The organism is Vibrio jasicida CAIM 1864 = LMG 25398 (assembly GCF_000400365.1).
Classification (GTDB): domain Bacteria; phylum Pseudomonadota; class Gammaproteobacteria; order Enterobacterales; family Vibrionaceae; genus Vibrio; species Vibrio jasicida.
This window is the reverse complement of sequence record NZ_BAOG01000044.1, coordinates 57,672-115,342: the sequence shown is the minus strand read 5'-3', so window position 1 is coordinate 115,342 and position 57,671 is coordinate 57,672. Positions and strand designations below refer to the sequence as shown.

47 protein-coding genes (1 of these 47 only partly in view) are annotated in these 57,671 nt (G+C 43.2%); 40 read left to right on the top strand and 7 right to left on the bottom strand.

From position 1 onward, the window contains the following. On the bottom strand, positions 1-1,799 hold the 5' portion of the coding sequence (tssH, locus tag VJL_RS13275; protein WP_038878595.1) for a type VI secretion system ATPase TssH. 880 nt of this gene lie to the left of the window's left edge; 1,799 of the gene's 2,679 nt are visible here — the first part of the coding sequence; the start codon lies at positions 1,797-1,799; its stop codon lies beyond the left edge, outside the window. A gap of 455 nt (positions 1,800-2,254) precedes the next feature. On the opposite strand from tssH, the gene VJL_RS13270 reads away from it, so the two are divergent. The 13 genes from VJL_RS13270 (at position 2,255) to tssG (ending at position 17,796) form a co-directional block, all read left to right on the top strand. Beyond that, positions 2,255-2,773 carry an Hcp family type VI secretion system effector gene (locus VJL_RS13270; protein ID WP_038867845.1) on the top strand — a complete coding sequence of 173 codons (519 nt, stop codon included), beginning with the start codon at positions 2,255-2,257 and terminating at the stop codon, positions 2,771-2,773. A gap of 72 nt (positions 2,774-2,845) precedes the next feature. Next, positions 2,846-4,924 carry a type VI secretion system Vgr family protein gene (locus VJL_RS13265; protein WP_038878580.1) on the top strand — a complete coding sequence of 693 codons (2,079 nt, stop codon included), beginning with the start codon at positions 2,846-2,848 and terminating at the stop codon, positions 4,922-4,924. Next, a complete protein-coding gene (locus tag VJL_RS13260) occupies positions 4,924-5,409 on the top strand; it encodes a hypothetical protein (protein ID WP_038867841.1) in 486 nt (161 codons plus the stop codon). Before VJL_RS13265 ends, VJL_RS13260 begins: the two co-directional genes overlap by 1 nt. Before the next feature lie 94 nt (positions 5,410-5,503). Next, positions 5,504-6,823, top strand: a complete 1,320-nt coding sequence (locus VJL_RS13255) for a hypothetical protein (RefSeq protein ID WP_038878577.1) — start codon at positions 5,504-5,506, stop codon at positions 6,821-6,823. After that, positions 6,804-7,796 carry a DUF2169 family type VI secretion system accessory protein gene (locus VJL_RS13250; protein WP_038878574.1) on the top strand — a complete coding sequence of 331 codons (993 nt, stop codon included), beginning with the start codon at positions 6,804-6,806 and terminating at the stop codon, positions 7,794-7,796. The genes VJL_RS13255 and VJL_RS13250 overlap by 20 nt, the downstream gene beginning before the upstream one ends. Next, the gene (locus VJL_RS13245) at positions 7,789-8,733 is read left to right on the top strand and encodes a hypothetical protein (protein WP_038878571.1); all 945 of its coding nucleotides are present in this window, start codon (positions 7,789-7,791) and stop codon (positions 8,731-8,733) included. The genes VJL_RS13250 and VJL_RS13245 overlap by 8 nt, the downstream gene beginning before the upstream one ends. 233 nt (positions 8,734-8,966) lie before the next feature. After that, positions 8,967-10,973 (top strand): serine/threonine protein kinase, encoded by a 2,007-nt coding sequence (locus VJL_RS13240; RefSeq protein ID WP_038878569.1) that lies wholly within the window; start codon positions 8,967-8,969, stop codon positions 10,971-10,973. A gap of 2 nt (positions 10,974-10,975) precedes the next feature. Next, positions 10,976-12,553 carry a type VI secretion system protein TssA gene (tssA, locus tag VJL_RS13235; protein WP_038878566.1) on the top strand — a complete coding sequence of 526 codons (1,578 nt, stop codon included), beginning with the start codon at positions 10,976-10,978 and terminating at the stop codon, positions 12,551-12,553. Between the two features lie 26 nt (positions 12,554-12,579). After that, positions 12,580-13,086: a type VI secretion system contractile sheath small subunit gene (tssB, locus tag VJL_RS13230; RefSeq protein ID WP_038867828.1), complete on the top strand. Its 507-nt coding sequence runs from the start codon at positions 12,580-12,582 to the stop codon at positions 13,084-13,086. An 8-nt stretch (positions 13,087-13,094) separates the two neighbouring features. Further along, the gene (tssC, locus tag VJL_RS13225; RefSeq protein WP_038878565.1) at positions 13,095-14,570 is read left to right on the top strand and encodes a type VI secretion system contractile sheath large subunit; all 1,476 of its coding nucleotides are present in this window, start codon (positions 13,095-13,097) and stop codon (positions 14,568-14,570) included. A gap of 61 nt (positions 14,571-14,631) precedes the next feature. Continuing rightward, on the top strand, positions 14,632-15,042 hold the full coding sequence (gene tssE / locus VJL_RS13220) for a type VI secretion system baseplate subunit TssE (RefSeq protein WP_038867824.1): 411 nt from the start codon (positions 14,632-14,634) through the stop codon (positions 15,040-15,042). A 10-nt stretch (positions 15,043-15,052) separates the two neighbouring features. Next, positions 15,053-16,801, top strand: coding sequence for a type VI secretion system baseplate subunit TssF (gene tssF / locus VJL_RS13215; protein WP_038878563.1), 1,749 nt, complete (start codon positions 15,053-15,055; stop codon positions 16,799-16,801). Beyond that, positions 16,798-17,796, top strand: coding sequence for a type VI secretion system baseplate subunit TssG (gene tssG / locus VJL_RS13210; protein ID WP_038867820.1), 999 nt, complete (start codon positions 16,798-16,800; stop codon positions 17,794-17,796). The genes tssF and tssG overlap by 4 nt, the downstream gene beginning before the upstream one ends. 67 nt (positions 17,797-17,863) lie before the next feature. Here tssG and VJL_RS13205 read toward each other — a convergent pair whose 3' ends face one another. Genes VJL_RS13205 through VJL_RS13195 form a run of 3 tightly spaced genes read right to left on the bottom strand, consistent with a single transcriptional unit; the run spans position 17,864 to position 23,071 of the window. Continuing rightward, positions 17,864-18,316 (bottom strand): Lrp/AsnC family transcriptional regulator, encoded by a 453-nt coding sequence (locus VJL_RS13205; protein ID WP_009705245.1) that lies wholly within the window; start codon positions 18,314-18,316, stop codon positions 17,864-17,866. A gap of 32 nt (positions 18,317-18,348) precedes the next feature. Beyond that, positions 18,349-21,738 carry a type VI secretion system membrane subunit TssM gene (tssM, locus tag VJL_RS13200; RefSeq protein ID WP_038878560.1) on the bottom strand — a complete coding sequence of 1,130 codons (3,390 nt, stop codon included), beginning with the start codon at positions 21,736-21,738 and terminating at the stop codon, positions 18,349-18,351. A 28-nt stretch (positions 21,739-21,766) separates the two neighbouring features. Beyond that, the gene (locus VJL_RS13195) at positions 21,767-23,071 is read right to left on the bottom strand and encodes a type VI secretion system ImpA family N-terminal domain-containing protein (RefSeq protein WP_038878558.1); all 1,305 of its coding nucleotides are present in this window, start codon (positions 23,069-23,071) and stop codon (positions 21,767-21,769) included. Between the two features lie 639 nt (positions 23,072-23,710). Here VJL_RS13195 and VJL_RS13190 point away from each other — a divergent pair. From VJL_RS13190 to VJL_RS13105, 18 genes are all read left to right on the top strand, one after another. Continuing rightward, positions 23,711-24,310 (top strand): hypothetical protein, encoded by a 600-nt coding sequence (locus tag VJL_RS13190; RefSeq protein ID WP_038867814.1) that lies wholly within the window; start codon positions 23,711-23,713, stop codon positions 24,308-24,310. A gap of 9 nt (positions 24,311-24,319) precedes the next feature. Beyond that, complete coding sequence (locus VJL_RS13185; RefSeq protein WP_038878555.1) at positions 24,320-25,837, top strand: type VI secretion system-associated FHA domain protein; 1,518 nt, start codon at positions 24,320-24,322, stop codon at positions 25,835-25,837. Continuing rightward, positions 25,830-26,330, top strand: a complete 501-nt coding sequence (gene tssJ, locus VJL_RS13180) for a type VI secretion system lipoprotein TssJ (protein WP_081094945.1) — start codon at positions 25,830-25,832, stop codon at positions 26,328-26,330. The genes VJL_RS13185 and tssJ overlap by 8 nt, the downstream gene beginning before the upstream one ends. An 11-nt stretch (positions 26,331-26,341) precedes the next feature. After that, positions 26,342-27,667, top strand: a complete 1,326-nt coding sequence (gene tssK / locus VJL_RS13175; protein WP_038878552.1) for a type VI secretion system baseplate subunit TssK — start codon at positions 26,342-26,344, stop codon at positions 27,665-27,667. Continuing rightward, complete coding sequence (gene icmH, locus VJL_RS13170) at positions 27,664-28,455, top strand: type IVB secretion system protein IcmH/DotU (RefSeq protein WP_038878550.1); 792 nt, start codon at positions 27,664-27,666, stop codon at positions 28,453-28,455. Before tssK ends, icmH begins: the two co-directional genes overlap by 4 nt. Before the next feature lie 149 nt (positions 28,456-28,604). Further along, positions 28,605-30,959, top strand: coding sequence for a PAAR-like domain-containing protein (locus VJL_RS27545; RefSeq protein ID WP_081634966.1), 2,355 nt, complete (start codon positions 28,605-28,607; stop codon positions 30,957-30,959). Positions 30,960-30,961: 2 nt separating this feature from the next. After that, on the top strand, positions 30,962-31,513 hold the full coding sequence (locus VJL_RS13160) for an imm11 family protein (protein WP_038878548.1): 552 nt from the start codon (positions 30,962-30,964) through the stop codon (positions 31,511-31,513). Next, positions 31,510-31,866, top strand: a complete 357-nt coding sequence (locus VJL_RS13155; protein WP_038878545.1) for a hypothetical protein — start codon at positions 31,510-31,512, stop codon at positions 31,864-31,866. The genes VJL_RS13160 and VJL_RS13155 overlap by 4 nt, the downstream gene beginning before the upstream one ends. 54 nt (positions 31,867-31,920) lie before the next feature. Beyond that, a complete protein-coding gene (locus tag VJL_RS13150; RefSeq protein ID WP_038878542.1) occupies positions 31,921-32,478 on the top strand; it encodes an imm11 family protein in 558 nt (185 codons plus the stop codon). Beyond that, positions 32,475-32,831 carry a hypothetical protein gene (locus tag VJL_RS13145; RefSeq protein WP_038878539.1) on the top strand — a complete coding sequence of 119 codons (357 nt, stop codon included), beginning with the start codon at positions 32,475-32,477 and terminating at the stop codon, positions 32,829-32,831. The genes VJL_RS13150 and VJL_RS13145 overlap by 4 nt, the downstream gene beginning before the upstream one ends. A gap of 394 nt (positions 32,832-33,225) precedes the next feature. Further along, positions 33,226-35,382, top strand: coding sequence for a TonB-dependent receptor plug domain-containing protein (locus VJL_RS13140; protein WP_038878536.1), 2,157 nt, complete (start codon positions 33,226-33,228; stop codon positions 35,380-35,382). Continuing rightward, positions 35,376-35,915 (top strand): YfiR family protein, encoded by a 540-nt coding sequence (locus tag VJL_RS13135; protein WP_038867791.1) that lies wholly within the window; start codon positions 35,376-35,378, stop codon positions 35,913-35,915. The genes VJL_RS13140 and VJL_RS13135 overlap by 7 nt, the downstream gene beginning before the upstream one ends. Then, on the top strand, positions 35,912-37,837 hold the full coding sequence (locus VJL_RS13130; protein ID WP_038867789.1) for a diguanylate cyclase domain-containing protein: 1,926 nt from the start codon (positions 35,912-35,914) through the stop codon (positions 37,835-37,837). The genes VJL_RS13135 and VJL_RS13130 overlap by 4 nt, the downstream gene beginning before the upstream one ends. A gap of 325 nt (positions 37,838-38,162) precedes the next feature. Beyond that, a complete protein-coding gene (locus VJL_RS13125; RefSeq protein ID WP_038878533.1) occupies positions 38,163-41,813 on the top strand; it encodes an ATP-binding protein in 3,651 nt (1,216 codons plus the stop codon). After that, positions 41,806-42,960 carry an EAL domain-containing response regulator gene (locus VJL_RS13120; protein ID WP_038867784.1) on the top strand — a complete coding sequence of 385 codons (1,155 nt, stop codon included), beginning with the start codon at positions 41,806-41,808 and terminating at the stop codon, positions 42,958-42,960. Before VJL_RS13125 ends, VJL_RS13120 begins: the two co-directional genes overlap by 8 nt. Before the next feature lie 4 nt (positions 42,961-42,964). Then, entirely contained in the window at positions 42,965-43,564 is a 600-nt protein-coding gene (locus VJL_RS13115) for a response regulator transcription factor (protein WP_038878529.1), read from the top strand. A gap of 10 nt (positions 43,565-43,574) precedes the next feature. Further along, positions 43,575-44,954 carry a diguanylate cyclase gene (locus tag VJL_RS13110; protein WP_038867781.1) on the top strand — a complete coding sequence of 460 codons (1,380 nt, stop codon included), beginning with the start codon at positions 43,575-43,577 and terminating at the stop codon, positions 44,952-44,954. A gap of 190 nt (positions 44,955-45,144) precedes the next feature. Beyond that, the gene (locus tag VJL_RS13105) at positions 45,145-46,032 is read left to right on the top strand and encodes a LysR substrate-binding domain-containing protein (protein ID WP_038867779.1); all 888 of its coding nucleotides are present in this window, start codon (positions 45,145-45,147) and stop codon (positions 46,030-46,032) included. Here VJL_RS13105 and VJL_RS13100 read toward each other — a convergent pair. Next, on the bottom strand, positions 46,029-46,637 hold the full coding sequence (locus VJL_RS13100; RefSeq protein WP_038867777.1) for a response regulator transcription factor: 609 nt from the start codon (positions 46,635-46,637) through the stop codon (positions 46,029-46,031). The two genes, VJL_RS13105 and VJL_RS13100, sit on opposite strands and share 4 nt — an antisense overlap. 365 nt (positions 46,638-47,002) lie before the next feature. On the opposite strand from VJL_RS13100, the gene VJL_RS13095 reads away from it, so the two are divergent. From VJL_RS13095 to VJL_RS13085, 3 genes are all read left to right on the top strand, one after another. Beyond that, the gene (locus VJL_RS13095; protein ID WP_038878526.1) at positions 47,003-48,913 is read left to right on the top strand and encodes a HAMP domain-containing methyl-accepting chemotaxis protein; all 1,911 of its coding nucleotides are present in this window, start codon (positions 47,003-47,005) and stop codon (positions 48,911-48,913) included. Between the two features lie 104 nt (positions 48,914-49,017). After that, positions 49,018-49,740, top strand: coding sequence for a nitroreductase family protein (locus VJL_RS13090; RefSeq protein ID WP_038878523.1), 723 nt, complete (start codon positions 49,018-49,020; stop codon positions 49,738-49,740). A 262-nt stretch (positions 49,741-50,002) separates the two neighbouring features. Beyond that, positions 50,003-50,983: a chemotaxis protein gene (locus VJL_RS13085; RefSeq protein WP_038867771.1), complete on the top strand. Its 981-nt coding sequence runs from the start codon at positions 50,003-50,005 to the stop codon at positions 50,981-50,983. A 51-nt stretch (positions 50,984-51,034) separates the two neighbouring features. On the opposite strand, the gene VJL_RS13080 is transcribed toward VJL_RS13085, so the two are convergent. After that, complete coding sequence (locus VJL_RS13080; RefSeq protein ID WP_038878522.1) at positions 51,035-51,568, bottom strand: type II secretion system protein; 534 nt, start codon at positions 51,566-51,568, stop codon at positions 51,035-51,037. A gap of 356 nt (positions 51,569-51,924) precedes the next feature. Here VJL_RS13080 and VJL_RS13075 point away from each other — a divergent pair, with 356 nt between their 5' ends. From VJL_RS13075 to VJL_RS13055, 5 genes are all read left to right on the top strand, one after another. Next, positions 51,925-52,647 carry a sulfite exporter TauE/SafE family protein gene (locus VJL_RS13075; RefSeq protein ID WP_038867766.1) on the top strand — a complete coding sequence of 241 codons (723 nt, stop codon included), beginning with the start codon at positions 51,925-51,927 and terminating at the stop codon, positions 52,645-52,647. Between the two features lie 79 nt (positions 52,648-52,726). After that, positions 52,727-53,632 (top strand): EamA family transporter RarD, encoded by a 906-nt coding sequence (gene rarD, locus VJL_RS13070; RefSeq protein ID WP_038878519.1) that lies wholly within the window; start codon positions 52,727-52,729, stop codon positions 53,630-53,632. An 82-nt stretch (positions 53,633-53,714) separates the two neighbouring features. Further along, the gene (locus VJL_RS13065; RefSeq protein WP_038878517.1) at positions 53,715-54,101 is read left to right on the top strand and encodes an MAPEG family protein; all 387 of its coding nucleotides are present in this window, start codon (positions 53,715-53,717) and stop codon (positions 54,099-54,101) included. Further along, positions 54,095-54,628 carry a hypothetical protein gene (locus VJL_RS13060; protein ID WP_038878513.1) on the top strand — a complete coding sequence of 178 codons (534 nt, stop codon included), beginning with the start codon at positions 54,095-54,097 and terminating at the stop codon, positions 54,626-54,628. Before VJL_RS13065 ends, VJL_RS13060 begins: the two co-directional genes overlap by 7 nt. 363 nt (positions 54,629-54,991) lie before the next feature. After that, complete coding sequence (locus VJL_RS13055) at positions 54,992-55,531, top strand: phosphatase PAP2 family protein (RefSeq protein ID WP_038878510.1); 540 nt, start codon at positions 54,992-54,994, stop codon at positions 55,529-55,531. 79 nt (positions 55,532-55,610) lie between these two features. On the opposite strand, the gene VJL_RS13050 is transcribed toward VJL_RS13055, so the two are convergent. Further along, positions 55,611-56,975: an endonuclease/exonuclease/phosphatase family protein gene (locus tag VJL_RS13050; protein ID WP_038878507.1), complete on the bottom strand. Its 1,365-nt coding sequence runs from the start codon at positions 56,973-56,975 to the stop codon at positions 55,611-55,613. Positions 56,976-57,342: 367 nt separating this feature from the next. Between VJL_RS13050 and VJL_RS13045 the strand changes: the two genes are divergently transcribed. Next, positions 57,343-57,657 (top strand): DMT family transporter, encoded by a 315-nt coding sequence (locus VJL_RS13045; RefSeq protein WP_038878504.1) that lies wholly within the window; start codon positions 57,343-57,345, stop codon positions 57,655-57,657. Positions 57,658-57,671: the final 14 nt, after the last annotated feature.

The following is a 57,671-nucleotide window of genomic DNA, read 5'->3' as shown; positions in this document are numbered from 1 at the left end:
TTGATGCTTTGTGTTAGGCTTTCTTTCAGTTTTAGTGTGGTTTCTGCTTCGTCTTGAAGCATCTTACCCATTGGAATACCAGTCCAGTCCGAGATCACGTGGCTGACTTCATCTGGACCCACTTCAAAGTGAACCAGTGGGTTGCCATTGCGGATTGCGTCTAGCTGTTCTTGGCAGGCTGAAATTGCAATGCGAACGGCTTCTTCATCCATTTCTGCATATGGAGAAACGTCTTGCTCTTGTTCTGATTCTTCGTCTGCAACAAGCTCTTCTTCATTTGTTTCGCCAAAGACCAGTTCATGCAAGCGAGAGCGTAGAGCAATCATCTCTTGGATCTGCTCTTTTTCTTTATGCCATTGGGCTTCTTGCTCTGCCAGCTCTTCTTTCGTTGTTTCCATTGCAAGTTTTAGGTCTGGAATGTTAGCAAGGCTGTGCTTGTCGCCAGTTTGCTGCAGAGCATCACGCTCAAGTGCTTCTAGCTCGCGCTGTTGAGCTGCAAGTTCTTGCTGAAGAGTCTCAACAGAAGCAGGAATAGCATTCAGGCTGATGTTCACTCGTGCACACGCCGTATCTAGCACATCGATCGCTTTGTCTGGCAGTTGACGGCCAGAGATATAACGCGCAGAAAGTGCTGCCGCAGCAGTGATGGCGTCATCACGCACGTAAACATTATGTGACTTCTCGTATGCAGGGCGAAGACCACGAATGATCAATGCTGCTTGCTCAGGAGACGGTTCGTCGAGTTTCACCAATTGGAAACGACGTGCAAGGGCAGGATCTTTCTCGAAGTACTTCTTGTATTCCGACCAGGTTGTCGCTGCGATGGTTTTCACTTCACCACGTGCTAGGGCAGGTTTTAACAAGTTTGCTGCGTCGCTGCCGCCCGCTTGGTTACCGCCACCAACAAGAGTGTGTGCTTCATCGATGAAAAGAATTATAGGGGTTGGCGAGTTTTTCACTTCATCCAATACCGCGTTTAGGCGTTTTTCGAATTCACCTTTTACGCTTGCACCTGCCTGCAGAAGACCCATGTCCAAGCCGTAAAGCTCAACACCTTTGAGGTTGTCTGGTACGTCACCTTGTACAATCTTAAGTGCCAAGCCTTCTACTACTGCGGTTTTACCAACGCCCGGTTCACCAACAGCAATAGGGTTGTTTTTACGGCGACGAGCAAGAATGTCCACGATTTGGCGGATTTCTTGGTCACGGCAGAAAACAGGATCGATTTCGCCTTTGCGTGCTTTACCCGTAAAGTCGGTCGTGAACTTGCTCAGTGCTGAACCATCTTCACGAGCTTGTGTTTTCTCTGAAGTCGCGACTTGCGCCTCAATAGAGTGGCTTGTTAGCTCTGCAAAATTACGCTTAAGGCTGTCAGGGTTTACGGCTTCAAGGATAGAGGCGTAACCGTGTTGGCCGTAACGTAGAGGATTGCTAACAAGAGTAAGGAGTAGGGCGCCAGAGCGGATTTGTGTTTCGGATAGATCTAAAGAAGAAACCAGCCAACTTTCTTGTAACCATTCGATTAATAAAGCAGAAAAAACAGGTTTGCTGCCATTTCCCTTGGCGTTGGTGTCGAGGGTGGATCGAATCGATTGTCTTAGCAAGTTCTCAGAACAATCAAAATGACTTAATAAGACGTCAAAATCACTATTTGGCCTTTCTAATAGACTCAGTAAATAATGCTCGATTTGAACTTCGGTTGCTTTTTCAGAAACTGCAAGTGCAGCTGCGTCTTCTAACGCCACTTTTGCAATAGGGTGGAGACGCTGAATTAATGAAGAAAGGTTTATATTTATCATAGCCATTTTATTCTTTAGAGGAAAAGAGGTAGCGGCTATTATACTAAAAGTGATAACACTCTTTTTTTATCAAGATATTTTGCCTAGCGTTTGTTGGTGATTTTAATGACAAAATTAGTGGGAATATTTACGGTTGATTATCTTGGTTTGTCATACTGAATTAATTCTTAGTTAATATGACTAAATAGATAGTTTTATTAACTTTATTCTGTTCTTGATATATGGTTATTTTCACTTTTTATTATTGAAACAATTTATTATTATCGATTTCCAACTTTTTGGTTTTTTATCCAATAAATTGTACTTAATAAATTGATAAATAAAGCCCATTTTTAGCTAAGTGATTGTATTGTAAGGTTTATAAAAGTTGGCATGGAGTTTGATTATACTAAGTAGTCGCGGTGATAAGCGATTTGGTGATTTAAACAAAACAGATTTTAGAAAAGGAAATAACGATGCCAACTCCAGCATATATGTCTATCAAAGGTGAAACTCAAGGTCACATCACTAAAGATACTTACTCTGCAGATTCTGTAGGTAACACATGGCAAGAAGCTCACGTTGATGAGTTCCTAGTACAAGAACTTGATCACGTACTAACAGTGCCACGTGACCCACAAAGCGGTCAGCCAACTGGTCAACGTGTACACCGCCCAGTTGTTGTAACTAAAGTTCAAGACCGTTCTTCTCCGCTACTATTCAACGCACTAGTTTCTGGCGAAAAACTTCCTGAGTGTGTGATTCGTTTCTACCGTACTTCTGTTCAAGGTAAGCAAGAGCACTACTACTCAATCAAACTGATTGATGCGCTACTTGTAGATATCCAAACTCGTATGAACCACTGTCAAGACGCTGCAACAGCAGACCGCGTGACAGAAGAAGTTCTTAAGCTGACTTACCGTGCAATCGAAGTAACTCACGAAAACTGTGGTACAGCTGGTAACGACGACTGGCGTGCTCCACGCGAAGCATAATTGCTTTTTGCGTAAAGATTCAGGGCCAACAATTGTTGGCCCTAATTCGATTATTTGTATCAGGTAAAAGATATGGTGAATGACGTAGAATTTAAATTTGAAGTGCCAGGGTGTGGGCACGACTTTCGAGTAGAAAGCTTTCAAGTGAATGAAGAGCTTTCGAAGCCTTTTCACATCAGTCTCTCATTACTTTCACTTGATCCAGATATTTCTTTTGATGCCTTGATTCGTAAAGCTGGCACGTTAACTCTTTATGGACAGGGTGTAGGTGCTGCACGCGTATTCAACGGGGTAGTAAACGAAGTTCGTTACCTAGGTACGGGTCGTCGCTTCTCTCGTTATCAATTGGTTCTGGTTCCTCAAGCTTGGTTCTTATCTCAGCGTCAAGACTGTCGCATCTTCCAGCAGAAATCTGCGAAAGACATCATCACGGAAGTGCTTGATGATGGCGCAGTTACCGACTATCGATTTGAAGTCTCGGGTACTTATCCTCCGAAAGAATACGTACTGCAATATCGTGAATCTGACCTTCAGTTCGTTCAGCGAATGATGGCAGAACACGGTATGTGGTATTACTTTGATCACACTGATGCGAACCACACCATGGTGATTGTGGATAGCAACGATGCTATTGCGCCTTTGGTGAGCTCTCCTATCAACGCTTCTTATATTGGACCGATTGTTTACCACTCTGATGGCGGCGGTGTTGCTGATCGCGAGCACATCTCTGATCTTGAGCTTGTTAACCGCGTACGAACAGGTCAGGTTACGTACACGGACTACAACTACGAGCAGCCAAAGATTCCACAAGAGATGACGCATGCAGGTGATCTCGACCAAGATCTCAAGCAGTTTGATTATCCGGGTCGTTATGTTGATCCTGCAATGGGGCAGGTGAGAACGACTGAATGGATGTCTGAGCACATTGTTGATAATCAACAAGTTGAAGCAAGCAGTGATGTGATGCGTTTGGCATCCGGCTATAGCTTCAACATCAGTGATCACCCTCGTTCGGCGATCAACCGTGATTACATCATGTTATCAGTGATGCACACAGGACAAGACCCACAAGTGCATGAGGACGAAACAAGTGGTATGCCAACTACGTACTACAACCAGTTCTCTTGCATCCCTCGCGACGTGGTATTCAAAGCTCCTAAACTGGCGGCTCCGCTTGTAGACGGCCCTCAAACGGCGGTAGTGGTTGGTCCAGCAGGCGAGGAGATCTACACCGATAAACTAGGACGAATCAAAGTTCAGTTCCACTGGGATCGTTACGGCGATAACGATGAGCACGCAAGCTGCTGGATTCGCGTAAGTCAATCTATGGCGGCTCCTACTTGGGGGGCGGTTTATTTGCCACGTATTGGCCATGAAGTTGTCGTTACCTTCCTTGAGGGAGACCCAGACCGACCGCTTGTAACAGGCGCGGTGTACAATGGCCTGCATTTCCCTCCGTACTCATTGCCAGAAAACAAAACGCGTACCACGTTCCGTACTCAAACGCACAAAGGCACTGGCTACAACGAACTGAGTTTTGAGGACGAAGCGAACCAAGAAGAAGTCTACATTCACGCTCAAAAAGACATGTCGACGAAGGTACTCAACAACCGTTACCGAGACATCGGTCAGGATGAGTTCTTAAAGGTCGCGCGTCACCAAACTAATGAAGTGCATGGTGATCATAAAGAAACTATTGATGGCCACAAGACAACACAAGTAAACAGCACGTTTACTGAGACGGTAGAACAAGACGTCACTGTGACTTACAACGCCAATGAAACTCAGTATGTGAAAAACAATTCTGATTTGGAAATTGGTGATAACCGTACAACTAAGATCGGCAAGAATGACGACTTGGATGTGGGTGAAAACAGCAACCTGACTGTCGGCGCTTCTAAGAGCTCTGATGTTGGTGCTGACGATAACCAAACGGTAGGTGGTAACTTAACCGTATCGGTGAAAGGTAACACGTCTTACAAAGCCGATGGTGCGACGCAAATCATCAGTGGTGACAAGATTGTATTGAAAACCGGTGGTTCTTCATTAGTGATGAACAGTGACGGTTCAATCAAGCTTTCTGGTTCTTCAATCACCATTGAAGGCAGCGATAAAGTCGTCGTGAAAGGTGGTAACGTAGCGATTAACTAATGATGGAAAAACAACCTCTTATTGCAGAAACCATCACGAAACAGCAAGCCGAATCACCGGCTTGCTTTTCGCGTTTTGGAACCATAGTCGCCATTAACGAGTCAACGGGCAGTGTCCGTGTCGATTTTGATGGTAATCCATTCAATCAACCGCTCACTGCAAGGTTAGGGCGCGGCTTTCGTCGCAGTGAACTACAAATGGCAATAGATAATAAACTGAGTTGCCGTATCGAATTTATGAACGACGACTTAAGCTTGCCTCTCGTGACGGACATTTTTTTCTCTATTCTGAATGACTCTGATGAGTTCGTGTTAAGAGCGAAAAAGATGGTGATAGAAACCGAGCAAGAACTGATCGTCAAGAGTGGTGAGACAGAAACGCGCTACAGTGGGCGTGATGGCCGAATTACGACGAAAGCGAAATACGTCACCTCACAAGCAGAAAAAGCTCAAAAGATTCAAGGCGGAACGATCGCAATTAACTAGTTACCTTGAGTTAGCTAATTACTTCGTATTAGCTACTTACTTTGAGTTTAACTAATTGCAATCGCGTTATCGCAGGCTAATAACGGATAAGTAGATGCGACAAAGAATCGGTGTTGAACACCTAAATGCCCCCATAACTAACCAGCTCGTTGAAAGCGCTTTAGCAAAAGCAGAGAAGGCGACCAACGAGCTTTCCCAATTACCGGCATCTTGGCTGGGTTTCTGTAATGAAAAGTTATCGATAGCATCCGAGAGTCTCGGTTTTTTACTCAAACAACGTGTCCAAATCCACAAACGTGGTTACCCAAGCCGAGAGATTGAGTATCTCAAATTGATAGAACGTCAGATTGAAGAGCTCAAACAGGTTTATCTCTCGTTCTATCGACTTACCCCAGGGCTGTTCCATCAACTAAAAAACCAAGAACCAGAAATTTATGTTTGGCTCGCGCTACAGAATGAACTTGGTTCAGATATTGATAATCTATTAGTTGGCTTATCGGTACTTGAAGAGTTAGATAGCAACACAGCGATGGTGTTTGTGACTCAATCGCCCGTTGAACACCTCGACAGTGTGATGTCAGAACTGATTGAAGGTAACTCGAAAACAAGCGCGTTTTATTTTGAATGCTTACGTGTAAGGCAAGCATTAAGCGTTGCTCTGATTAAGCGCTGGCATAAAGCGGAAATCATTCGTTCCAATGTCGCATTACCCCTGTTGGCATTACAAGATGTAGAAGAGGGCATTGAGTGGATTAATGAGCATGCGAATGGAGAGCAGTATCTGTTCGAACGCTTGATCACCAAACGTGATAGAAGCACTTGGTTCCGCCAGTGTTTTGGTATTGACCCGAGTGGATTGCCTTCGGCACAAGTGCTGACTTTCGCCAAACTTTTGGAGCTCAAAGAGTTTGAATCCTTTGATATATCTTCATCGCTGGCGCCTGTTGATTTTGCACTAACGGGTGATTGGAAATTGGTGCCTGAGATCATCGAGCAGTTAGGACGACTAGAAGAAGATGAAGGCGAGGTTTGGATTCAAGCCCTGTATGTCGTCTACGGAAAGCTCCTTCCTCTTACTCCTCAAGAAATAGGTGTTGAGTATGAGTGGGAAGAGATTGTCGATTTACTCAATGAGTGGCTTGAAGACGACAAGTACGTTCAAAACTTACCAAGTCGTTTGGGGTATTCACTGAGTTTCGAATCTACTTTGGCAGCAATGCAAGATGCCAATATAGACGTGATGTTTCGTGATTGGCTATGGCGACAACTCTGTATTCAATCTAGGGCTTATGTGCCTTGGGATATGGCGATGCCAATTCACCAACAAGATTGGAACTTCAACAACTTAAAAGCAGCACCTTCTGCGAGCGAACGATTCAACTTAAGGAATAGCAATGCAGTTATGGGACATTGAAGCGCACCCCGAGCTATCGCTTAAAGGGCGCTTTCAGCGTGATGAAAACGGCGATGAAGTGTGGGTTGTTGTCGCGAAGCGTACTTGGCAGTTTGATGGTGCAGTATGGCATGAGTTGGGCGAAAGCGAGATTTTTGATGATCCTCAATATTTGGGAGAAGAAGGCTTCTCGGCAATGAAAATGGACCATGAATTCGCCTATACCAAAACTAATACTGACGTGCTGGTCTACGGAAAGGCGCGTAGCTATGCGAAGAAACCGGTGACTTACCAAGAGTGCCGCGTGTTGATTGATGGCCATATCGACAAGACACTTGCTATTCACGGTGAACGTGTATGGGTAGAGCATGGTGGCAGTATTACGCTCAGCAAACCGATTCCTTTCATCGAAAAAGACATTGACTATACCTGTGCCATTGGCGGTGACTTACGGAACCGTATTGGCGGCGGTGTTGCCGATTCCAGTAAAGAATTAGTTGAGCAAAAGGTGCCTTCGGTGTTTTATCCAAAAGAAGATTGGAGTGCGACAGGGAAAAAACTGCGTGTGGCCGGTTTTGGGCCGATACCTCCGTTCTTTGAATCTCGTCAAAAGTTGGCGGGTACGTTTGATGACGATTGGATTGAAAACCGCAAACCAATGTTACCGGTCGACTTCGATAGACGCTTTTTCCAAAGCGCATCTGTTGACCAACAATGTAAAGGTTTCCTTCACGGTGGTGAACGTTTGATGATGAGTGGCTTTTGTCATGACGATACGATTTCATTTCGTATCCCTAAAGAAAAATACCGTGCAATTGCTACGTTCAAACAAGATACTTATCAAGCCGATATGTCGATGTATACCCTATTTGTCGATGCTGAAAAGAAAACGATTTCAATCAGTTATACCTCCGTATTTCCTTGTCAGGGGAAAGAACACCTGTTGGTATCAACGTCCATCACGAAACTGGCAGAGGTAAGTGAGCATGCATAATTCGACAGGCCGCTATGTCTTAGGAATGGAAGTGGTGACGCCGATGGGCATGAACCTCGATATCTCAAGCAGTGTCGCTCATGCTGATTTAGCCAGATTTGAACAAATCGTTGGAGAAGACGGGATTGAGCGCTTTACCTACGCGAAAATCGAATACACCAAAGACTCTGAGTTGTTAGAAAAAACGTGTGAGATAACGAGTTATCTACTCGATTCTTTATTGATGCAGTTACCGCGTTCTTTGAAACCGATTCCATTATTGATCGCCGTGCCAAGCTCTGTCTCTCTAGTAAAGGTGCAGGAATGGCTTGGTGAAAGTGACTATTCTGACTTTCTTTCTGTGGTCCAAGCAGTGCATGCAAGCGGGCCTAGCTTTGTGCTACAAGCCATGAAATCACTCGATAAATACGACGCCATGATGTGTGTGAGTGTCGATTCGTTAGTGAGCTCCCTTGACTCGTTAATAAGTGAAGCAATGGTTATGAGTACCAATAATCCATGGGGCGTTATTCCAAGTGAAGGTGGTGCGGGGTTGATTCTGTGTCGAAGAAATACAGTAGAAACATTAAAACTCAACCCCCAAGCGCAATTAGGCTATATCGATACGGAATTAAATTCGTCAGATAGAAGAGGGATGTTTCGGTTGGTTCAACGTTCAAGTAAAAAACTGGCATCCTTTGGTGAGGTTTTTTCGGATATGTCAAACTTACGTGCTCACACTGAAGATTATGGTTTCGCTTTGGGTGCAAAGGCGGAACGCTTTACTTATCCAGAACAACCTCAACTTATCAATGAGTTATGGGGAACGATGGGAAGCTCATCTTCGCTTGCTTTGGTCGCTTATGCTGTTAAAAACCACCACTTTAACCAACCTACATCATTGCTGATGTTTGACTTTAATGGTGATAAAGGGCTACTCCAATTATTAGCCTGTTAATTGGATCACACACTTATAAATAGTGAAATAGGCAAAGTTTTTATGATCGGTATTTAAGATGCCAAAACAAGGGAACTAATGTAGTGAAAGCGTAAGTCAAAGCGACTTATAAATTAGTAATTATCACTAAAGTAATAGACTTACTGTTCGTTTTAAATACCAGCCTTGAAACAAGGATGTTTCAGCAAATATTATTTCGCTCTAATAATATTTGTTCGATGAAAGAGTGCAGAGTGTCTGATAAGCAGGGAGCAGCCAAAGGATATATTGATCAATTGGTTGTTAAAGCCATTGAAAAAAAGAAACAGAACGAGCAAAGATTGGCGCAAAAAAATAAGCCAAAGCTTGAGTACGTTCTTTTTTCGCAATTTGATGTACTAGACACGCTGCCTTCAAAAAATGGTAGAACTACGGTTTACCATCTCGCCAAGAAAGGCCAGCCAGAAAAACAAATCTGCTGCAAAGTCGTCAACGAAGAGGCGCCAGAAGTTGCCAGCAAAATGTTGGTTAATGAAGCCAGTCGACTAGAGATTTCCCAGCATCCAAGTGTTGCTGAGTTTATTAAAGTCGGCAACGAGTTCGAACGTCCGTATTTGATGTATGAGTGGATTCAAGGCGAATCTCTCGCAGAAAAAATGGAACGTCACTCGACTAAGGGCTTTCGTCACGATCACATTGCTTGGCTCGTGTATCAACTGGCTGGTGCGCTTGAGTTTATGCACACCAGAGGCATCTGCCATCTCGATATCAAACCATCCAATGTGCTGGTCAGTGAGGGCGATTACGTCAAGCTGATTGATTTTGGTGCGGCTCGTTATATTGGGGAGACTGAGACGCATGCCGAAGCCAGTCTGAGTTACGCCTCGCCGCTTTATCTAGAGACAGGCACAACCGAGCCGCAAGACGATGTGTATTCTCTAGCTTTACTAACCGGACATCTATTTATCGGTGCTATTTTTGGTGATGCTTGGCATAAACAGTTAAAAGATCGCAAGCGACCTGCACTCATTCCCAACCACATTTGGAAGCTGCTGAAGCAAGTCATCAATAATCCGAGAGGGCATGGCTATACAGCCATCTCATTTGCCCAACAGCTCGCACGTATTGATACGCAGTCGATTGATTCACAATCAAACGCGCCAATTTTTAGTAGCTTACGCAATGCAGATTTATTACTGACGCATTGCAAACCGCAAGATAAGTCTGGCTATGGACGTTTCAAAATTTTAGAGGCGAGTTTGGTGCTCAGCGTGATTGCGATTACTGGCAGCTACTTGTACCAACAAAACCAGCCAGAATGGAAAACCATTGTTAAGTCTGAGCCATCGATTTCACAGGCTGAAACACCTTTGGTTAGTACGATTAAGCCAGCACAGACGGCCTCTTTCTTAGCGCAGCCACCCTGGGATATTGAATTCGCTCTTAATGATATGGAAAAGAACGTGGTGACTACTGCGCCATATCGTGAAGCTTTCCAAGTACAACAGATGAAACTGTCTAAGTTGTACAAGAAGAACCAAAGCCAGTTGACCGCTTATCAAGACTTAGCGGATGACTTACCAAAAACCTTAGTCGATATTCGCAAAGAGTTGGTTACGTTGCGTGAGAAGCTTGTCGATGATGGAGCGCTGTTTCCTTATGCTGATAAAACCCTGACCAAAGTGATGGCAGGTTTGAACGTTGCTGCGGTTGATTCAATGAAATTGTCTGCCGTTGCGGGCAGCAAAGATGAGCAAATCGCTAATTTGATTTTATCGGGTGAAGCGAAGCAAGCAGATGATGAAATGAAAGCGGCTTGGTTACTCAATCAGTCAGAAGCTTATTTCTACAGCCAGATACTGCCGAAACGAGTCTTAGAAAGCATTAATGAATCCATTGAGCAACATGCGAAGGACCATTACTACACTAAAGCGATTGACGAAGCAAAAGCCGCAAAAGCTTACTTTGGTAATACGCCAGAACTCAGTAAAAAAGTGAAAGATCTGATTGTCGCAAGAAGTGAATTCATCTTGTTTAGCACAGTGACAGAACAGTCCATTTTTGATCAGCAAAAACTGCATGACTCACTGGCGGATCTAGAGCGTAACGCACCCAAAAAATTCAGCGAGATTACCGAGCTCCTTAACGGTATGGCATCAGATTCCATCGACAAAAGTCATCAACTGTCTAAACCAGCACGTGGTGCGATCGCTGTGGAAAGAGCCATTAAAGATTATCTTTTATCTGAAGGGCGAGGTTAGTGATGTCAGTGATTGATATTGAACGCTTGCTTACTCCAATTTCAGACGCAAATCCAGTCGGTGAAGACGCGCGTTATGAGTTTTGCTACGAAATGATGGAAGCCGAAGTGAAGAAGTTTGGCTCTTTGTTTGGGGAAACTGTGGAATGGGGTGTCGTCAAAACGCACGCTACCGAGGTTCTTGAACATCACAGCAAAGATCTTAAGGCGATTTGTTATCTCATTCGTGCACTTACAGAAGAGTCAGACTTGCAAGGTTTTGAACAGGGCTTGCAGCTGCTTAATGGGGCGTTAACGAAGTTTGGTGCGAATCTTTACCCAACCAGAAAGCGAGGTAGAGATGGCGCCGTTGAGTGGTTAAACCATCAGTTTAAGCTGGTAAGTGGTAAGTTAGCGGAAAGTACACAACCTTGGGAGCTTGTCTCTCGTTGTATCAGTACGATTGAAGACGTACAGCGCCAGTTTGATGATATTTTCCAAGATTCAGAGGCGGATTTCTTTGAGATTCGTACCCAGCTGAATATCTTATCGCAACAAGCTGGAGCGGACTCTCACGAGGCGGGTACGACATCTTCAGCGGAACAAAGTGCGTCCGCTCAATCTGTGCAAGCGGAAAACGCAGAAGAAGCCCCTAGGCCAGTAGCGGAGCAACCATCAAGCAGTCAAAGCGTATCGGCTGTAGCTAAACCGAAAGTGGCCAAAAAAGCCGCGGCGCCGGAGGTTGATGTTGATACGGATTTCTCCTCACCAACTGCTTCTAAACGCACCTTGAAGAAGGTTGCGGAGGTCATGCTTTATTCCAACGCGAGCGACCCACTTGCCTATCGAATTTATCGTCATCTGACTTGGGATGACATTGATGACTTACCCGATCATCAAAACAACGAAACACCGCTCAGTTTAGCGGTCTCTTCCGATCAACAAGCGGAGTATCGTGACAAGGCCAACCAAGAAAGTGATATCGATACGATTAAGCGTTTAGAGCGCACACTAACCGATGCGCCTTTTTGGCTGACGGGCCACTTCTATGTCTATTCAATGCTCACCAATCTGGGCTTTGACGATGCCGCAATGGCGGTGAAGCAAGAGGTGAGACGTTTCGTTGAATCACTGGAAGGCATTGAACACCTTTCATTTAAGAATTCTATACCATTTGCGGACGAAGCAACTTTGGCTTGGTTATCGACTCAAGTTGCAGGTTCATCGGGCTCGCCAGCAGTCATTCAGACCGTGGTGATTACCGAGGACGATTCGTCGCTAATGGAGGATATCACCCTAGAAAACCTAGGGGAGCGTGCTGCAGAACTTGCTCGCAAACTCGAACTGGATAGCTCGGGACGTGGGCAATTTTTGCTGTATTTACAATTGATAACAGCTTACCAGTCTGTTGGATTATACCCGTTGTGCTTGCCGTATCTTGAGAAGGGTTGGGACGTACATCAGGAATTTAATCTTGAGAGCTGGGAACCACACTTATCTTTGCAACTAAAAGACCTAATTCGAAAAACACTCCATCCGTTATTCCGAACCAAGGATCTTTTACCTGCCAAGTATGAACAGTGGAAAGCAATTTATGACTGATTACAGAGTTAGATAAGGAACTAATTATGTCACGTGACGGCTCGGTGGCTCCTAAAGAGCGAATTAATATCCGTTATGTTCCAGCAACTGGTGATACGCAAGACGACGTTGAACTGCCGCTGAGCATGATGGTGGTTGGTGACTTTACTGCACGTGCAGATGAGACGCCAATCGAAGAACGTACGCCAATCAATATCGACAAAGACAACTTTAACGAAGTGCTAGAAGGCATGTCTCCAAACGTTAGAGTAAACGTTGAAAACCGCCTTTCTGATGAAGAAGGTGCGCAAATCGGTGTTGATCTAACGTTTGAAAACATGAAGGACTTCTCTCCTGAAGCGATCGCGAAAAGCGTACCAGAGCTAAATAGTCTGCTCGAGCTTCGTGAAGCCTTGGTTGCACTGAAAGGTCCTCTAGGTAACGTTCCTGCGTTCCGTAAGAAGATCGCATCGGTTCTTCAAGATGAAGAAGCGAGAAAGAAACTGTTGGATGAACTAAGCATTGGCAACGACCAAGAAGCGAAAGAAGAGTAAGGGATATCATGTCTGCAGAAGCACAAGCGCCAGAACAAGAAGCAGCCTTAGTTGAATCAGGGTCACTTCTGGATAGCATTCTTAACGAAACTCGTTTAAAGCCAAGTGATGAAGGTTTTGATGTTGCAAAACGCGGCGTAGAAGCATTCATCAGTGAGCTACTAAGCAGTTCGACCACAGAGAAAGTCGATCAATCTTTGGTTGACCTGATGATCTCTGAAATCGACCAAAAATTGTCAAAGCAAGTTGATGCCATTCTTCACAACGAAGAAGTGCAAGCCATCGAATCGACGTGGCGTGGTCTTAAGTACCTAGTTGACCATACTGACTTCCGTGAGAACATTCAGATTGAACTGATCTCTGCGAAGAAAGATGAAGTACTAGACGATTTCGAAGACGCACCGGAAGTGGTGAAGTCTGGTCTATACAAACAGATCTACACTCGTGAATACGGTCAATTTGGTGGTAAACCTGTTGGCGCGGTAATCTGTGACTACGACCTGTCTGCATCATCTCCAGACATCAAACTGATGGAATACATGGCGAACGTGGGTGCGATGTCTCACGCACCGTTTATCACGTCTGCATCTTCTAAGTTCTTTGGCCTAGACAGCTACGAAGAGCTACCAAACCTAAAAGACCTTAAGTCTGTATTTGAAGGCCCACAATACACGAAATGGCGTGGCCTGCGCGAGCACGAAGACGCACGTTACCTAGGTCTGTGTACGTCTCGCTTCATGCTTCGTACGCCTTACTCGGTTGAAGATAACCCAATCAAAGCATTTGATTACGACGAGCAAGTAACAGACAGCCACGACAACTACCTATGGGGTAACTCAGCGTACGCTATGGCGTCTAAGATCAGCGAATCTTTCGCTAAATACCGCTGGTGTCCAAACATCATTGGTCCTCAAAGTGGTGGTGCGGTTCAAGATCTACCAGTTTACAACTTTGAAGCGATGGGCCAAATCGAAACTAAGATCCCAACTGAGATTCTTGTTTCTGACCGTCGTGAATATGAACTGGCAGAAGAGGGCTTTATTGCGCTAACGATGCGTAAAGGTTCTGACAACGCGGCATTCTTCTCGGCGAACTCTATTCAAAAACCAAAAGTGTTTGCGAATACGCCAGAAGGTAAGCAAGCAGAGATGAACTACAAGTTGGGCACACAGTTGCCTTACATGTTCATCATCAACCGTCTAGCACACTACATCAAAGTGCTACAGCGTGAGCAAATCGGTTCTTGGAAAGAGCGTTCTGACCTAGAAATCGAATTGAACAAGTGGATTCGTCAGTACGTATCTGATCAGGAAAACCCGCCAGCAGAAGTACGTGGTCGTCGTCCACTACGTGCTGCGAAGGTTGAGGTATCAGACGTAGAAGGCGATCCAGGTTGGTACAAAGTATCAATGTCTGTACGTCCTCACTTTAAGTACATGGGCGCAAGCTTTGACTTGTCACTCGTTGGCAAGCTAGACCAATAACCCATTGCTGATAATATCAAGCAGCCAGTGAAGACTGGCTGCTTTTTTCGTAGGACCGGATATGGAAAAAGGTTATCGTCTTTTAGAGCGCATCGAGCTTGGTGAGCCCAAAAACTGCTACGAGAAAGTCGTTTCTCATCGTCATTTAATCGAATCCATTCACTCGCATTTGGCGGATTTGCTCAACACGCATTCGGGCAATGCGATGATAGATAGTGAATACGGCTTACCTGACTTTAACGACGTACTCTCCAACAATACGAACCTCGTTCGCCACATTCAAAACAACATCACTTCAACCATAGAACGCTTTGAACCGCGATTGCTGAATGTCGAGGTTCATTACCGAGAAGACCACCACAATCCTTTACAGCTTGGGTTTGGTATTCGAGGTGAGGTTTCCCATAACGGCGGTAAAGTCCCAATGTCTATTGACGTCTACATGGGAACTGACGGCCAATTTAACGTTTAGTAGGTGCCACTTGAGTAACAGTAAATACTTCCAAGATGAACTCACGTATTTGCGCGAATCGGGTAGTGAGTTTGCCAAATATCACCCCAAGTTAACGCACTTCCTCTCAGAAGGCACTTTCGATCCAGACGTTGAGCGGCTACTGGAAGGTTTTGCTTTTTTAACGGGGCGAATTCGCGAAAAGATTGATGATGAGTTGCCAGAGTTGACGCAATCTCTTATGACGTTGCTGTGGCCGCACTATATGCGTTCTATTCCTTCTCTGTGCATCAGTGAACTCAAACCTCACACTGGTAGTGTCACTGAGAAAACCGTGGTAAAACGTGGTGCAGAAATGGCGAGCGAGCAGGTAGAGGGAACGCAGTGTTTATTCCGTACATGTTATGACGTCAACCTTTACCCGATTACGCTGACCAATATTGAACAAACCAACAGCCGCACAAGCTCTTCGATTGATGTAACGTTATCAACAGAGCATGGTTTGGAACTTTCGCGCATTGGTTTAGATACGTTACGTCTTCACCTTCATGGTGAAATTCATATTACGCGCACCGTTTTTCTTTGGTTATTCCGCTATTTAGATTACGTTGAGCTGGATGTTGGTGGTGGCTACAAACATCGCCTTGGCCCTGAATATGTCGTGCCAGTTGGGCATGAAGAAGATGAAGCGCTGTTGCCTTACAGCAAAAACTCGTTTGCCGGTTATCGCTTACTGCAAGAATTCTTCTCTCTTCCAGACAAGTTCATGTTTTTTGACATCAAAGGTCTAGAATGGCTAAAAGGAATTCCACAGCGCAGTACAGTCAAGGTGAAGTTCCATTTTAAGCGTGCTTTACCTTCTGAAGTGGTTTTGAAAGATAAGCACTTAAGATTGCATTGTACGCCAGCCGTTAACTTGTTCGAGAAAGATGGTGATCCGATTCGTTTAGAGCATCGCCGAAATGAATACAAAGTTCGTCCTCAAAGCAACAGCCAAGAACACTACGAGGTGTATGCTATTGAACAGGTAGAAAGCTGGAGCAAGGATGAACGTCGTCGTAAATCATTAATTGAATTCGAATCGTTTGAGCACCAAATCAACCAACGAGACAAGCGTGAGTTCTACAAATCCAAAGTAGGCGAACGAGTGAGCGGTCGTGGCCTTGAGCGTTATATCTCATTCCATACGCACAATGGCGACATTGCCGATTTGGGAACCGAAACGGTCCTGATGAAGCTGCAATGCAGCAATGCAGATTTAGCTGAGCGCCTGTCTGTTGGGGACATTACCTATGCCACCCATAAATCGCCGACGTATGCGACGTTTAAAAACATCACTAAACCAACACAGTCAGTCAGCCCGCAAGTGAACGGCGAGCTTCAATGGCAACTTATCGCTAATATGTCACTGAACTATTTGTCGTTGGCAAATATCGATGTACTTAAAGTGCTGTTGTCTACGTATGATTTCCACTCTCGTGTTGACCGACAAGCACACCGAGCGTCGATTCACCGACTCGACGGCATTATCTCCTCTGAAATGAAACCGATTGATCGTGTGTTCCGCGGCGTATCAGTAAGAGGCAATCAGTTTAAGCTCGTAACGAATTCGAAGTTCTTTGTGAACGAAGGGGATATGTTCTTAATGGCGAACGTATTGAACGAATTCATCCGACTGTATTCCAGTGTGAACTCGTTTACAGAGCTGGAAGTTTTTGATGAAGCCAGCGGTGAAGTCTATAACTGGACGAGCCTAATTGGACAGCAGACGATTCTATGATTAATACACTCTCTGATAAGTCGAATGAGTTTAGCTTCTACCAAGCGGTTTTGTTGTTGGAGAAGCATTACCAACTGCAACCAGAAACTGACTTTGTCGCCGTGGGTGAAAACAAGTATTTTCATCAAGAGCGCATTGAGTTTAGTGTTTCACCAAATTTGTCATTTCCCAAGAGCGATATGGACTTTATCGCTCACATGGAAAGAAATGGACAGCAATACTCGCGCGTAGAGACGAATTTTCTCGGTTTACATGGTTCAAGTTCGCCACTGCCTGCGTCTTATACTGAAAAACTTGCAGGCCGCGACCCAGAAGACAACCCAGTTAAAGACTTTTTCGACTTCTTCCACAACCGCTACACTAGCTTGCTGTACCGCGTCTGGAAGAAATACCGGTATCACGTCCAGTACCAGAGCGGTGCAAGTGATGCGTTCTCAGGGCGTATTCTACATTTAGCTGGTTTGTCTGGTGTCATGCAAGATTGCGATGTTGCGGAGTTGGATAGAGCGAAAATTCTCTCTTACGTCAACCAACTCTCAACACGTACGCGCTCGCCTAAGCTTATCTCCGGTATTGTTGCCCACTACTTTTCTTTACCTAATGTCCGTATTGAGGAGTGGGTTCATCGTCGAGTAGAGATTGCAGAATGCCAACGTAATAAACTAAACCGAGCAAACTGTGTGTTAGGTCATAGTTTGCACTTAGGGCAAAGCATTTCGGATTTGAACGGTAAGTTTAACCTTTGTATCGATAACATTGATTTTGAGACGTTTAGAAAGTTCTCTTATGATGGCGAGTTGCACAATACACTGGTGGGACTGATGCGGTTTATTTTGCGAGATCCAATGTCTTGGGACCTCAAGCTAACGGTTAACTTAGACTCAATACCGGAAAACAATCTCGGTCAAGGTGAAGGGAACAGCCTGGGACAAACCTTTTGGCTTGGTAACCCTAGTGATAAAGACGCCAAGATTCGCGTGATTGGAAGCATATAAGAAAGCCGCTCAATTGAGCGGCTTTTTCGTTTGAGAGCTATTTTACTTATTAAGCAAATAACTCAGCCTAGCGACTGATTGGCTGGTGCAGAACCACCGTTGTATCAAGTTTTTGAATCCCACTGAATGATTCAATCTCGTTACACAAGTGGTGGATTGATTGAAGGTCTGGCGCTTCAATAAGAGCAATAATGTCGAAGCTACCACCAACAACACTGGTTAAACGAACTTCAGGAATCTCTTTTAAGGCACTTGTTACTTCATTTTTTTTGCCTTTTTCGCAAGAGATGAGCAGGTAACTTGCCGCCTTTCGACCTTCGTTCTCTACTCGGATCTGAGCGGTATAGCCCTTGATGATCCCCGTCTTTTCTAACCTGTTAATTCTTTCTGCAACAGCAGTACGTGACAAACCGATGTTTCTAGATAGGTTCGCAATTGATTCGCGTCCGTTTGATAACAGACTGGAAAGGATTTTGCGATCCAACTTATCTAAGCCTTGTAAAGTCATGTTAGAAATCATGTGTTCTGCCTATTCTGGTTTTTATATTGTTATTAAATCGACTCTGGAAGTGTAAAGTTATACAGCTCAGCCAGAGTGAATGGGTTTTTCTGTGTCAATGGGGTGATACGTAGGCTCAAATCCCTTCCTGACACTTTTATGTCACTGACGAAGCTACCGTTATGAGTGTTTGTCAGGGTCGAATCACCTAGCAATCTGTATATCGCCCACTGACCACTCTTATTTAGAACGTGCTGCTTACCCTCGTCGGTTACATCTTGTATCGTGATACTAATATTGAAGTCACCATTCTGCGGTGGCCACTCCATCTCACGAATTCGGCTCGGACCGTGATAGTAGTTAATGTCAGTGTCAGCGATTTTCAAGCTGGCTCTGATCGCACTAGAATCAAGGTCTAATACTTTGGCGCTAAACGGAATATAAACTCGGTTTGTGCTCTTATTAATCAATGTATCTCGGATCACATTGTAATTACGCAATTGCACCAGCAGGGCAGGTGACAGTGGCATGGTTTCGCCATCTACTTGCTTTGGTGTCCATAAGTTTGTGTCGTAAAACGGCGCAAAGTTTTTCTGAATAAAGGTGTCTAACAAACCACCTGATGCAAACAGCAATTCGAAATCTTCGATTGAAATTTCTTCTGTTGCGGTAAGATCAAATGGATATTTACCAAGCCCTAGCTCCTTAAACTTGGTGTAAATCTCGCTATACCATTGGGTTTGAATGCCTTTTGAAGATTCTGCAATCATCACTGACCAACTTTGTTGGACAACATCCAACAACCAACTGCGTACAGGCTCTGGTGATTTTTGAGCAATCTGCTTAAGTTTGATAAGCGGATCGGCTTCTGTGCTGTTCATGCGGTGTTGAGCCGCTGCTAGTGCGGCCATTTGTGGGTCTGGCGCGTCAGCAATGTCTTTCATGTAAGTACGAACGCGGCTCAATGCGGCAATGGTCTCATCCCATGGAGTAGGGGAGTTCGGTGTTTCACTGACTTGCAATTGGTTGAGTAAGTGGAACGCTTGTTCTACACGCTTCATAAGCAAGTAATCTGGTTTCACTGCTTCTTCAACCGCTTCCGAAGCAGAATCAGCAACTTCTAACAACTTAGGGTTAACTTGTGAAATCAGTGCGTTTTTCTCTCCAACTGGTGAGAACTGTGTATTGGCATACACTTGTTTCAACACGGTTGTCATCGGTGATGAAGGGCCTGAAATAAGGTCAATCGCGTTTGTTAGATCCCCAACGTTGTTGTAATGCTGAACCTTGAGCTCACTCAGTGCATTTCGCCAGTAGTTGATGTAATCGTCTGTGTATTTCTTACGTACTTGCGTCTTGAAATCATCTTGCTCTGTCTTCGTTGGGATAACATGGTTTGAAAGGCCAAGTACCCAGTTGTCAGTGATGACTTGCTGCGACATTAGATCCACACGCGGACGGTAGAAGGTGCTAAAACCAGTAGACGTGTAGATTTTGTCGATGATAAGACGGTTGTCGGCTAATGGCTCGTTGAACACATTGTTAAACTCAAAGCCTACCGCTCGTTGAAGATCAAGCGTACCGAGGTCGATAGCATCCGCTTGATTCAAAATGCCAGCGTAAACCAAGTCTACGTTTGAGTTTGCAAGTAAAGAGCGTCGAGTTGCGCGAACGATGTCCATGCTGATGTCGACAGGAGCAAACTGAGTACGGAAGTAGGCATCTAGATAGCGCATCGCCTGGTTTACTACATCAGGTTGACTGCTTAGCTCATTCATCATGGCCAATGTTTGATGACGCAAGAATTGAATGTCGCGTTTAGACGGGTCATTTAGCATCAAGTAGCCTTTTAGCAAAGGCAGTGAGCGGCTAAAGTCATTTTGGTTATGAGTTAGTTGTAGGCGGTAACCTTTTTCTACAACGGGCATCAGTTGTTGAGCCACTTCTTTTAGTAGTGCCTCGTAAGCAATCTTGGTGCTTTTATCTAAACGGCTGATGTTCAGTGGTAGAACTTCGTTATCTAGCTCTTTTGAGCCTTCTAACCAAGCACTGTAAGACGGCTGAATCGCACGAGTCGCATTGACTAACAGTTGATTAAAACTTGCTTCTTGCTCTGCTTGCGCGGTGTCATCGATACCAAGCAACTGGTTAATCACTCGTAAGTTACTGTCGAGTGTTTTAACGAAGAAATAGCCACCGCCAGCAAGAATGACAACAGACACAAACATCGCAAGATGACTTTGTCGTTGAATCAAACGTAGGTAGGTTTTGTTCTCACCCGCAAAATCGCTCTCAGGAAGGATCTGAGAATCAATCAGGAACCTTGAGAAGTAAGGAGTTTCTGTTAGCTGAGTATGCTCAGAGGCAATGATCGGTAAGTTGAAGTAGTTGCTGCAACTCTTCGCCAGCAGATTGTATTTACGACCGCCTTGTAAGCTTGAGCAGAAAAAGATTTCACGGATGTCTAACGAGTAAACACCACTGTTCGATTCACAGAGGCGCTCTAAGATGTAGCTAACCTCAGACTGAGCCAGTTCAAACTGTTTAGGAAAAGAAAGGATTGCCTGTTTTTCGTCGATCTCAGTTGAGTTTGCCGAAGAATCAAGAGCGTTACTTTCCAGCACTTTAACAAGGTTACGGTAACCGTCTTTGTAGTACTCAGTGATCACACCTTTTGCTTCTTTCAACGGTATAGAAAGGAACTCAACACGCGTTTTCAGTGAACTGAAATGAACGTACTCTTTAAAGCCATCCAGTTTATCCAGTTTAGACATCATCAAATACACAGGCAGTGCAGAGGATGTTTTCTCACTGATTGATGTCATACGTTGGAGTAATGCTGTCATGGTGTAATCTTTTTGCTCTGGCTCTGAAACAATCAGGAACTCAAAGTCGATAAAGAACAGACAACCAGCAAAAGGCTTTCTAGGACGATGACGAATCACTTCGTTAGTGAACGTATTCCACAGTGAAGCGTCGCTACTCGACACTTCTTGGAAAACTAAACGTTGATCAGGTTTGATGTACACCGCACCGTCAGACTCATACCATTCGAAGAAGTCATTTTTGGCCGTGCGTGTTCTGTCCATTGGTTTAATTGCACTGGAATTAAACAAAAATTGACGTCGTCCAGACCCTTTATTACCAATCATTAGATAGATTGGTTTTTTACCCGCGTGAGAAAGGAGAGGGCGAATCACCATGGAAAGCGCTTCTTCCTCTGTTTCTAGGCGCTGAGCCTTAGCGTTATTCTTTTTCTTAAACCACAAAGTGAATTGAAAAATAAGGTAGAAAGTGGCAATAACACCAAGACCAACCCAGAGATAAAGTTTGTCTGCGTCTTCAAGCCAGAATAAATACACCCCAGCCAGTATTGCGGCAAATAACAGTGCCACAAAGGTCGAAACCACGATCGGGTTTCTGAGTATTTTTTGTTTGAACATAAGCCTATAACTTCTTTTACTTGTATTGTTATTTGTTGTCGGTTTCCGCAGTTTGTAACTGGTTTATCTTATATAGGTAGGTGTTCAGTAAAAGGAGTGAGCGATCAATTTCCTTTTGCTGGGTGTTCTTTTCTGCGTATTCAATTCGACCAAGAAGCGGAAAAAGTGAATTACTGTACTCATACGCTTTCTTTGAATCTTTATCTGAGTTCTGCTTTGCGACATTGGCAAATACGGTCCTAGCATAGGCAAACCGTTTGTATATGACATCGAATTCAGCCTCGAAACGAGAACGTTGCTCTAAAAAATTCTCTCGAAGTTGCTGTGCAGATGACGAATCTGGATAAAGTATCGTTAACTCACTGGTGAGCTTATCTATCGTATTTACCTTACTAACTTTGACTGGATCAATCGTCCAATCTGTCATTAGAACGTCGAGACGATCGACCGTCGTTGACCTTAAAGAAGTAAGATATTCCTTGTTTTTAACGCTTAGTGAATCAACCAAGGTGGTGAGTTCGCTCAAAGAGGCATGTTCAATCTGGCCTTTAAGTGTTTGGTACTGGTGCTGCTTGTAAATGAAGTGCGACGCAAAAGCCGTCACCATTAAAGCGATTATCGAGTAAACCATCACCTTGCTTGACTTAGAGCTCTCAACGTCTTTTTCTTCGCCCTTTTGGGATTGAGTTTTGGTTACTGATGGTTTTGCTGGTGGTGCGATTTCAACCTTTATGCCTGTACTGTCGGGTTTCGCCTGTTTTGCTTCTATCGTTTTGGTTTCTTTTGCTTTTTGTTCTTTAAGCTCTTCAATCCATTGATTCAAAATACGACGAATACGACCAAACGAAGGCGCTTTAATGCCATAGTGAAGGCGAAGCTCTTCTTCAATCCTTAAACAAAGCTGATGAGCAGCCTCAATTAGAGGTAACTCTTCTTGCCTTACTTTATGTTTGTTGATGCGTCTTTCGGTGTTTTCAACCATCCATTCGATAGCGCCCATGCGAGCGTTAGCTTTCGAATGCTCTGGATAAGCGGTATACCAATACACCACACACAAATCGAGTAAAGAGTTTAACCCTTCAACAAGCCCTTTTAGACCCTCATTATGCGTTGCTGCGACAGTAAAGTAGCAACTACAGCGAAAGTCTTTTCCTTGTGTACTTAAAATCTTCTTTGATAGCGTTTGAACCGTCTTCCATGAAACACGTCCAGTGACCTTATTTAGGTTATTAATTTGACGCTTTATTTCGTCAAAATCATCTAAGCCATTAGGGTTTGAGCCGCTGGGATTACTTTCATCGATCGGCCTTCTGGTGAAGTCGCTGAAAAACATAATGTCTAATTCCAACTGAATGTATAAGAAATTTAGCCTTCTACAATTAAAAGTATAAAAGTAGTGCTATGATCTATTTTTTGCTGGGATTTTATAGGCAAAAGTGAGAAATAGAATAATAAATAATATTTAAAAACGGATAAATTAACTATGTGTGATCTTCGTTCACATATTTTGTTGGTTGTGCTGAGTTGTAACGTATTAGCAACAGTGATGTGCGTCGCAATAGTAACCTTTATTGGGGAATATTTTAAGCATGACCCATATTTTTTTCTGATTGGATTGAGTAAGAATCGGAATCAATATGACATTATCTAATTTAAAATTACCTTTATTAGAGGTGACTTTAATAGGGTTTGCTTATGATTTGGTGAAAGAATGTTTTGTGCTGGTTATCATTTTATTAACAATTCTAGCCTCGCTTTTCGGTGTTTAATATTTGGTCTGTATTTTTAATTTTAAATGTTTATAAGTAAATTTAGCCGTCTAGCACTTTGCAATTATTGGTAGTCATTGTGTTCTAATTAATAGGCTTTTTACCTTATTTGATGGCGCTATTTTTTACCTTATTGAAAAAGAAAAGAGAGTTGATATCTTTCGCCTCTAAGTATTATTACAAGGCTTACCTAGAGGGACGAAATGCTAAAACCAAGTCAAGTGGGGCTGATTTCAGCCATGTGTCTGTTTTCTACTTTTGCAATAGCGAAAGGGGAACGATATGGCGGTTCAGTAAACATGCTTATGGTGGAAAGCCACGACTACGACGAAGGTTCTAGCGGCGATCAAGAGGCTTTACGTTATGGCTTGGTGCATACGCGCCCAATCGATGAAAACAACAACCGTTGGCGTTGGTGGTTGGGCTTTAATTATCTCGCAGAAGACATTGATGCTCCGGCAAATGGCGTCTACGAAGAGGTCACAAACTATGAGTTTCGCGTTGTGCCTCAATATGCATTGAGCTCTTGGAGTATTTTTACCCCTTATATTGGTGCCGGCCTGTCTTTAGGGTATTCCCAGTATTCAAATCGTTGGAAAGTCGATCAGGATGGTTTCCGTTATGAAGCCATCGAAGACATTGACCAATTTGAACTTGGCGCTGTCGTTACGTTAGGTACCGCAATCAAACTTGGTAGCAACCCTGACGCCCACATTCAAATCATTCCGCAAGCTTCCTACATTCTTCCTGTTGTAAATGATGGATTGGGTGGCGTTGAACTCTCTGTTTCACTGCTATTTTAAGGTTTAGCAATGCGCTTACATCAGCTAGTCCTATTCATTTCGAAATGCCCAGAGGAATACACGGGTGCGAAGCATATTGAAATGCCGGAAGGTGGCGGCTCAGTAGGGCGAGCATCCAGTTGTACTTTGCCTTTGGCGGATCACAATCGCTTTATTTCAGGAACGCACTGTCTGATCAGTGTTTACGGTGATACGTATTACATCAGCGATGTCAGTACAAATGGCACCATGGTCAATGGCAACAAGATACTGAAAAACCAGCCAGTATCGATTGTCGACGGTGACATTGTTTCTCTGGGTCAATACGAAATTGGCGTGTCGCTAGAGCACGTTACTGCTTCACAAGACATTGCTGCCGATATTGCTCCTGAGCGTGTTTCTAACGACCCGCTTGTCAACTTAGGAGAGGCGGTAGTCGAAGAGGAAGAAAAAGTAGGCGCATTAGAAGACTTGTTCATGGAAACAAAACAAGACGATGTTGATAGCCACGACCCTATTGCACACCTCAAGTTTTCCATGCAACGCGATGATGACCACTTAATCAGAAACGAAGAAAAAGATCAGGAACCACAACCTAGTTCTATCGAAAACACGCGTCAAATCGTAGACGACAGTTTCAGTATTCATTCCGAATTGGATTTGCCTAACCTGATCCCCGAAGATTGGTTAGGTGCAGACACCAAAAGTAACGAATCAACGCCTGTTCAAACCAAGAGTGATTCACAGCCCCAAGCAAACACGCAGCGAGTTCCAGACGATTTTTACCGTAAAGAGACTTCGTCTAATGCTGAAGAGTCATTGATGAGTGACCGTTCGCCAAGTCATCAGGTGAACGGTGATGCTTCCTATCAACAGAGTGCGCCTAAAAGCGAACCGGTTGGACAAAAATGGGAAGAGGTGACGCAAGCGTTTATCCCTTCTTCACAAATCACGGATAAAACTCAGCAACCAGCGTCAGAAACAAAAGTCGGCTTTGTATCGAATACGTCTTTCGATGAGGCTGGAAGTGAAACTCATAATGATATTAGCCAAGCATTCTACGAAGGGTTAGGTATCACCAACCCCGACTTGATAAGTAATGAAGCCTTGTTGTTTAAGCAAATGGGTACGTGCTTACGCTTGTGTATCGATAACTTGCAAAAAGACCTTCACGAAGTGGAATCTTTGAAAGAAGAGGAAGGGCTTAGCCAAGCAGAGTCGAATCTTGCCGAGCTCATGTTGACGTTAAATAGCCAGAATTTACTCGCGCCAAACGAACTAGTCGAACAGATGCTTGATGAACTTAATGATCATCAAATTATTTTTAATAAAGCGCTCAATGAGTTGTTGATTGAACAATCAGAAACGAATGACCCTGTCACGTTTGCAAATGATGTAGCAAGCAAATCGATGTTTGCAACTAAATCTAAGCTCTGGGGCGAGTATTTGGAGTTTTACGCGAAGAACCGTCGTCAGTTCAACGAAACATCGTTGAAAGGTCTTATTAAAAAGAACTACAACAAAGCGATTAAGGGAAGCCATGCGTAGTATCGCTGTATTACTCGGATTTGCATTGCTATCCGGATGTTCCATGTGGGATCAGTTAAAAGAATCAACAGGCATCACGCCAGAAACTTCTTCTATTGAGTTAGTGATAGAGGCGTCGTCGGTTTTAAACGTACGAGAGGGAGGCCAATCATCGCCAGTTATCCTTCGCGTTCATGAGCTAAGCTCGCCAGTACTTTTCCGTAGCCTAGACTTTTTTGCATTGTTTGAGAACGATAAAGCGTCATTGGGTGACGAATACATTAAGCGTTACGAGTACCAAATCCAGCCAGGCGACAAAATCCATGAGATGTTAACGCTTGATCCAGCTACACGCGCTGTCGGCTTCTCGGTCGCTTTCCGTGATATTGATGGATCGTCATGGCGAAAAGTGGAAGTCATTGAAGAGAAGAGCGAGTACTACCTGAAGCTCAAGTTAGAAGGCAGTGAGTTGATTTCTGATAATACTCGCGGCATTGAACAAGTTTACTTTTAAGGAATAAAAGCATGTCTTTATACAATCCAGTTGTTTGGCAAGATGGAATGTTCATGAAGCCGCAGCACTTTCAGCAACTCGATCGTTCACAAAGTAAACTTTCTAGTATGTTGAGTTCAAACGCCTCGCCCCTGCATTGGGGCATTAAGCGTTTAGAAATTAACTCGCAGTTACTTGCGCTGGGTAAGATTGGCATCACTCGGGCAGAAGGTATTTTGCAAGACAGAACGCCTTTTGATTTGCCACTGTTGGCAGAATTGCCAGAAGTGAAAGACGTTGACCCTTCGATTGCCGACAAAGTGGTTTATCTCTGTTGTCCATTACCGTCAGAACGTTCTGAACTGTTCGGAACGAAGAAAGACGGCGCACGTTACACAATGGAATCTCAAGAAGCGGTTGACGCTTGTTATGATTCAGAAGACGTGGCAAACATCGTAGTTGGTAAGCTTAACTTCTGTTTGATGTATGACCATGAAGACAAGAGCGCATACACATCGATTCCGATCCTAAAAATTTCAGAAGTTAAGCCAGATGGCAGTGTTATCTTAGATGAGAGCTTTATTCCGACTTGTATTGATATTCATGCTTCAACCGTACTGAACAAGTTCGCGACTGAATTTGCTTCTATGTTGAAACACCGCGCAGAGTCTATCGTTCAGCGTTTAGGTGTTGTCGACCAGCAAGGCGTATCTTCAGTTTCTGATTTTATGCTGCTCCAAGCGCTTAACCGATACGAGCCGTTATTTTGGCACTTTGCGAGTGCAGAAGGGGTCCACCCAGAATCTTTGTATCGAATTCTCCTTCAAGCAGAAGGTGAGCTTTCAACGCTTTGTTCAGCAACGCGTCGACCAATTGAGTTTACTAAATACAATCATGGTGACTTAACCAGTTGTCTATCACGTGCTCTTGATAGTGCGAAGATGACGTTAAGTGTGATGTCTGAGCAACGAGCAATGCCACTGACACTAAAAGATCAGAATTACGGCATTCGAACAGCAGCAATCCCAGACAGCAAGATCATCGATACTACGACCTTTATTCTTGCCGTTAAAGCCGATGTTACACTGGATATCTTACATACCCAGTTTGTTAGCCAAACGAAGATCGGTTCTATCGATAATATTCGTGATCTGATTAACCTGCAGTTACCAGGTATCGAGATCAAACCAATGCCAGTTGTACCTCGTGCGCTGCCTTACCATGCGGGTTACACCTATTTCGAACTCGATAAGACGGGCGAAGAGTGGTCAGCACTGAAAAACACAGCGGCGATTGCGATTCATGTCGCGGGTGATTTCGCTAACTTGTCATTGCAACTTTGGGCAGTACGTCTATGAGTTATGCAGAAACCGATGTAACCGTCGTTCTATTTCAACCAGAGCCTGGCAAACCGATGGAGGTGATGCCAGCGCCTGATTTGTCGCGCAATATCGCCGTTCAAGACCTCAACATCGAGAGTATGGGTATCAACCCGTTAGTCGACCAATTCTCTTGGTTGATCGCGAGTCTGTCTTGTATGTCATCGATTCCATGGCTAGATGACCCAATGCCGTTTCGTGAACAGGTGGCTCGTGAGATTAGAAAGGGCGAGCGTAAGCTCAACGAAATGGAATTGGATCGCGCATCTATTTTGGTTATCCGCTACTGCTTGTGCGCAGCAATAGATGAGTCTGTCTGTCGTCAGGAGTGGGGAGCAAACAGTCATTGGAGCCAGAACAGTTTGTTGTCAGAGTTCCATAATGAGACCTCTGGTGGTGACAAGTTCTTCGTGATTTTGGAGCGCTTAAAAGCAGACCCTCGCAAGTACCGACACGTCATCGAGTTTCTCTATTTACTGCTTCAACTTGGCTTCCAAGGTAAGTACGGACGTGAAGAGCGAGGCAACGAAAAACTCGCGGAAATCGGCAGCACTATCTATCGACTCGTGCGTGATGAACGTTTAGCCGAGCAAGAGAAAGTATCTTTAGTCAACCTTAAAGCTAAATACCTTAAGAAGCCGTTAAAAAGGGTGATTTCACCCAAGCTGATTTTAGGGGTGAGCGCGATTACCTTTGTGGTCATGTATGTCGCGACCTACATGGTGATCGACCTTAAGTTTCAAAAGTTGTTGGAAATGTATCAATAACCAGAAGATCTCAAATTGAGATCTTCTGCCAGTTTTAAACTTTATCGTGAATATCACTGGCGATTTAGTGGAATTCACTAGTCATTTAGAGAGATTGCAATATGCGATCTCTTTTATTATTCAATCAACAAAATTCAAATGGATTGGTTATGGGCGTAACAGTTGGTGCAAATGGACTTTCAATAGTTCATAAAGGCTCAGGTGGTGAAGCGAATGCAACGCTCCCAGATGTTTGTTTAACGAAGGTCGGCAAGCCGATCGTTCCTATCCCTTATGGCAACAATGCTAAATCAGCAGACCTTGCTGGTGGCACTACGACTATCTCTATGGATGGCGGCAACAGTGTCGCAATCAAAGGCAGTACATTCTCAAAAAGTACCGGTGATGCGGGCGGCGATAAAAAAGGCGTCGCATCCGGCACGATAGAAGCCGAAGCAAAATTCATTTCAGCCTCACCAACGGTTAAGTTTGAAGGCAAGGGCGTATGTCGTCTGTCTGATCAAATGACCATGAATAAAGCCAACACCATGTGTTTGGGCGGCGCACAAAACCCATCGGTTTCTGTTACGGAAGATCAGGAAGGGACTTATACGGTTGTTGTTAAGGTAACTTACGATGATGGTGAAGGTTTTCAAGCCCCTTATAAGTTGACCGACGCTTCAGGTTCTGTGTTTGAAGGAATCCTCGATACAAAGGGGTCAGCAACGATCTCCGGTATTTCTAAGGGCATATTTGAGATTGAGTATGGAGAGGATATTAGAGACTTTAAACCAGATGAAAAGTACATTAACGAAAATCCATTTTATAAAAATAGTTTTGATCCTCATTTGTTGATCGAACAGACCAAAATAGGAGAAGTTGGTTTTTGGGAAGCCACCAGAAATCAGGCTTCGACTGTAAGAGGCTGGCTATGGGGTGTCATTGTAGGGGACTTTAATAAAGATCCTACAACTGGTCAGATAATGTTAAATACAATGCTGGGAGTAATACCCGGTATTGACCAAGTGCTAGATGCCAGGGATATAACGGCAAACATTTTATTTTTGACGGAAGAAGAAAACCAAGACAACGCAGATGCGTGGTTAGATCTCGCATTATCGGGTATTGGTGCAGTACCCACGATAGGTTCTGTCATGAAAGGCGTCGGTAAAGCAGTAAAGCACGATAAGTCTAGAGATGACCTTTTCGCAATGCTTCGAGAGTACGGTAAAGGTGATGTTGAGAAGTTTATCTTGAATCTTGATTGGAACGCCATCAAGTTCGAAGTCCTTCAAATTATTTCCGAAACAATTTTTAGTTTTACTGAAGTTCTTGATGAATTGGCGAAAAAAGCTTCGCTATTTGGTTACAACGAGTATGCAACTGAAATCATCAATTTCAAAGTTCAAGTTGAAACTGTTGAAAAGCAAGCCCAGCAGCACATACCTGATGCTCTAATGTTTTTGAAAGACAAGATTGATCTCAGCTTAAAAAGAGGAAAAAACAAATCCAATGCTGGGTCTCACTCTAGTAAAGGAAGTGCGGAGTCTCCACAACATGATGAAAAAGTAAGTCAAGATAAGAAAAACAAGAAGCCTGATGAGTGTTGGCTCTGCGATAAAAAGGTAGGAAAGAAAAAACAAGGTGATTCCACTGCTAATTATTGCAAAGAGAAAGGCTTTAAAGGGAAGTACTATAAGAAAAGTGACAGTGAATTTGGATTCATAAAACGAGGAACAAAAAAGAACAAACACTATCCTTGGGTCTTTTTGAAAGAGCATAATGGAAGACTTAGTTCCTCTCCTTATATACATCCGTTATATGCAAGATGCTATGACTTAGCGCCTGATGGGAGAGCTTACAAAAGACCACAGCATCTTTGGGATAAGGGAGAGGCGAAACGACAGTTCATTCAAGCACAGTTAGCTGGTGTTATAGATCAGGGACAAAAGTTTTCTGTAGGGAGTATATTAGCTGCTCATCATATAATTACCGTAGATGAAATGAAAAATAATTCGCTATTGTATAAAAAATTACCTGCTTTAGGCTATGAGCTAAATGATTGGCACAATATTGTTGTCCTGCCGACTATTCCTGAATTAGCATGTTTTTATGAACTACCTTTGCATAGTGGTCCGCATCCTAGTCCTTACACAATAAACGTGAAAACTCAGTTGAAATTGGTCTCAGATGCTATCCATGCGTCGTACTATTGTGATAAGGCTGCAGCAAAAGATATATGTGATGAACTAATAGATATTAGTAATGATATATATGAAGATATAATTACATTTAGTCGAAACGGCGCATTGAATGATAAATTTCATGATACTTATGATAGTGGTGGGAAAGGGTGTTGTAATCAATTGACTCATGCATCAATAACTGCACAAAGCGAAACATGCATTCACAGATTGAATTCTCGGAAAAACATAGAGTTACATCACGACTTTAGAGTGACTCAAAATGGAAAACTCAAACGTATTACTTACAAGGGTAAAGTTGCATCAAAGCTAGGTGTTTAGGTATGAAATACTATTTATTATTTGGGAAATTTGAAAAAGGTGAAGGCTCGTTTTCTGAACAAGAGCCGCAGCAATTAGATTCTTACACAGCTCAATTTAAGTTATTAACTCATAAACCCGTGTTAACGGTAGACGAGGCTTATGAAGAGAGAGGGATGTCTGATTTTTTAAAAATTGCACTCGGATATTTAGCTAGTAGTAAAGTTCAAGAAGTATTTGAAATGAATGGATTTAAAGGCATTCAGTTCATTCCGGTAGAAGTTCACAATGAAGGTGTAGAGTCTAGTTTCTCATTTATGAATTACGTTGCTAGCTACGATTTACTTGAGCCCAATGCATCGAAAGCGAAGAGGTTTAAAAGTATTTATGGTGGATATGGTAGAGTTTCTGATGTTTTGATAGATAAGAGTAAGTTTCTCGAAGCAGAAATAAAACATGACTGTTTTACCTTATCAAATTATAAGTTAGCTTGTTTCATAAGTGAGGACGTAAAGACAGCTTTAGAAGCTAAAGGAGTAACGGGTATTGAATTTGTTCCTATGGAGTTTGCATGATAGAGCAAAAGTTTCAGCAAGAAGGTATGTTTAAGGAGACTGACTCGAAGTCACTATTTCCTAAAATAGCTGATTTAGTCTTAGTTTTTTCCCCTTCCCCTGGAATCTTTGTTCGGGATACTGTGAACGTTCCAAATACATTTTATGCACAAATGGCTGCATATTATGAGAAAAGTGGTGAAGTGTTCGAAAACATGTATGTTTTTTTACCTGCTGTTCTTCAAAGTCAGTATGATGCTGGGCATGATAGCTGCGGTATTGTTTATGAAGAAGGCGTTTTAAGGCTTTCACCTGATTTGGCTGAGGCTTTATCAAAACAGTCTCTTACAACAATAGAGCATCGATTCGGCTAGCAACATAGCGAGTGCGCTAAAGTGCATTCGCTTTTTTATTGCTAGGTTATTAAAATGAATTATTACTTAATATTTGAAAAGTTCGAATCAGGCGAAGGGACGTTTACTGTCAAAAGCCCATGGAACTCTGTACTTCAATACTACCAACCTCAATTTAAGTACTTAAAAAATAAGCCAACAGTTTATTTGAACACGCAGTATGACGAAAAAGGAGTATCTGATTTTTTAAAAGTTCCCATAGGAATGTTGGCAAGTAAAAAAGTACAACAAGTTTTTTTTGATAAAGGGTTTAGTGGTATACAGTTTATCCCTGTCGACGTAAAAAATGATAATGTCTTAACTGAGTTTGCTTTCATTAATGTGACGGCTCATTATGATCTGCTCGATCCTGATGCCTCTGAGGCAGAGGATTTCAGTAAAACACTGGGCGGATATTCTAGTGTTTTGGAAGAGATTCTAGACTTAGATAAATTTAAATCAGCTAATATCGAGCATGATTGCTTCACCTTATCAACTTATAAAGACCCTTACTATGTAAGTGAGCGTGTTAAGGTCGCGCTTGAGGCTGAAGGTGTTGCTGGTATTGAATTCATTCCTATGGAGTTTGCATGATAGAGCAGAAATATAAGCAAAATGGTATGTTTCAGGAAACCATCTCGAGTTCACTGTTCCCTAAAGTTGCTGATTTAGTTCTCGTTTTCTTCCCAACACCTGGAGTATTTGTTAGGGATACTTTAAAAGTGCCTTCCGATTTTTGCTCGCAAACTGTAGTTTCTTATGAAGCAAATGGCGAAGGTTTTGAAAACATGTATGTTTTTTTACCTGCTGTTCTCCAAAGTCAGTATGATACTGGACATGATAGCTACGGTATTGTTTATGAAGAAGGTGTTTTAAGGTTTTCACCTGATTTGGCAGGGGAATTGTCTAAACAATCCCCGAAAATAATAGAGCATCGCTTCGGTTAGTAGCATAGTGAGTGCAAAGTAATGTGCTTGCTTATTAGCCTTATATAGTAAGCAATAATATTGTGGTCTTTACTTTCACAATCTGATGATGCATTTATTTGCTGTAAACCAATAACTATGATGCATAGACAGTTAAGCTTGTGAGCTATTTTCCAGGTAAGTCATATACAATAAGCGCCTTTCGGCGCTTTTTACTCTCTACACCCAGCACCCACTATCTGGTACGTCAATTAATCGTCTCGACAAAAATAACTCAGCGTAATTGGCGTTGGTTTAAAATGAACCATACTAGGGCAAATGGTACACTGTACTCATATAGATACACTGTAAATTAGCGTTTGAACCTCTTCCCCATAACATTGATATTTAGCGTTCAAACGTTGAGAAAACCCATATGCGTTTGTCGTTAAACCTCGTGATTGCATCCACTTTTGTAGCTGTTGCTCCAGCTGATGCTAACTATGATCTTGATTCCCTGCTAGAGATGCCACTGTGCTCGTTAGCAGACACAAAAGTTGTTTCGGCAACTCGTACCTCTCAATCCCTTGCGGACACGCCAGCTTCGGTTTATGTGATTACAGCCAAAGAGATCCAACGCTCTGGTGCTCGTTCTGTGGCTGACGCATTATCTTTGGCACCTGGTCTTCATGTCGCCAAGTTCTCCAATTACGATTGGGGGGTCAGTGTGCGTGGCAATAATGAAACACTTAACAACAAGATGTTGGTCATGGTAGATGGCCGCAGTGTGTTCAATCCAATGTCATCCGGTGTTAATTGGGATTTAATTCCCGTTAGCATGGACAACATTGCCCAAATAGAAATCGTTCTGGGCCCGGTAGGGACAGTGTGGGGTGGTAATGCCGTGACAGGAGTCATCAACGTCATAACTAAAGAAGCAGAAGGCTCGGCAAAAGGGAAGGTGTCAGCAAGCTTTGGTAATTATGGCTACAGTGAATATCAATTGCATCATGCAGGATCAATTGGTGAGTACACCAACTACAGTGTCTATGGTGAGTTTGTTGATCACATGCCTTGGACAAGTGATGAAGCTCGCGTGGCTCCGCTGCAACATTTTAACGTATACACTGAACGCTTTGGTGGCCGATTAGATTATCAAAAGCATGAACACACGTTGAGTGTACAAGCTGGTGGTATTCGCTCTCGCGAAGACTACAACTGGGGTAATTATCAGCCTCACTTTGTCATGCCCGGAGCAGAACCGGTCAACTTTTATGAAACCGAAATGACCATGCAAGAGTACTTCGTTGGGGGGCATCATATTTTTGATCGTCCTAGCGGAGACCGATGGGAAAATGAAGTTTGGTTAACCTACAGCTCTAACGACATTTCACACGATAATGCGCGATTTTTCCGAACAGATCTAGACTCCCATTATACCTTTTCAAATCTATGGGGAACCGAGTTTACTGTTGGTGCCAATATTCGGCTTATTGATGAACAGTTTGGAACTTTCGATAAACACGATGAAATGACGATGCCTTATTTGCGCTTATCGGACAGTCCAGATTTTCTCAACCAATCGTATGGTCTGTATGCCAACTGGAGTATTCCGTTGGACGAGAGAACCAAACTGACATTAGGTAATCGCTGGCAATACAACAACCTTACTCATCATGTCGATCCTCAACCACAGGTGCGTTTGAGTTATGAGCTCGCGAATAATCAACGATTGTGGGCGGGTTGGGGTAAAGCAATAGTGACGCCGTCACGATTGGAACTGAACACGTATATGCGTGAAAACCATTATATGGAAAACGTACAGTTCAGCGACGGTAATTACTATGACTACTATTACAGTTACCTATTAAAAGGGAATGAAGACCTAGATGTAGAATCAGTCTCGACCTACGAGCTTGGATACCGTTTGTGGGATGAGAACAAACTGCAATTCAATATTGGTGGCTTTTATACTCGTCATGAAAATATTCGTGTTTATAAAACGGATTCTGCGACACAAGCGATTGTTACTGGTGGCTCATCACCGGGCACGGTTGGTACTGTTGTAGAGCAATACACATCCAGCTTAGTTGATCCGATCTGGAGTGAAAGTTTTGGTGGAGAGGTTTCTGTGAAGTGGCAACCTCGTCAAGACATTCAAATAAACGCCAATTACAGTTACAAGCGTATTGTTGGCCATTGTGAGGGTACTATTTGCTCTAACAACAAGGCCGTGAAACGTATGATTGAAAATGAACCGAATCATTTTGTTAACGCACAGGTAATGTGGGACATCACGCCACAATGGTGGGTCAGTGTGACTGGTCAGTATGTTTCTGAATCTAAGTTACACGATGATTACGAGTCGGCTTTGAATCCGGTTAACGTAGCGAATAAAGACTACAATTGGCCGGAAGTGGTTTCCTTTGATGCATCGGTAAGTTGGCAATACAACGATTGTTTGCCACAGATTACAGCGTCGGTAGAAAATCTAGGTGCAGATCAAAGCAAAGAGTTTCCCAACAACTACAACCCTTTCGCTAATGGAACGCAATACTGGCTAACGCTCGATTGGAACTACGCTCAATGGTAAAACGGTTTGAGCGAAGCTCAGCAGTGAAATGGGTAATAGCGATTTGGGCACTGCTCAGCGCGACGTTTGCCTTTGCTCAATACGATGATGCGGATCTGAAAGCCGTTTATTTATATCGTTTTGCTTTGCTCGCCGATTGGATAGCGACGGGAGAATCCATCGCCCCAGTTGAGTATTGTGTGTCTGAAAGTGACTCTGTTGGCGAGCACCTTAAAAACATCGTTGCTCGTAAGCCGCAGTTATCTCGTTACTATGATTTATCAAATCCGGTGACGCCGAACACCTGCCATATCTTGTACATACCGCAAGCAAAGAAGTCCCAAATCTTACTGTTGCGCGATCAATACCCTCATTCGTTGTTGATCAGTAATGGCGAAGAGTTCGTGAAAATAGGGGGCATGGTCGCCTTTGTTAAGGTAAACAATCGTATTCGTCCTATGGTATCTCGTAGTCACGTCGCGCCAACACAGATACAACTGCGTGCCCAACTATTGAGTATCTCCTTATTGGTTGAAGATGAGGTCGCGCCATGATCCGTTCTCGTCTCGCTCGTTTGCCTTTAAGGCATAAGATGATGTTGCCTACATGGCTAATGATTACTCTTATTGTCATTGGTCTTGGTACGCTCGCGATTCAATACGTGGTACTTGCACAAGAAAAGGCGTTGGAGCGTCGTGTTGATATTCTTGGCCAAGGGGTGGCGAACACGCTACAAGCGGCATTGATGTTTGATGATGCATACACGGCAAAAGAGCAACTGACCAACCTGAGTTTCGACCCTGACATTATTTCCGCGGTCGTGATCAATCAGCATGACAAAACAATTGCGTCGATAGAAGATCTGCCAGCAGGTTGCCACTGGCAAGAGCGTCAGGTGATTTGTTCACATCTCAACGTTGTGATGCGTCATAACGATGTCTTATTAGGTGATGAGAAGTTGGGCGCACTCGAAATATGGGTTTCTTTAGAGAACCTATTAATAAACGAACGGAAAATGTGGTTATCGCTTGGCGTTATCGTTTTCTTACTTTCGTTGTGTGCGTGGGCGCTGGCAAAGTTACTACACTCATTAATTTCATTGCCATTGCTGTCGTTGCATCGTTCTGTTGAGCATATGAGTCGTGTCGGGGTCCTCCGAAAAACATTGCCAGTTTATCATCAAGATGAAGTTGGTAAGCTAACAGAATGCTTTAATGAAATGACCATGAGTCTGGCTGAACGTGAATCACAAGTGGCGCAAGTGTTAAAGCGTGTTGAAGATAAAAACCGTTATATCCATAGTGCACTCGACGCAATGCAACGTTGCGTACTCGTAGTTTCGTCAAATCACCAGGTGACGTACTTCAACCCTATAGCGGCAAAAGAGCTAAAAGGGATGGAATCAAATTCGGATGCGAGAAGCCTCTTGATGAGTCACTTCGAGCCTATGTTGAAAGTAGAGCGTATCCTGTTTGCAATCGATACGCATACTACAGTGAAAGGGTTAGAAGTTCGTAGTGTTGACAAGACTAAGCGCTATTTGATCTCTTGTAACCCGATGGACACAGAAAAGAGTAGCTTGATTCAGCTTCAAGACATTACGGAGCAAACGCTATCGGAGCAAAGACGTAAGTTACTCGATCTAATGTTTGATCAAAACCAAGACGCCATATTGGTATTGAATCGAGCTTTAAGCGTTCAAACTCAAAATCAATCTGCGACACAGTGGTTTGGTGAGGTTAATGCATTAAAAGGTCTAGAATTGTTTTCACCTTTTGAAGTGACGAAAGCGATTAAATTAAGGTTATTGAAAACGGGTCACTACAAAACGCACGTTGATGTAAAAAACCAACAAGGGCGTGTGATGCCGTGTGAGCTGAAGGTTCGCGCTTTGAAGAGTGAAAATGGACGTGCAGAAGCGTTTGTGGTCTCATTTACGGACTTGACGATTGACATCGAGTTAAAACGTTTAAATTATCAAGCAAACCATGACCCATTAACCGGCTTAGCCAACCGCTCAAAAGCGTTACGTCGACTCCAGGAAAAGCATGATGTGGGTGCCTCACAGCATATTTTATTCTTAGACCTAGATGGATTTAAAGCGGTTAATGACCAATACGGTCATGCGGTTGGCGATCAATTATTGAAAGCCGTTGCTCAACGTTTGGTCAACTGTGTGGCGAGAAGGGATCTTGTGTCTCGTCTTGCTGGCGATGAATTTTTGATTGCGGTTCGTGAGGCTTCGAGTTGTGAGCCGATCGCGAATCGCATCATAGAAAGCCTAGCGAAGCCCTTTTACTTTGGCGATATCACTTGCTATATCTCTGCAAGTATCGGTATGAGTTATTGGGCGCGAGAAGATAACTCGACGTTGGATGACCAAATTAACGCTGCGGATATGGCTATGTATCTTGCGAAAAAGGGCGGTAAGAATCAGTACCAAGCCTGTTTAGAGCCTGCTTGTATTTTGGATTAACTTAATAGCCACACACTATGCGAACAAGCGTCAAACACGAGCAAATAGAGGTGTGGCTTTTAAATGTACGTCATTGTCCATTTTATCTTTTCAGAATAGAGCGCATGTTGTTCTGTTTGGTTTTTGAGCGAAAGGCGTTCTGTTGATGGTGAGATGGTGAACGCAATTTCGTTGTAGTCCAAGGTGGATAATGTTGTCAGAATGTCCTTACTAATTATTAAAAATTATCATCTTATCAATAAGATAAAATTAATTCGCTAAGTTTCGAAATTTGACATTTAAGCTGTGCAAATTAGTCTGAGCTCCCAAGTCGTGGAAGCCAGTTATGCTTAGCATTTTTAGAAAAAACATCGTATTCATTTTCGCATTCATTGCTATTGCGTCTTCAAACGTTTCGTTTGCCGCGGATGAGCCAAAAGAAACGGTTGTTGTTGGCGTTATTGCTCAGCATTCAGAAAATCCCCAAATAGGGGATGAAATCGGTGCTTTCTACGGGATCAACCTTGAGTATCTGACTAACATTGCCAAGGTCCTCGAACTGAAATTGGAGCTTCGTTCCTATAGCACGATTCCTGCCCTGTTAACTGACATCGAAAATGGTACGGTTGATGGCGCGGTAGGTTTTAGCAAAACACCAGAAAGAATTAGCCACTTCTTATTTTCAGAACCTTTTTTCTCCAGCACGATTGCGGTCTGGTACCGCGATAGCAACTATAATCAACGTGATCCTCGAGAGCTTCAGTGGGTTTGTGTCGAGGGAAGTGTCTATTGTGGCTACATTAGAGAGGCGGGTGCAACCAAAGTACGTGAAGTAAAAACGCGCCTAAAAGCATTTGAAGCTGTACGCAGTGGTCGTGCCAATGCACTTATCTCAACGTATGTCGCCATTAATCAATATTTAGACCAAAACGATATTGTAAAAGGGGCAGTAGACATTCCGAGTTGGCTCAACGAGGAAGAAGTCAGTTTTATCACTTCAAAATCAAACCAAGATTTGGTCGACCGAATCAATAAGATCTTGAGCTGGGAACGTCGCGGAAAGAATATTCGCTCGGTCGCGTCGAAGAACCCATATCATGTTAACGACAAACTATTAGTCGAGTACCGTCGTGATCTCGATAGTAATAAAGCCATCACTTACAGCAGCAGCGAAGAAGCGTTCCCGTTTCTTTATCGCAATCCACACACGGCTCGCCTAGACGGTTTCCTGCCTGATTTCATCGACCTAATTCGTTCAAGAACAGGTCTAAAATTTGAGTACATAGAGCCCACGAACAGCTTAGATAGTGGATTGACTGCGTTTTCCTCTGACCTTGTTCCTGTCGCCTATGTTGATCATGTTCGGTCGTCTGATTGGCTAATTACGAAGCCTTTTATGCACAATAACTTTGTTGCGATTGAAGCGCTAGATGTGGAGAATCATCCTCCTCACGATGCGACGTCAGGCATTTTGATGAGTTTAAAAAAACAGGGACTGGTTAACTTAGACTCATGGAAGGAAGAGCGCTTTACTCGTTATGACGACTTGAAGCTACTTCTTAGTGATCTAAAGAACGGCGAAATTGATGTGGCTTACGTACCTGACGATATTGTTCACAGCATGATTGCGCAAGATAACATTGATGGACTGTTGATCAGCGAAAAGGATGTTCTGACGTTGTCGATTGCCTTTGCCGTTGCCAACCACAATACCAAGTTGAAGAAAATCTTGGATAGCATCATCGATACGATTGATGCCAAAGAGATCGACAAGTTGAACCGGACTTACCGCAATTTCAACCTTGTCTATGGCTATGATGAAGAAGAGATTACCACCATTGTACTGTTTGTCGCGGTCATTTTTGCGGTGCTTCTCGCCGTCGTCTACTTCGTATTGGCGCACCTCAAGCTGAAAGTGAACCTTGCTGAGCTCAATGCCACTAATGAAGAGAAAGAAAAACAGTGGTTGATGGGGATCATTCAAGAGATAAACAGCATTGTATTCATCCATGGTGAAGACAACCAGATTCAAATGAGTAACTGCTCTTTGTTCCTTAATCGGCGATGCAATGGTTGCACCATTCTCGACCGAAAAACCGCAAAACCGTTGGTCGATAATGCCCTTGAACTGCGTGAAGTAATCGAAGGTAAACGCATTACCGATACTAGCGCGTCCACCGGTTGCAAAGGTGGTATTCAGCATGTGTACCGCGAGCGAAAAACCATCCTTTCACCAAGCAGCAAGAAAAAATTTGTCCTAACGGTTCTTCAAGATATTACCGAACAAAAAGAACGTGAGTTTGCCTTGATTGATGCTCAGGAAAAAGCTCAAACGGCAGTGCGTGCACGTGAAAACTTCTTAGCGACCATGAGCCACGAACTAAGAACGCCACTGTCTGCGGCGCATGGGTTACTCGACTTATTAGAGCGTCAAACTCGAAGCGACACCAACAAAGAACTCATCACGCAAGCCATGCGTTCTCTTAATCACCTTAACGTGCTGGTGGACGAGGTCCTGGATTATTCAAAGCTTGAAGCAGGACAATTAAAAGTGACACCAGTAAAAACCAACGTCATTACAACCTTATGTGATGTTGTGCGTAGTTTTGAACCCAAAGCGCAGAGTAAGGGGTTGGATTACCGAGTGACTGTTAAACCCTTTACCAACCCTTGGTTAAAAGTAGACGCGGTTCGACTCGTACAAATTACGACGAACATCTTATCAAATGCGGTCAAGTTTACTTCTGATGGTGAGATACGGATTAGCATTGCGCTCAATCAAGAACAACTGATTCTAAAAATCGCCGACACCGGCATCGGTATGACGGAAGCGCAGTTGGATGGGATTCTTCAACCATTTGTTCAAGCGGACGATACGATCACTCGTAAATTTGGGGGTACAGGCTTAGGGCTAAGCATTGTTGATGGCCTTGTGGAATGCATGGGCGGAGACCTTCAGATTAACTCTGAATCGGGACTGGGGACGACCATCGTGGTTAAACTGCCTGTTAAGCTCTGCAAACCCAAAGCGCAACCTTCTATTGTATATAGCTACTCGCCGACATTGCCTGCCAATATTCGCGATTGGTGTGAAGTATGGGGAATGGAAGCAACCGATATTTCCCCAAGCCTTGCTGGAACATTTTCTGAGGAAGGGAAGTACCAAGGGCTTAATTTGAACTGCGGTTGTGACGCCATATGTTCACTAACCGCAGTAGAAGCAAAATATCCAGATACGTTGTTAAGTCTGTTGAGCCAAGGTTGTACACCGACAGTTGAGCCGATTAAGCCAGTAGATAAGGTCTCTTGGAAGCACGGTACGGTCTTGGTCGCAGAGGACAACCCAATAAACCAAAGTGTCATAACCATGCAGCTACGAGAACTCGGCATAGAACCCGTAATTGTGAGCAATGGTTTAGAAGCATGGCAATACGTAAATCAGGACGAATTCGTTACCTTGGTATTAACCGATTTCCATATGCCGGAGATGGATGGTTTTGAATTGGTGAACAAGCTCAAAGCAAATGAGGAGCTATCTAAAATCCCAGTTATTGGTGTGACCGCAGAGGATTCCCGTCTGGCAAACGAACGAGCGAAAACCATAGGGATCGACGACATTCTCTTTAAGCCATACGACCTTGAGCAGCTTAAGGTGAAATTGCTGCCTTACTTGAGTGAACAAAAAAACAATCTTTGGCCTGAATGGCTAGAGAAGTTTAGAGCGCAGGATGCAAAAGAGATCGCTAATGTCTTTAAAAGCTCGATGACGCAAGACGTAACCAATTTAAAAGCGGCAGAAAGTAAACAAGAGAAGAAACGAATTATTCACGGTATTAAAGGGGCGTTAGGGGCGATAGGCGTCACTATCTTAGCTGAGTTATGTGTTGAAGCCGAACAGGCAAGTGACGCGGATTTCGATTCGCACGTCACAGGACTTATTGACCGGATAGAACACGAAGTTAACCTCGCAGGACACTGGATTAAAGCTCATGAATAAACCACTGAACACGATGGTGATCGATGACCATCCTCTACAGATTACGTTGTTAAGGCAGATGTTATTACGTAACGGTGTTGATGTTGCTGCTTATGATAAGGTCGACGATGCGATAGCACATGCGAAACATAACAATTTAGATGTCATCTTTTGTGATTTACAGATGCCAGAGAAAGATGGCATCGACATGATGGAGATGCTCAATCAAATTGGCTACAAAGGCAAAGTTGTTCTAGTCAGTGCGATGGAGCTGACGATAGTGACAGCCGTGCGTGCGATGTGTGAAAGCTTTAGTTTTGAAGTGCTTGGAAAGCTATTGAAACCATACGAAGAGCAGCAAGTCATCGATATGCTGACTCAAGTGAACCTAGAACCAGTCAAAAGCACCAAATTTAACCAATGCGTAGACGTTCAAGACCAAGAGTTTTTGTTTGCGCTTGGCGAGGGACGCATCAAAAACTACTACCAACCGCTGGCGGACGCGAACAGTGGTGACATTATCGGATTTGAAGCTCTGGCTCGTTGGTTTCATCCCATCTATGGTGTTTTACCACCACATTGTTTTTTGCCGATTGTTGAACGTTGTCATTTGTCCGCCGAGTTGTTTGATGCCGTGTTTAGTAACGCGTTATACGACATTAAGCATCGTGGACTCACTCAAAAAGTCTCAATCAACGTTGACCACGATAATCTTGAAGATTGCGAGTTCGCAAGCCAGTTTATTCAGCGATGTTACGAAAACGGCATCAGCCCAGACCAATTTACAATAGAAATTACCGAGCGTGATACTTTTCAGACCAGCGCCGCACTCTACAAAAACTTACTCAAATTCAGAATGAATGGCGTGACGGTGAGTATCGATGATTTTGGTACTGGCTCGTCATCGCTAGAAAAACTCGCTCAATTGCCTTTTAACGAACTGAAAATAGACCGCTCGTTTATACAGGGGTTAGTGAATGACCCGAAAAAGAAAAACATCGTGCTCGCAATATGTGCACTAGCAAAAAGTCTCAACATTAGCGTCGTCGCAGAGGGGGTGGAAGACGAGATTACGCTGCAAGCCATGCGCCAATACACGATCGATGTTTGCCAAGGTTATTACATCGATAAACCAATGCCTTTAGAAGCCATAACAATACTGAATTAAAAGAATGATGAACAAAATAAACTGCCTGATCTTTGATGATCACCCACTTGTCTGTATCGCCATTAAATCGCTTGTTGAAAGCCTAGGTATCGCCAATGAAGTGATGACGGCAACAAGCTCAAAAGAAGCTTTAAAAATGCTTAAAGAAGGCGATATCGGGCTGCTTATCTTAGACGTGAACCTTGCTGATTGTGATGGTTACGACTTTTATAAACGTATTAAATCCCATGGTTTTAGCGGAAAAGTGATTTTCTTTTCTGCTGAGACTAGCCATATGTATAGTCAAATGGCATTCCGTTCAGGGGCCGATGGTTATGTCTGTAAATCCGAAAATCACGAGATCTTAAAAGACGCTATAGAGGCGGTTGCGAAAGGGTATTCATTCTTCAAGTTCAAACAAACAGTGGAAGAGCATCGAAATGTCCCAACGTTATCAAGCCGAGAAAGCGCGGTGATGAAGTTACTTCTACAAGGGAAAAGTAACCGAGATATTGCCGATGTTCTGTCGATCAGTGACAAAACCGTCAGTACATACAAGCGCAGAGTCATGGATAAGTTCAACGTGAAGAACATCGTGGAGCTTTCAAAAGTCGTGGATACTTAAAGGGTAAGGGATGAACCTGAAAAATATTTATTTGTCTTTTTTCTTTAGTGCGCTTTTGTTTACCACTTCAATGACCATGATCGGTGCGATGTTGATCTCCCATGAAGTGAAGCAGTTTAAGATTTACACTCAGGGGATATCCAAGACCAAGCAAAAAGTCACCTTACTTGGTCTATTGATGGAATCTGAATTGGCACGTTATGAAGGTTCCACAGCTCATGAGATTAATGAACTGACGGAATTCAGTTTTCAAGATGCGATCTACGCGTTAGAGCCGGGCAGCGAACTGGACTATGTCGAAACGATTGCGCGGAAAGTACTGCACGAGGCTGAAGGGTATTTAGCAAACGTTTATGAACGAATTGATGTCGTGCTTTACTTTCGTTCATATACGGCGAGCAAATTGATTCTCGAGAATCCGATTAAAGAGCTTGAGAACTTGTCTGAACCTTTTGATATTGATTGGTGTAAACAAACGTACTCTTGCGTACTCGCGGCATGGAAGGATCAGCTAACCGATCGCATTCTCATTTCTAAACCTTTTAAAACGACGTATTCGGAGAGTAGGGCATTTAGTGTGATTAGCCCTGTTTACTACCAAGGTGAGATTGTTGGTGAATTTGGAGAGCAAATTTTTCTCGATTCACTCAAGGTCGAAGGGAAAGCCCTAAAAGTGGATATCAACAATGGCAACAAACACATCGTTGTTTACTACCCACATTACCCGTGGTCAGACTTCGCATATACACAAAGCTACGTTGCGGATAACAACAACTTAATCGTTTATCAATTTCCATTCAGTAAAATACTGATTGATTTCGGATTCCTGTTCCTAATCATGTTTGTATCTATTTATGGATACTATTCAAAGGCGCAAGAGTCCAAAGAAAGCAAAATTCAATTAGCCAATGCAATCAGTGATGCAACCAAAGATGAATTGACTGGTTTGTTCAATCGTAAGGTGTTCAAGGAACAAGCGTTCAAGAATAAGATAAAAATGACTCCGTTTACTGTAGTTGCTATTGATGGCGATAGAGTGAAACGCATCAATGATAAATATGGTCATCATGTTGGTGACGAGGTGATCGTGATTATTGCGGATGCGATGAAGAAAGTGTTTAGAGTGTCTGACTACTTGATTCGCACGGGAGGGGATGAGTTTATTGCGATTCTACCAGGATGCAGCGAGAGTAAATCTCTGATGTTGGCCAAAAAGCTGCAAAATGCCGTGACAGAGAACCGTTTAAAAAGCTTGGATATTAATGTAAGTGTCAGTACCGGACTTGCCATGAGCAACGAACACGAGACGTTAAATGATGTGATCATGCGCGCGGATGAGGACCTTTATGAAACAAAACGGCATCGTAGTTACTCTGAAACTGTGTCTTAAACGGGAAAATCAGTGTAAATGACTATATTGTTATTAATTGAAAAGATAAGAGTTTGATAAACTTGACCAAAACGTGACTTTGGTCTTCTATAGTAAAGCAGCTCATTCAAAGGCTGCTTTCTTTGTATTTGGCCGAAACTAATTATAAAAAACACAACTTTAATCTTTGATTCTACTTGGTAACCACACTGTGAATAAAGATCTCGACCTAAATCTCCTCAAAATACTGGTGCTGTTAGAGCGTCATCGTCAACTTAAACCTGTTGCTAAGGCATTGGGTAAAAGTGAAGCCTCGATCAGTAAATACCTCACTCGTTTGCGAACACAATTAGAGGATGAGTTGTTTATCCGTCATGCACATCATTTTGAACCGACGGATTATTTAAAGCGTAAACTTCCTGAAATTACAGGGGCGCTTGATCAACTTGAATCGTGCTTAGTTCGACGTGAGTTTGACCCGCTTTCATACGAAAAGAGCATTACGATTTGTTTGCCTCAATCCGCTCAGTACTCATTTGGACACCTTTTGCTTGGGGATTTGATGTCTTTGTTCCCTAATGCTTACATCACTGTATCAAGCAGTACCGACCACACGATTGAAGATATCTTGGAAGATAAAGTAGACATGCAATTGCACTACTTCAACGAAGAGTATCCTAAGTCCATCCATCAGCAATTTATTGGTTATGCGCCAGCTGTTGTTGTTGTTCCGGAAGAGCTCGGTATTAGCGATTTAGAGAAAGCGTGTGATCTTCCTTTCATTTTATTAGAAATGAATGGTTGGAAGGATCGAGAACAAGTGACGAAGCGCGCGTTGGAGAAAAGCGGAATAAACATTAACCGTGTGGCAACGATGGGAAATATCACAAGCTTATTGCAGGCGATTAAACACCAAGGTGCAGCGACAATTTTGCTTGAATACCAAAGACCCATTAACGGTTTCAATTTTATCTCTGTACCAGAGAGCTTTTACCCAGATGGTCGCCCTAAAGTGGTGGTACAGATGAAACAAACTCATCGCTACAATTCAATGCATCAGCTACTGACGGATGCCATCTCGAAGTATGTCAATGTCTAACAGCATAAGCTGCCGCACTCTTCTTGAGGAAGGGTGTTGAGCAGTTCAACAACGGATTCTGCGTGGTACTTTTTCAGAATGCGTGTTTTGTAAGTACTGATGGTTTTCGCACTTAATGACAGTTGCTCAGAAATCTTTTTATTTGAGTAACCTTGCGCTAAATAATGGAAAACCATCGCTTCTCGATTCGATAAAGTGACGTTACCTGAGGACTGGTTGTGCGTCGCTTTAAACATCGAATATCCGCGTGTTACGCTGAGAACCGCATCCATGATGGTTGCTTTCGCCTCATTCTTATTCAAAAAACCGTGTGCACCCATCTCAAAGGCCGCTTTAGATAAACTTGAATAATCACGGGATGAAATAAACAGGATCTTTCCTTGATAGCCAGTTGCAAGAATATTCTTAGCTAAACGCATACCATCTCTATCACCTAGCACAACATCCAGAATAACCAAGTCAATTGGTTGGTTACGAATCAACTCCATTACCTCTGCGCTGTCTGTTGATTCAACGACATTCACGGATTTAAATGCGCTTTGAACGAGAGAAGCCAGAGCCTCACTATATAACGGTTGGTCGTCGATAATAAGAACGCTATTCATATTTATGCCTCACCTTATATTTCAATTTACTGGCCGCATCCCTTCAGCAGTCATTTAATGTGGAAGGATTGTAGGAAAAATCCGTGGCGAGCGGGTGAAAATGACAATTTCACTATTTGAAACTTGCTGTCTCAATTGTGAGATGATGTCGCAGTAAAAATAATGAAATCAATTAGATGCAGGATGAAAGATTCGCAGTGTTGCATTGACGTCCGTCTCTTTCTTTGGGGTCGGAAAAAGCTTACAAAAACTTAAAACCCTATAAAATACAATGACATGCCGCTTCTTCATGAAAGGTGTTAATTTGCGGTAAAGGAACGTGTTTTTTACTATTTCTTCCTTGCTGTTCTTATGGAGTAGGCGGAATGCTAAATAGGATTAAAAAAATAAAACACAAATTTTACCTGATTTTAAGTACCGTTATTTTGGTGCTTTTTGCGATAACCGCAGTCGGTGTACTTACTACCAACCAAATCAATACAAACTTTATTCACTTTCAATCGATTAATAGCAGTGCATTTGAAGCAACTGAAATCGAAGCGAATCTTCTAACTGCAAGAATTAATGCATTAACCTATCGAACAAACCGAGATCGCCTATTTTTCAATCAAGCAATGGAGGCGTTAAATCTGGCTAAAGACGAGGCGCAAAAGCAAGCATTAAGTTCGGAGGATGATGAGCGTAAGTTGCGCTTTGAAAAGGTTTCGTCTCAGCTTGAACAGTATATGGTGCACTTGGGAGAAGTTTCTCAATTAATGGCGAAAAGAAATACCGATGTGAATGCTTTAGTTTCTTATCAAAAAGAGATAGAAAACAAACTCATGCGCCGTTTGAACAAACACACAACTGAGCGAGGTGTGATAGCAGATGCGACTTTGGTGTTTAAGGCGCTTACTCAAGAAGCAACGGAATACTTGTTAACCAACAGCGAGCAAGACTATGAGCAATTTGAAGCGAAGCTGGATCACTGGAAGAGATTCATGATACAGCTTCATTTTTTTGATCAAGACAAACTCAACGAATTAACTGGACACCTTTCAACTGCGTTATCCAGTGTTGCAGAAACCATTCGAGCAAGGAATCAACGTTGGGATGCACTTAAAGATATTGGTTTTGAAATTGCCGACCAAATCAACGCAATAAAATTGGATGCAGTTAATGACCAGAATGTTTTGAAGGAAGAAATTCAACAAACGACAGAACAAGCGACGATGAATGTAGCCTTGGCATTGTTGATTGGTTTACCTGCAGTGACGTTTTTGTGTCTATTTATCTCTAAAGACATCACGAACAATGTCATCTTTGCAAAGCAAGTAGCGGAGAAATTGAGCCGAGGTGAAATTAGTGTAGAGCAGCAGCATGCAAAAGGCAGTGATGAGGTTTCTGAAATGCTTGTTGCGTTACACAACATGGAAGAGCAGCTGTATAAAACCGTTTCTGAAGTTATCTCTTGTAGCGACCTTCTTGCTTCGGCATCAGAGCAACTTTCTGCAGTAAATTCCGAAATCTTGAGCAATGCGCAGTCCCAGCAATTGGAAACTGACCAAGTAGCGACAGCGGTGAATGAAATGACGGTGGCGATTGCAGAGGTAGCACAAAGCGCAAACGGAGCGTCACGGGAAGCAGAAATTGCATCGGAGGTCTCCGACAGAGGGCAGAGTGTTATGAACAGTGCGATGCAACAAGTTGGTGGACTTGCTGAACAGATGGGAAGCATGAGTCAAGAAGTTGGGACGCTTTCTAATGGTACTGCGGAAGTGGCAGACATTACCGAAGTTATCCAAACCATAGCTGAACAAACGAACTTGTTGGCGTTAAACGCTGCGATTGAAGCTGCACGAGCGGGCGATCAAGGTCGGGGCTTTGCCGTTGTTGCTGATGAGGTTCGTCAATTAGCGCAGGAAACACAAAAAGCGGTCGAAAAGATTGGGAATCGTATTACTACGCTGCAACAAAATACCTCGCAAGTGGTTGAATCTATCGATGCAGGCCAGCACATGTTGGAACAAACTGTGCAGCAATCGGCTTCTGCCAATGATGCGTTTTTAAGTATTTCATCAAATATTGATCAAACGAATGCATTGAACACACAGATTGCAGCCGCGACAGAAGAGCAATCTGCGACCGCAGAAATGATCAACCAAAGTGTTGTCTCTGTTCGCGATCAAGTTGACCAGACGGTAAATATGATTCAAGACAGCAACCAAGCCGCCGATGAGTTGGCGAAGATGTCGATAAACCTCTCTGATCAGATTCGCTTTTTTAAACTGCAATAAAATAAGAAGGGCAGACGCTATTTTGTGTCTGCCTTTGTATTTGCGCTTGCAGGAGGAAGACGATTACGTAAAGATCCCTTTTTTTGTTCTATTTTGAGTCTGTTATGAGCCAACCTTCTTTTGAATCCATTGTTCACTCCCGTCGTTCTGTACGTAAGTACGATGGCAGTGCTGAATTTAACCACAGTGATGTTGCGGATGCCCTTGAGCTGACAACATTGAGCCCAAACAGCAGCAACATGCAGATGTGGGAATTTCATCGTGTTATTTCATCTGAAAAACGCGAACAACTTGCAGAATTTTGTATGGGGCAAAATGCAGCGAAAACAGCAAATGAACTGGTTGTGTTTGTTGCTACGACTCATAACTGGCAAGAGCGCGCCAAGCGCAACGCAGAGACTGTGCGTCAAGCTTTTGAAAACCGTGACGACGCTGCGGCTAAGCGCGCTCTTAAGTATTACGAAAAACTGATTCCAATGGTTTACAACAATGATGCATTTGGCCTTCGTGGCGTTGTGCGCAACTTATACAGTTGGTGGTTGGGGCGCAATAAGCCAATGGTTCGCGAAGTCAGTAAGTCGGATATTCGTGTTTGTTTGCACAAGAGTGTTTCTTTAGCCGCGATGACGTTTATGTATGCGATGCGTGAAAAGGGGTACGACACGTGCCCAATGGAAGGCTTTGATTCAAAAAGAGTAAAGCAGCTTCTTGGATTACGCGGTAGTGACCAGATCACCATGATCATCAGCTGCGGTGTAAGAAGTGAAGAAGGCGTGTATGGAGAGCGTCATCGCGTTGCTAACGACAGCGTGATTAAATCACATTAATTAACACTAAACTTTTCTGCCGCTACGCCGTTAACAGTAGTGAGTAAACTGCGATATTGAGTCGTTGAATGTGTTTTGTTCGAAAATGAGACAAAATTTCAGCATTTGATAGAGAAGTGTGCAGTTCGCATCCTTTTGATTATTTACAAATTCTGTCTCAACGACTACAAAAGGACTCTTGGATTTTTCGCCTGTGAAGTGATTCTCTGTGGCATTGCATCAAGCCTCTTTTTCTTGATGCGTATTTTGGATAATTGGGTTTATGAGTAACGTAACCAGCACCATTTTGACTGAAAGTGGCACCAATGAACTTGAAATCATTGAGTTCCATCTAGAAAAACAAATGCCAGATGGCAGCACAAAAACATGTTTTTACGGCATTAACGTCGCTAAGGTTCGCGAAGTGATTCGCGTCCCAGAGACGACTGATTATCCGAACGCCCAACCGCACATGATTGGTGTCTTTTCTTCTCGTGAAGTGCTTACGCCTCTTGTTGATCTTGCTGGTTGGTTAGGTGTCCCGACACGCCGTGATTTAGAACGTAAGTTTGTTATCGTTACTGACTTTAACAAGATGACTAATGGCTTCTTGATCGACAGTATTTCTCGTATTCATCGTATTTCTTGGAATGATGTTGAATCTCCAAGCCAGTTTCTAGAAGCTGGGGAGCAAGATTGTGTCGTTGCCGTTGTGCGTAAAGATGGCAACTTAATCATGATTCTCGATTTCGAAAAAATCATTGCTGACATCAACCCAGAACTGAGCATGGAAAAATACGATGTGACGGGCGATAAATCGGTTGATTTGAACCAGCGAATGGTTGGCAAACGTAATGCTAAAACTATTATGGTTGTGGATGACTCTGCATTTATTCGTTCTTTGATTCAAGATACCTTGGCTTCTGCGGGTTATAACGTGATCACTTGTAAAGATGGTGGTGAAGCGTATGAAAAGCTAATGAGCTTGATTGAAGTGGCGAAAGAAGAAAACTTACCAGTGCGTGAGTTGCTTGATGCTGTCGTCACTGACGTTGAGATGCCTCGTATGGACGGCATGCACTTAGTGAAACGACTGCGTGATACAGAAGCGTACAACCAAACTCCAATTGTGATGTTCTCTTCTTTGATGAGTGAAGACAACCGCGCGAAGGCATTATCTCTTGGTGCGAATGACACCATCACCAAGCCTGAGATAGGCCGTATGGTGAATATGATGGATAAACACGTGTTTAATTTTGCGTAGTCTATCCGACAGTGAACAAAAAGGCTGCCAATTTGGCAGCCTTTTGTTTTATTAAGGACAAGGAAGAATCTCTAGCGTGTAGCTCTCATTCTCTGATTCTGGCGGTCCATATAAAATGCCACATTGAGTAAGGCTAGCGCGGGGTTCATCTGCTGCAGCAATAACCATTTCACGTGTACTTGAACCCGATGGATGTCGGATAATCTTCCAATCTGAGTCCGAACCATCAATTCCCTGAACTAATAATGGAAGGCTATCATTGTCCGCATCTGGGTAGCCGTAAAGAAATACACAGTACTTCGAGCCATTTAGCTCACAACCATCGAAAGGCAGTGCTTGCATTGGTGTTTTGCCGTGTGTGTTTTTGTTTGAAACATAGGCAAGGTGCTCTTGCCCTGTAGTTGCTAGTTTTGCATACCCGACGCCTAGGCCAGAAGCTATCGCACCTTTCATCCCTTCCAAGCGAGCTTCACGAGCATCGTCTTGAATGTTTAAAAAGCGCGGAGCAGCGGTGACAGCCAAAATACCAAGGATAACGATAACAACAACAAGCTCAATTAAAGTAAAACCTGATTTTCTTTTCATAAATCATCTTTTAATTAGGTTGATACGATAGTCTAATGTTTTTAATTTATATGGTGCTATAGACTATTAATTTCCATAAATGGTGAATTTATATGGTACATCCACTCTAAAATGGAGTGTGATTATAGTTCCGTTTATTTGTGCTGGATAGTGTGGAAATCGTAAATCTAGCGTTGCAAATCTGTATGAATTGTAAAGTCGTAGAAACTGAGACTAAGAAGTTCAAATGTTGACACATTTTGATTGTGTTTTAGTGCGCTTTGATGAATCCTACGCAGGGCGAGAGTGGGGGAATTATTACTATCTGATATTCATTCTGCTTTCTAATCATAAAATCAAATATAAGAATGACATCGATGGAATTCGATTCTACAAACTTGCTTGCTATGGGGCTGATCTTCTTAGGCTCTTACGTTCAAACCGCGATTGGATTTGGCCTTGCTATTGTCGCCGCGCCACTACTCATTCTCTGGGCTCCAGAGTATGTGCCTGCGCCTATCTGTTTGGTCGCATTGTTTATCTCGTTAATGAATGCGATGAAGCACAGAAGCAGCGTCGAAATTGGCGGTTTAAAGATGGCACTGATTGGACGTGTTCCCGGATCAATTGCTGGTGGCGTCTTACTGTTTTTCGTTTCGACAGAAGCATTAACTTTATGGATTGGCTTTTTGGTTCTGTTTGCCGTTTCCGTCAGCGTGTTGCCATTTCGTATTGAACCTACGCCAGGTCGTATGACTTTTGCTGGATTCTTTTCTGGTTTATTTGGTACGAGTTCTGCTATTGGTGGACCACCAATGGCGCTTTTATTGCAACATCAAGAAGCAAATCAGTTACGTGGTAACCTGTCAGCGTTTTTTGTGTTCAGTTCTATTATCTCTTTGATTGTTCAGATCCCTGTGGGTTTCTTTAACTTACATCATCTGGTGATTACTTTGCCCTTGCTACCAGCGGCAGCACTTGGTTACTGGTTAGCGGTAAAAACAACGCAGTCTTTACCAAAAGAAAAGATTCGTTTTGGCGCTCTCACACTGTGCTTTGTTAGTGGTATTACTGCGGTGATCCAAGGTCTCTCTTTGTAGTTATCCTAGAAGGTCAAATTCGCTTTACAAAACGCGTTCTCACTATAGAATCGTGTCACTTTTCTTTGTCGAGTTAGTTATGAACAACAGTCGTTACGGCAATTTCATGGCAGCGTTGTCCTTTGTAATCTGGGGATTACTGCCTATTTACTATCGTTTTTTACCTAATGCTTCAATGGATGAACTATTGGCACTGCGCATTATTGGTTCAGTTCCGGTTGGTTTTATTATGGTTTTGGCGATCACCCGCCATTGGCCTAAATGGACGGCAATTTGGCAAGATAAAAAATCACTATGGTATACGTTTGTTGCCAGTAGTTTGATGTGTATATCCTGGGTGGCGTTTACGTGGGCGTTAACGAATAACCGTGTTATTGATGCTAGCTTAGGCTTTTTTATAGGTCCGCTTGTCTCAGTGGCCCTTGGGGTGTTTGTCTTAGGAGATAAGCTTTCAAAAGGGCAGTTTATTGCGATATTACTGGCATCAATTGGTGTTATCTACCAGGTGATTCAATATGGTCAGTTACCTTTAGTTGCGTTGACGATGGGGTTGTTCTTTTCACTCTATGGCTTATTCAAGAAAAAGATCAATTATGATTGGAGTACAACGCTTTTTGTCGAAGCCATTGTGTTAACACCGTTTGCCTTAACGTATTTATTTATTAAACAGTGGAGCTTTGGTCAGCTAGCATCAACGGTTGATGTAACAACATTTATGCTCTATTTGGGGAGTGCTCCGGTTACGCTATTACCGTTAATTTTCTACTCCATTGCTATTCGTATTACTAACTTATCAACGGTTGGTTTAATGCAATACATCGAGCCGAGTTTACAGTTTGTTTTAGCCGTTGTATTTTTTGGAGAAGTATTCGATAGCGTAAAAGCCGTGACATTTGCATTTATTTGGGTAGGGCTGCTATTTACTATCTTTGAAGGGATCGCCAAACTTGCCAAGCGCAAAAAGCTTGCCGACCACTCACTTTAATTGATTCCTTCTTTAGATTCATAGGGCTAGCTTATATTTAATATATAGTTAACCCATAATGAACTCTAAAGAAGGAATTGTCATGATTACCGCTCTCTACGCTTCTGTCCTCACATTACTGCTCATCTGGCTTGCTTTTCAAGTCATCAAACAAAGACGAAGTAACAAAATTGCTTATGCTGACGGGGGCGTTGAAGCGCTTCAAATTGCTCGCAGTGCGCAAAGTAATGCAAGCGAATATATTCCCATCACCCTCATTCTCATGGCATTACTTGAATACAATAGCGCCCCAGTCTGGTGGATACATCTTGCTGGTATCACGTTCGTCATTGGCCGCGTCATTCATGCAAAAGGGATACTTGGAGAAGAGCTGAAAGGTCGTGTTACCGGGATGAAGTTAACCTTCTTGACTATGATTGGTTTAGTTGCACTTAACTTAATCTACTTGCCCTACGATCACTTATGGTAAAAAAATCAACGTATTTACCCCCAGCTTGGCTGCTTGTTCTGGTTGGCTTAGTACTGAACATAGCAGCAATTATCTTAACCAGTGTGGTGTTGGATAAACTTGGAAAAGAGACAAGCCTTCTTGCTGATCAAAAAGCTGATAATCTTTATTCGATTCAACTTGCTTGGAACAGGGTTGAAACGCTAGAGCGAAAACGGGAAGTGCTGTTATTGCATTTACATTTAGCTCAAAGCCAGAGTGTCTCCGAAGAAATGAACAACGTACTCAGAGCGCATTTGTCTGCTTGGACTGGTGAAAAGGTCAGTCCAATCGAAATCACTCAACTTCCAACTCTGATGGCAGAAATTAATCACGCTCAAGGTAACGATCGAAATAGAATTGATGGCTATTACCTTGAAAACTTGGAGATCAGTGAAGTGATGTCAGAGTTGGAGGAAAACATGGCTTGGTATAAAAGTATTGGCTTGTTTCTTCAAGTGTTTGGTTTGGCGTTAATTTTAGCGAGAGATTTGGCTCGTAACCCCTGAATTTTTCCTTATTGGTTGCTATTTGCGAAAATACGTTCGCATATTGCATTCTCAGTAATGCTCAATGGATTATTATTCATGGTGATTAATTGATATTAGTTGAATATCAATTGGTTAAGTTGTAACTGAAAATTGGCACATCTAATGCTTGAGTTAGAGTGACCCTTTAAGCCGAGGGTCACCTAGCCAACTGACGTTGTTAGTGAACTAGATTGTTCACAAGTATATATAGCCAATCACATCTTTTGTGGTTGGCTTTTTTTTTCACAATCAATTCACGGATGAATTGTTACAGTTTCGGGTCGAAGAGTCGCGATAGCTGTGATAGTTTTCGCCCGAGTTGAATCATAATTGGTTGTATTAATGAAGAAAATTGTACGTTTGGTTGGTGTGGCCTCCATAATGGGGTCTCAGTCTGTGTATGCAATGAGTGAAAAAGATTGGGATATTCTGACTGACATTGGTGCGTATGGCCTGGTTGCTACCGCAGCGGCCGTCCCTGCTTACAAAGGGGATTGGGAAGGCTTTTGGCAAGCGGGGTTCAGCATTGGTGCTGCTTCAGGCATCGGTTTGATCGGTAAAACCACTATAGATGCAGAACGTCCGGATAAAAGTGGTAACGACAGTTTCCCATCCAACCATACGGCTAACGCTTTTGCTTCGGCAACAAACCTTTATTTGCGTTATGGTTGGGAAGCTGGTTTACCTGCATATGGTGTTGCAGCACTGGTGGGTGTAGGGCGTGTGGAGGCCAAAAAACATTATTGGCGTGATGTTCTTGCTGGTGCAGCTTTAGGTACGTTGAGCGCGTATGTCTTCACTGATGCTTATGATGAAAATGTGCAGCTTGTCCCATGGGTGACGAGTGAAGACGTTGGTGTATCGCTGACTTATCATTGGTAATTTTGTACGAGCACGATCAAAAGAGCCTCGGCATACCCGAGGCTCCTGTATTATGACTTTTCGTTTCTAAGTGCAGTTTTTAGAACTGGGCCTTAATCCAAATCATACGGTGGTCTGAAGAGACATCTTTGCCATTGCCGTACTTACCGATACGGTCGTCGTTAAACAGCTTGCGACCTTCTTCATATGATGCTGCCCAGTAAACACCAGAATCAGCCACATTTAGGTTCGCTGATGGCATCGCATAGTCAACACCAAGACCGAATGTAGACGTAATGCGGTTTGGAATTGGGTGTGTTGAGTTTTTGTCTACCGCGTGCTCGGCTGCACCATAGCTTGTTGGGTAAAGCTCGCCATTCATCACATCTTGGTTTACCAACGGATCATTGTGGAAGTCTTGCATGATTTCACTAAAGCCATCGCCATCCAATGGGTCAAGGTTTTGGTCACCCATCATCACAAACTTCGCACCTTCAGCTAAGCCACCTTTGTTGCCTGCATCATCGTAGAAGTATTCTTTACCTTGTACATAGTGATGCCAGAACTCAACTTCTGCACCGTTTTGAACTTTGTTTTTACCTGGATCGAATACCGGTGGAGTAGGGTGAGACATCAAAAGATGTACAACTTCGTCGCCTTTTTCTGTTGGGATAATAATCGGTGCATCTACGTGGTTTTTAGAGGACAGACGAACAACATCCCACTCTTCTGCTGTGTACCAATCGTCACCACAGGCCATGCCATCAGGGATCGTTTGTGAACCGTCACAGATAGTGATGGTTGGGATTTCTGCCCCTTCCATGTCTTTCCACTTGAACTCTTGGAAAGTTCGTGTGTTTTCTGTGTCAATTTTGTATTTAGACATCAGTGCAAATGCGTATTGACCATGATAGAAACCAAAGCCCCATGCATCGCCAGGAAGTTGGCCTGCAGTGCCATTGTTATCTAGGTCAAGGCCACTGTTTAAGCCTGTGTTGGTTGAGTAAGATTCCGCATAAGGATACTCAATAGGCTCAAGGTTAGCTTCGCCACCGGCGCCTTCAAGGCTTTGTGCGATAGATAGGTAGTTTTTCTGGAAACCTTCCAGTGCGACTTTATCTTCTCCAGTTCCATCATTATTGAATTCCGCCATCATCAGAACATCAGGTCGGTTTTTTTGAATGATGGCTGCGACGTTACGAATTTGAATGACTTTCTCAGCCATTGTTTTATCTTCGTCGGCGATTGTGCCGTCAAGGTAAGCCGTTACCAGCTCAGTTTGCTTTGCTGGTTCAACTTGCATTTCTGCAACGAGGTCTTCAAAAGTACTACGATCAAAAGAGAGGTTATAAGTGGCGATCTTTACTTCTTTAGGTTGAACATCTACGTATTCAGTGTCGTCGTTGCAGCCAGTAAGTAACGCAGCGCCGATTAGGAGAGCTAAAGGGGTTTTGATGTATTTCATTAGTATGCAATACCTTATAATTGGGTTCGCGCAAATACTAAAGTTATCAGTAGCTTTTGTAAGCGATCTTTGTCACACAAACGATTGCGTAGTTGCACTAATGATCAGGTTTTGTGTGATTAATGCAATAAGTGCATCATTTTCAACAGTAGAAGGTTATATACAATCTGTTAAATAACGATGTCTATTTTATTTAATTGGAATGGATTTATAGCGTTAATTGATTGAATGAAGTGGATTTTGTGCGCATACAAACTGAGTTTAGGTGAGAGACGTTTTTCTTTATACTACGCACGTACCAGAAGTGAGGACGACCTCACCGCTCTCATCACTATCGGGGACGGCCCCATTTGTTAGGGATCTCTCAATGGCTTGGGCAATTCTTTTTCTTGCGGGTCTATGCGAAGTCGCATGGGCTGTTGGGCTTAAATATTCTGAAGGCTTCTGCAAACTTGGCGCATCAGTATTCACCATCGGTTTTATGGCGTTAAGCTTTTGGTTGCTTGGTATTGCGCTTAGAACGTTACCACTTGGTGTTGCTTATGGTGTTTGGGTGGGCATTGGTGCGATAGGAACGGCGATTGCCAGTATCTATTTATTTAATGAGCCAGCGACATTGGTCAAGCTCATAAGCTTACTGTTGATTATTGCTGGTATTGCAGGCTTAAAGTTTGCGGCTTAAGTTCTCAATCATTG

Bases quoted from the DNA above. Each gene is read 5' to 3' on its own strand.
- VJL_RS13270 (WP_038867845.1), top strand. From the start codon at position 2,255: ATGCCAACTCCAGCATATATGTCTATCAAAGGTGAAACTCAAGGTCAC.
- VJL_RS13265 (WP_038878580.1), top strand. From the start codon at position 2,846: ATGGTGAATGACGTAGAATTTAAATTTGAAGTGCCAGGGTGTGGGCAC.
- VJL_RS13260 (WP_038867841.1), top strand. From the start codon at position 4,924: ATGATGGAAAAACAACCTCTTATTGCAGAAACCATCACGAAACAGCAA.
- VJL_RS13255 (WP_038878577.1), top strand. From the start codon at position 5,504: ATGCGACAAAGAATCGGTGTTGAACACCTAAATGCCCCCATAACTAAC.
- VJL_RS13250 (WP_038878574.1), top strand. From the start codon at position 6,804: ATGCAGTTATGGGACATTGAAGCGCACCCCGAGCTATCGCTTAAAGGG.
- VJL_RS13245 (WP_038878571.1), top strand. From the start codon at position 7,789: ATGCATAATTCGACAGGCCGCTATGTCTTAGGAATGGAAGTGGTGACG.
- tssA (WP_038878566.1), top strand. From the start codon at position 10,976: ATGTCAGTGATTGATATTGAACGCTTGCTTACTCCAATTTCAGACGCA.
- tssB (WP_038867828.1), top strand. From the start codon at position 12,580: ATGTCACGTGACGGCTCGGTGGCTCCTAAAGAGCGAATTAATATCCGT.
- tssC (WP_038878565.1), top strand. From the start codon at position 13,095: ATGTCTGCAGAAGCACAAGCGCCAGAACAAGAAGCAGCCTTAGTTGAA.
- tssE (WP_038867824.1), top strand. From the start codon at position 14,632: ATGGAAAAAGGTTATCGTCTTTTAGAGCGCATCGAGCTTGGTGAGCCC.
- tssG (WP_038867820.1), top strand. From the start codon at position 16,798: ATGATTAATACACTCTCTGATAAGTCGAATGAGTTTAGCTTCTACCAA.
- VJL_RS13205 (WP_009705245.1), bottom strand. From the start codon at position 18,316: ATGATTTCTAACATGACTTTACAAGGCTTAGATAAGTTGGATCGCAAA.
- tssM (WP_038878560.1), bottom strand. From the start codon at position 21,738: ATGTTCAAACAAAAAATACTCAGAAACCCGATCGTGGTTTCGACCTTT.
- VJL_RS13195 (WP_038878558.1), bottom strand. From the start codon at position 23,071: ATGTTTTTCAGCGACTTCACCAGAAGGCCGATCGATGAAAGTAATCCC.
- VJL_RS13190 (WP_038867814.1), top strand. From the start codon at position 23,711: ATGCTAAAACCAAGTCAAGTGGGGCTGATTTCAGCCATGTGTCTGTTT.
- VJL_RS13185 (WP_038878555.1), top strand. From the start codon at position 24,320: ATGCGCTTACATCAGCTAGTCCTATTCATTTCGAAATGCCCAGAGGAA.
- tssJ (WP_081094945.1), top strand. From the start codon at position 25,830: ATGCGTAGTATCGCTGTATTACTCGGATTTGCATTGCTATCCGGATGT.
- tssK (WP_038878552.1), top strand. From the start codon at position 26,342: ATGTCTTTATACAATCCAGTTGTTTGGCAAGATGGAATGTTCATGAAG.
- icmH (WP_038878550.1), top strand. From the start codon at position 27,664: ATGAGTTATGCAGAAACCGATGTAACCGTCGTTCTATTTCAACCAGAG.
- VJL_RS27545 (WP_081634966.1), top strand. From the start codon at position 28,605: ATGGGCGTAACAGTTGGTGCAAATGGACTTTCAATAGTTCATAAAGGC.
- VJL_RS13160 (WP_038878548.1), top strand. From the start codon at position 30,962: ATGAAATACTATTTATTATTTGGGAAATTTGAAAAAGGTGAAGGCTCG.
- VJL_RS13155 (WP_038878545.1), top strand. From the start codon at position 31,510: ATGATAGAGCAAAAGTTTCAGCAAGAAGGTATGTTTAAGGAGACTGAC.
- VJL_RS13150 (WP_038878542.1), top strand. From the start codon at position 31,921: ATGAATTATTACTTAATATTTGAAAAGTTCGAATCAGGCGAAGGGACG.
- VJL_RS13145 (WP_038878539.1), top strand. From the start codon at position 32,475: ATGATAGAGCAGAAATATAAGCAAAATGGTATGTTTCAGGAAACCATC.
- VJL_RS13140 (WP_038878536.1), top strand. From the start codon at position 33,226: ATGCGTTTGTCGTTAAACCTCGTGATTGCATCCACTTTTGTAGCTGTT.
- VJL_RS13135 (WP_038867791.1), top strand. From the start codon at position 35,376: ATGGTAAAACGGTTTGAGCGAAGCTCAGCAGTGAAATGGGTAATAGCG.
- VJL_RS13130 (WP_038867789.1), top strand. From the start codon at position 35,912: ATGATCCGTTCTCGTCTCGCTCGTTTGCCTTTAAGGCATAAGATGATG.
- VJL_RS13125 (WP_038878533.1), top strand. From the start codon at position 38,163: ATGCTTAGCATTTTTAGAAAAAACATCGTATTCATTTTCGCATTCATT.
- VJL_RS13120 (WP_038867784.1), top strand. From the start codon at position 41,806: ATGAATAAACCACTGAACACGATGGTGATCGATGACCATCCTCTACAG.
- VJL_RS13115 (WP_038878529.1), top strand. From the start codon at position 42,965: ATGATGAACAAAATAAACTGCCTGATCTTTGATGATCACCCACTTGTC.
- VJL_RS13110 (WP_038867781.1), top strand. From the start codon at position 43,575: ATGAACCTGAAAAATATTTATTTGTCTTTTTTCTTTAGTGCGCTTTTG.
- VJL_RS13100 (WP_038867777.1), bottom strand. From the start codon at position 46,637: ATGAATAGCGTTCTTATTATCGACGACCAACCGTTATATAGTGAGGCT.
- VJL_RS13095 (WP_038878526.1), top strand. From the start codon at position 47,003: ATGCTAAATAGGATTAAAAAAATAAAACACAAATTTTACCTGATTTTA.
- VJL_RS13090 (WP_038878523.1), top strand. From the start codon at position 49,018: ATGAGCCAACCTTCTTTTGAATCCATTGTTCACTCCCGTCGTTCTGTA.
- VJL_RS13085 (WP_038867771.1), top strand. From the start codon at position 50,003: ATGAGTAACGTAACCAGCACCATTTTGACTGAAAGTGGCACCAATGAA.
- VJL_RS13080 (WP_038878522.1), bottom strand. From the start codon at position 51,568: ATGAAAAGAAAATCAGGTTTTACTTTAATTGAGCTTGTTGTTGTTATC.
- VJL_RS13075 (WP_038867766.1), top strand. From the start codon at position 51,925: ATGGAATTCGATTCTACAAACTTGCTTGCTATGGGGCTGATCTTCTTA.
- rarD (WP_038878519.1), top strand. From the start codon at position 52,727: ATGAACAACAGTCGTTACGGCAATTTCATGGCAGCGTTGTCCTTTGTA.
- VJL_RS13065 (WP_038878517.1), top strand. From the start codon at position 53,715: ATGATTACCGCTCTCTACGCTTCTGTCCTCACATTACTGCTCATCTGG.
- VJL_RS13060 (WP_038878513.1), top strand. From the start codon at position 54,095: ATGGTAAAAAAATCAACGTATTTACCCCCAGCTTGGCTGCTTGTTCTG.
- VJL_RS13055 (WP_038878510.1), top strand. From the start codon at position 54,992: ATGAAGAAAATTGTACGTTTGGTTGGTGTGGCCTCCATAATGGGGTCT.
- VJL_RS13050 (WP_038878507.1), bottom strand. From the start codon at position 56,975: ATGAAATACATCAAAACCCCTTTAGCTCTCCTAATCGGCGCTGCGTTA.
- VJL_RS13045 (WP_038878504.1), top strand. From the start codon at position 57,343: ATGGCTTGGGCAATTCTTTTTCTTGCGGGTCTATGCGAAGTCGCATGG.